Source organism: Marivita sp., from assembly GCF_022763305.1.
Taxonomy (GTDB): domain Bacteria; phylum Pseudomonadota; class Alphaproteobacteria; order Rhodobacterales; family Rhodobacteraceae; genus Marivita.
The window spans coordinates 54,585-112,255 of sequence record NZ_JALEGT010000035.1 but is presented as its reverse complement, the minus strand read 5'-3'; the positions used below and the strand labels follow the sequence as shown (position 1 = coordinate 112,255).

The 57,671-nt window shown below is 61.8% G+C and carries 43 protein-coding genes and 1 pseudogene (2 of these 44 cut by a window edge); 26 read left to right on the top strand and 18 right to left on the bottom strand.

Going from position 1 to position 57,671, the window contains the following annotated elements; translation table 11 throughout:
• The 15 genes from MRY75_RS06495 to MRY75_RS06425 all read left to right on the top strand — a co-directional run.
• Positions 1 to 671: the 3' portion of a flagellar motor protein MotB gene (locus tag MRY75_RS06495; RefSeq protein ID WP_292306329.1), read on the top strand. Its footprint begins 142 nt before the window's first position; 671 of the gene's 813 nt are visible here — the last part of the coding sequence; its start codon lies off the left edge, out of view; it ends in the stop codon at positions 669 to 671.
• A 104-nt stretch (positions 672 to 775) separates the two neighbouring features.
• Entirely contained in the window at positions 776 to 2,077 is a 1,302-nt protein-coding gene (locus tag MRY75_RS06490; protein WP_292306328.1) for a flagellar hook protein FlgE, read from the top strand.
• A 26-nt stretch (positions 2,078 to 2,103) separates the two neighbouring features.
• A complete protein-coding gene (locus MRY75_RS06485) occupies positions 2,104 to 3,552 on the top strand; it encodes a flagellar basal body rod C-terminal domain-containing protein (protein WP_292306327.1) in 1,449 nt (482 codons plus the stop codon).
• An 11-nt stretch (positions 3,553 to 3,563) separates the two neighbouring features.
• Positions 3,564 to 4,568, top strand: coding sequence for a flagellin (locus tag MRY75_RS06480; RefSeq protein ID WP_292306326.1), 1,005 nt, complete (start codon positions 3,564 to 3,566; stop codon positions 4,566 to 4,568).
• Positions 4,565 to 5,665 (top strand): flagellar basal body P-ring protein FlgI, encoded by a 1,101-nt coding sequence (locus tag MRY75_RS06475; protein ID WP_292306325.1) that lies wholly within the window; start codon positions 4,565 to 4,567, stop codon positions 5,663 to 5,665. The genes MRY75_RS06480 and MRY75_RS06475 overlap by 4 nt, the downstream gene beginning before the upstream one ends.
• Positions 5,666 to 5,698: 33 nt before the next feature.
• The gene (gene motA, locus MRY75_RS06470) at positions 5,699 to 6,565 is read left to right on the top strand and encodes a flagellar motor stator protein MotA (protein WP_292306324.1); all 867 of its coding nucleotides are present in this window, start codon (positions 5,699 to 5,701) and stop codon (positions 6,563 to 6,565) included.
• Positions 6,558 to 8,270: a hypothetical protein gene (locus tag MRY75_RS06465; RefSeq protein WP_292306323.1), complete on the top strand. Its 1,713-nt coding sequence runs from the start codon at positions 6,558 to 6,560 to the stop codon at positions 8,268 to 8,270. The genes motA and MRY75_RS06465 overlap by 8 nt, the downstream gene beginning before the upstream one ends.
• Positions 8,271 to 8,368: 98 nt before the next feature.
• Positions 8,369 to 10,018, top strand: a complete 1,650-nt coding sequence (locus MRY75_RS06460; protein WP_292306322.1) for a hypothetical protein — start codon at positions 8,369 to 8,371, stop codon at positions 10,016 to 10,018.
• Between the two features lie 130 nt (positions 10,019 to 10,148).
• Complete coding sequence (locus MRY75_RS06455) at positions 10,149 to 10,985, top strand: glycosyltransferase family 2 protein (RefSeq protein ID WP_292306321.1); 837 nt, start codon at positions 10,149 to 10,151, stop codon at positions 10,983 to 10,985.
• 11 nt (positions 10,986 to 10,996) lie between these two features.
• Positions 10,997 to 12,343, top strand: coding sequence for an oligosaccharide flippase family protein (locus tag MRY75_RS06450; protein ID WP_292306320.1), 1,347 nt, complete (start codon positions 10,997 to 10,999; stop codon positions 12,341 to 12,343).
• Between the two features lie 106 nt (positions 12,344 to 12,449).
• Positions 12,450 to 18,926 (top strand): type I polyketide synthase, encoded by a 6,477-nt coding sequence (locus tag MRY75_RS06445; RefSeq protein WP_292306319.1) that lies wholly within the window; start codon positions 12,450 to 12,452, stop codon positions 18,924 to 18,926.
• 5 nt (positions 18,927 to 18,931) lie between these two features.
• Positions 18,932 to 19,951, top strand: coding sequence for a glycosyltransferase family 2 protein (locus MRY75_RS06440; RefSeq protein WP_292306318.1), 1,020 nt, complete (start codon positions 18,932 to 18,934; stop codon positions 19,949 to 19,951).
• 3 nt (positions 19,952 to 19,954) lie between these two features.
• Positions 19,955 to 24,529 (top strand): MupA/Atu3671 family FMN-dependent luciferase-like monooxygenase, encoded by a 4,575-nt coding sequence (locus MRY75_RS06435; protein WP_292306317.1) that lies wholly within the window; start codon positions 19,955 to 19,957, stop codon positions 24,527 to 24,529.
• Between the two features lie 3 nt (positions 24,530 to 24,532).
• A complete protein-coding gene (locus MRY75_RS06430; protein ID WP_292306316.1) occupies positions 24,533 to 25,483 on the top strand; it encodes a hypothetical protein in 951 nt (316 codons plus the stop codon).
• A gap of 187 nt (positions 25,484 to 25,670) precedes the next feature.
• Positions 25,671 to 27,005 carry a Wzz/FepE/Etk N-terminal domain-containing protein gene (locus MRY75_RS06425; RefSeq protein ID WP_292306315.1) on the top strand — a complete coding sequence of 445 codons (1,335 nt, stop codon included), beginning with the start codon at positions 25,671 to 25,673 and terminating at the stop codon, positions 27,003 to 27,005.
• Between the two features lie 3 nt (positions 27,006 to 27,008).
• On the opposite strand, the gene MRY75_RS06420 is transcribed toward MRY75_RS06425, so the two are convergent.
• The 6 genes from MRY75_RS06420 to MRY75_RS06395 all read right to left on the bottom strand — a co-directional run bounded on the left by MRY75_RS06420 (position 27,009) and on the right by MRY75_RS06395 (position 34,777).
• A complete protein-coding gene (locus MRY75_RS06420; RefSeq protein WP_292306314.1) occupies positions 27,009 to 28,253 on the bottom strand; it encodes a CpsD/CapB family tyrosine-protein kinase in 1,245 nt (414 codons plus the stop codon).
• 136 nt (positions 28,254 to 28,389) lie between these two features.
• Positions 28,390 to 30,498, bottom strand: a complete 2,109-nt coding sequence (locus MRY75_RS06415; protein ID WP_292306313.1) for an NAD-dependent epimerase/dehydratase family protein — start codon at positions 30,496 to 30,498, stop codon at positions 28,390 to 28,392.
• Positions 30,499 to 30,511: 13 nt separating this feature from the next.
• Positions 30,512 to 31,480 (bottom strand): glycosyltransferase family 2 protein, encoded by a 969-nt coding sequence (locus tag MRY75_RS06410; RefSeq protein WP_292306312.1) that lies wholly within the window; start codon positions 31,478 to 31,480, stop codon positions 30,512 to 30,514.
• Entirely contained in the window at positions 31,477 to 32,733 is a 1,257-nt protein-coding gene (locus MRY75_RS06405) for a glycosyltransferase (RefSeq protein WP_292306311.1), read from the bottom strand. Before MRY75_RS06405 ends, MRY75_RS06410 begins: the two co-directional genes overlap by 4 nt.
• On the bottom strand, positions 32,730 to 33,662 hold the full coding sequence (locus tag MRY75_RS06400) for an NAD(P)-dependent oxidoreductase (RefSeq protein WP_292306310.1): 933 nt from the start codon (positions 33,660 to 33,662) through the stop codon (positions 32,730 to 32,732). The genes MRY75_RS06405 and MRY75_RS06400 overlap by 4 nt, the downstream gene beginning before the upstream one ends.
• Complete coding sequence (locus MRY75_RS06395) at positions 33,650 to 34,777, bottom strand: Gfo/Idh/MocA family oxidoreductase (RefSeq protein ID WP_292306309.1); 1,128 nt, start codon at positions 34,775 to 34,777, stop codon at positions 33,650 to 33,652. The genes MRY75_RS06400 and MRY75_RS06395 overlap by 13 nt, the downstream gene beginning before the upstream one ends.
• 245 nt (positions 34,778 to 35,022) lie before the next feature.
• On the opposite strand from MRY75_RS06395, the gene MRY75_RS06390 reads away from it, so the two are divergent.
• On the top strand, positions 35,023 to 35,829 hold the full coding sequence (locus MRY75_RS06390; RefSeq protein ID WP_292306308.1) for a WecB/TagA/CpsF family glycosyltransferase: 807 nt from the start codon (positions 35,023 to 35,025) through the stop codon (positions 35,827 to 35,829).
• Between the two features lie 12 nt (positions 35,830 to 35,841).
• Here the strand turns inward: MRY75_RS06390 and MRY75_RS06385 are convergent, their stop codons facing one another.
• From MRY75_RS06385 to MRY75_RS06375, 3 genes are all read right to left on the bottom strand, one after another.
• Entirely contained in the window at positions 35,842 to 36,480 is a 639-nt protein-coding gene (locus MRY75_RS06385; protein WP_292306307.1) for an ATP-binding cassette domain-containing protein, read from the bottom strand.
• Positions 36,473 to 38,116, bottom strand: a complete 1,644-nt coding sequence (locus MRY75_RS06380; protein ID WP_292306342.1) for an ABC transporter permease — start codon at positions 38,114 to 38,116, stop codon at positions 36,473 to 36,475. The genes MRY75_RS06385 and MRY75_RS06380 overlap by 8 nt, the downstream gene beginning before the upstream one ends.
• An 82-nt stretch (positions 38,117 to 38,198) precedes the next feature.
• Positions 38,199 to 39,404, bottom strand: coding sequence for an ABC transporter substrate-binding protein (locus MRY75_RS06375; protein WP_292306306.1), 1,206 nt, complete (start codon positions 39,402 to 39,404; stop codon positions 38,199 to 38,201).
• A 124-nt stretch (positions 39,405 to 39,528) separates the two neighbouring features.
• Here MRY75_RS06375 and MRY75_RS06370 point away from each other — a divergent pair, with 124 nt between their 5' ends.
• The 6 genes from MRY75_RS06370 (at position 39,529) to MRY75_RS06345 (ending at position 45,282) form a co-directional block, all read left to right on the top strand.
• Positions 39,529 to 40,170 (top strand): CDP-alcohol phosphatidyltransferase family protein, encoded by a 642-nt coding sequence (locus MRY75_RS06370; protein WP_366934910.1) that lies wholly within the window; start codon positions 39,529 to 39,531, stop codon positions 40,168 to 40,170.
• A 113-nt stretch (positions 40,171 to 40,283) separates the two neighbouring features.
• The gene (gene gpmI / locus MRY75_RS06365) at positions 40,284 to 41,801 is read left to right on the top strand and encodes a 2,3-bisphosphoglycerate-independent phosphoglycerate mutase (RefSeq protein ID WP_292306305.1); all 1,518 of its coding nucleotides are present in this window, start codon (positions 40,284 to 40,286) and stop codon (positions 41,799 to 41,801) included.
• Entirely contained in the window at positions 41,798 to 42,928 is a 1,131-nt protein-coding gene (locus MRY75_RS06360; RefSeq protein WP_292306304.1) for a peptidase M23, read from the top strand. The genes gpmI and MRY75_RS06360 overlap by 4 nt, the downstream gene beginning before the upstream one ends.
• Positions 42,925 to 44,265 carry a S41 family peptidase gene (locus tag MRY75_RS06355; RefSeq protein ID WP_292306303.1) on the top strand — a complete coding sequence of 447 codons (1,341 nt, stop codon included), beginning with the start codon at positions 42,925 to 42,927 and terminating at the stop codon, positions 44,263 to 44,265. The genes MRY75_RS06360 and MRY75_RS06355 overlap by 4 nt, the downstream gene beginning before the upstream one ends.
• 55 nt (positions 44,266 to 44,320) lie before the next feature.
• Positions 44,321 to 44,803 carry an RNA pyrophosphohydrolase gene (locus MRY75_RS06350; RefSeq protein WP_292306302.1) on the top strand — a complete coding sequence of 161 codons (483 nt, stop codon included), beginning with the start codon at positions 44,321 to 44,323 and terminating at the stop codon, positions 44,801 to 44,803.
• The gene (locus MRY75_RS06345; protein WP_292306301.1) at positions 44,803 to 45,282 is read left to right on the top strand and encodes a hypothetical protein; all 480 of its coding nucleotides are present in this window, start codon (positions 44,803 to 44,805) and stop codon (positions 45,280 to 45,282) included. The genes MRY75_RS06350 and MRY75_RS06345 overlap by 1 nt, the downstream gene beginning before the upstream one ends.
• 3 nt (positions 45,283 to 45,285) lie before the next feature.
• Here the strand turns inward: MRY75_RS06345 and MRY75_RS06340 are convergent, their stop codons facing one another.
• The 4 genes and pseudogenes from MRY75_RS06340 to MRY75_RS06325 all read right to left on the bottom strand — a co-directional run bounded on the left by MRY75_RS06340 (position 45,286) and on the right by MRY75_RS06325 (position 49,099).
• Positions 45,286 to 46,062, bottom strand: coding sequence for a transglutaminase family protein (locus MRY75_RS06340; protein WP_292306300.1), 777 nt, complete (start codon positions 46,060 to 46,062; stop codon positions 45,286 to 45,288).
• Between the two features lie 75 nt (positions 46,063 to 46,137).
• Complete coding sequence (locus tag MRY75_RS06335; protein ID WP_292306299.1) at positions 46,138 to 46,914, bottom strand: NAD(P)H-dependent oxidoreductase; 777 nt, start codon at positions 46,912 to 46,914, stop codon at positions 46,138 to 46,140.
• A 56-nt stretch (positions 46,915 to 46,970) separates the two neighbouring features.
• Positions 46,971 to 48,314, bottom strand: coding sequence for a lytic murein transglycosylase (locus tag MRY75_RS06330; protein WP_292306298.1), 1,344 nt, complete (start codon positions 48,312 to 48,314; stop codon positions 46,971 to 46,973).
• Positions 48,315 to 48,392: 78 nt separating this feature from the next.
• Positions 48,393 to 49,099 (bottom strand): annotated as a pseudogene (locus MRY75_RS06325) (YafY family protein).
• Between the two features lie 83 nt (positions 49,100 to 49,182).
• On the opposite strand from MRY75_RS06325, the gene MRY75_RS06320 reads away from it, so the two are divergent.
• The gene (locus MRY75_RS06320) at positions 49,183 to 49,905 is read left to right on the top strand and encodes a glutathione S-transferase family protein (RefSeq protein WP_292306297.1); all 723 of its coding nucleotides are present in this window, start codon (positions 49,183 to 49,185) and stop codon (positions 49,903 to 49,905) included.
• Here MRY75_RS06320 and rnr read toward each other — a convergent pair.
• From rnr to dapE, 3 genes are read right to left on the bottom strand one after another with little or no spacing between them, the layout of a single operon-like run.
• Positions 49,880 to 52,168, bottom strand: a complete 2,289-nt coding sequence (gene rnr, locus MRY75_RS06315; RefSeq protein ID WP_292306296.1) for a ribonuclease R — start codon at positions 52,166 to 52,168, stop codon at positions 49,880 to 49,882. The two genes, MRY75_RS06320 and rnr, sit on opposite strands and share 26 nt — an antisense overlap.
• A 48-nt stretch (positions 52,169 to 52,216) precedes the next feature.
• On the bottom strand, positions 52,217 to 52,645 hold the full coding sequence (locus MRY75_RS06310; protein ID WP_292306295.1) for a GNAT family N-acetyltransferase: 429 nt from the start codon (positions 52,643 to 52,645) through the stop codon (positions 52,217 to 52,219).
• On the bottom strand, positions 52,642 to 53,790 hold the full coding sequence (dapE, locus tag MRY75_RS06305) for a succinyl-diaminopimelate desuccinylase (protein WP_292306294.1): 1,149 nt from the start codon (positions 53,788 to 53,790) through the stop codon (positions 52,642 to 52,644). Before dapE ends, MRY75_RS06310 begins: the two co-directional genes overlap by 4 nt.
• A 271-nt stretch (positions 53,791 to 54,061) precedes the next feature.
• On the opposite strand from dapE, the gene MRY75_RS06300 reads away from it, so the two are divergent.
• Entirely contained in the window at positions 54,062 to 55,633 is a 1,572-nt protein-coding gene (locus MRY75_RS06300; protein WP_292306293.1) for a Hint domain-containing protein, read from the top strand.
• Complete coding sequence (locus MRY75_RS06295) at positions 55,630 to 56,709, top strand: Hint domain-containing protein (protein ID WP_292306292.1); 1,080 nt, start codon at positions 55,630 to 55,632, stop codon at positions 56,707 to 56,709. Before MRY75_RS06300 ends, MRY75_RS06295 begins: the two co-directional genes overlap by 4 nt.
• Here MRY75_RS06295 and MRY75_RS06290 read toward each other — a convergent pair.
• Complete coding sequence (locus MRY75_RS06290; protein ID WP_292306291.1) at positions 56,706 to 57,056, bottom strand: hypothetical protein; 351 nt, start codon at positions 57,054 to 57,056, stop codon at positions 56,706 to 56,708. The genes MRY75_RS06295 and MRY75_RS06290 overlap by 4 nt on opposite strands.
• A gap of 111 nt (positions 57,057 to 57,167) precedes the next feature.
• Here MRY75_RS06290 and MRY75_RS06285 point away from each other — a divergent pair, with 111 nt between their 5' ends.
• Positions 57,168 to 57,563 carry a rhodanese-like domain-containing protein gene (locus tag MRY75_RS06285; RefSeq protein ID WP_292306290.1) on the top strand — a complete coding sequence of 132 codons (396 nt, stop codon included), beginning with the start codon at positions 57,168 to 57,170 and terminating at the stop codon, positions 57,561 to 57,563.
• Positions 57,564 to 57,590: 27 nt separating this feature from the next.
• Here the strand turns inward: MRY75_RS06285 and dapD are convergent, their stop codons facing one another.
• Positions 57,591 to 57,671 carry the final stretch of a 2,3,4,5-tetrahydropyridine-2,6-dicarboxylate N-succinyltransferase gene (gene dapD / locus MRY75_RS06280; RefSeq protein ID WP_292306289.1) on the bottom strand. 747 nt of this gene lie beyond the right edge of the window, so only the last 81 of its 828 coding nucleotides appear in the window; the start codon falls outside the window, past its right edge — the gene reads right to left on this strand; its stop codon occupies positions 57,591 to 57,593.

The following is a 57,671-nucleotide window of genomic DNA, read 5'->3' as shown; positions in this document are numbered from 1 at the left end:
TGCTGAACGCGACGACCGAGAAACAGCGCAAGGGTATAGCGGATTACTTCAGCCCGACCGCGCCGATCAGCCGATTGTCCAGCGGATCGGATGGGATGTTCATGGGCGACAGCATTTTCGCTGCCGATGTCCTGCCGCGCATGGGGGTCGGCGCCAGTTCCCTGCAGGAGACCACAAGCGATGCATCTCAGGACGCAGACAAGACCGCCCAGGACACAGCGTTCAAGGAGGTCGAAGAGAGCCTGCTTGGGTTGACCGGCGAAAGCATGCTCGAAGATGAGTGGCTGCGCCATGTCGTGACCCGTGTCACGGATGAAGGCCTTGTTCTGGAGTTCTTCGATACCGAGGGCGACCCGCTCTTCGTGGATGGCGCGCAACCGACAAAACTGCTGCACGAGATTGCCTATGCGGTGCGTGAAGCCAGCCGCATGCTGACCAACGACCTTGCCATTGAAGGTCATGTCGCCAAGGTTCCGGTGGTGCGCATTGATGATCCGACATGGGATTTGTCTGCAGAGCGCGCCTTTGCCTTCTCCCGCGTGTTGTCCGAATACGGTTTCGAGCAAGATCGACTGCGCAGACTGACGGCTTACGGCGACCGGGAACCGGTGGTCGAAAACCTCATGTCGGCGCGCAACAGCCGGATCGAGCTGATCTTTCTCAGATTTTGAGCCGGATGGGCAAAACTAGGTCAAGTTTTAGCCGTTAGGGGACCGTTAAACCGAACGCCCTACTGATGTGTCGAGCCCATCTCAGCACACCAGAAAGGCGTTCCATGTCGATCTCTTCCTCTCTCAGCGCAGGCGTCGTCGGCCTTGCGTCACACGCAACCCGTCTGGCCACGATCTCTGACAATATCGCAAATTCGCAAACACCCGGATACAAGCGCGTGGAAGCGAATTTTCATTCCATGGTCGTGACATCCGGAGGCGGCACCTACACCGCCGGTGGCGTGCGCACGACGACGCAGCGTTATATCGATCAGGACAGTGCGATCGCCACCACGTCGAATGCAACCGATCTTGCCGTCAGCGGCCGGGGCTTTCTGCCCGTGGCGCAGGCGACCGAAGTTCTTGCCGGTTCGGCCACGCCGCAGATGTTCCTGACCACGACCGGTTCCTTCCGCACCGACGCCAACGGCTATCTGCGCACGGCATCAGGACAAATCCTGCTCGGCTGGCCTGCCAATCTTGACGGCAGCATTCCAAACTATCCGCGCGCCACAAGCGAGGCACTGGAACCTGTCCGGATCAACGTGAACCAGTTCAGCGGTGAACCCACGACGCGAATCGAACTGGGTATCAACCTGCCGGCAACGGAAACCGAAGAGGGGGGCTTGGGCAATCCGCTGTCCCAGTCTGTTGAATACTACGACAACCTTGGTCGGGCCGAGACGCTTGAATTCACGTTTACCCCCGTCGTGCCTGCCACCGGCACCTCCAATCAATGGACCCTTGAAATCGTCGACAGCGCGGATCCCGCCACCATTCTCGGGCAATACGATCTTCAGTTCGACGATGCCCGGACATTGGGTGGCACCTTGCTGAGCGTGACCGATGTCACCGGTGACCCATATGATCCCGCGACAGGCATCCTGACGATTACCGCGCCCAGCGGCCCGATCAACATCAATATCGGTCGTCCCGGATTGAACGAAGGTCTCTCGCAACTGTCCGACATCTTTGCTCCATTCAACATCAGCCGGGATGGGGCCCCTGTCGGCAAGGTCACGTCGGTCGAAGTTGATGAAACCGGCCTTGTCAACGCGTTCTATGATACGGGAACAACCCGGACGCTCTATCAGGTTCCCCTCGTGGATATCCCCAACCCCAACGGCATGGCTGCCGTGGGCAGCCAGCTTTACATGCCCACGCCTGACAGTGGCAGCTTCTTTCTCTGGGATGCCGGGAATGGCTCGACCGGCGACATCCTGTCCTTCGCGCTCGAGGAATCCGCCAGCGACATTGCCAATGAACTCACGGAATTGATCCGCACCCAAAGGGCCTATTCGTCGAATGCCAAGGTCATCCAGACCGTCGACGAAATGCTGCAGGAAGCCACCAACATCAAACGCTGATCATCCCCTGATCGAAGGAGCTTGCCATGAGCCTGTCTGGTGCCCTGTCCAACGCAATGAGCGGTCTGGTCGCGAATGCACGCGGAACAAGCGTCATCTCTTCCAATATCGCCAACGCGCTCAACGAACATTACGGCAGGCGCGAGGTCAGCCTGTCAACCAATGCGACCCAGACCTCGGGTGGGGTGATCGTGGCCCAGATCACGCGCCAAAGCGATCCCGTTCTGGCCCATCAGAAACGAGTGGCCCTTGCCGAACAGGCGGCAGCATTCGCGCATGCCACGTTCCAAGGCAGTCTCGAAAACCTGGTCGGCAGCATCGACACGATCGGCTCGCTTGCCCAAAAGCTCACCGGGTTCGAAGCCGCACTCCTGTCCGCTGCATCAGACCCCTCTTCGGAAACGCGATTGCGCAATGTCTCCTACGCCGCGGAGGATTTCGCATCGGGCCTGCGCAAGGCCAGCACAGGGCTTGATCGGTTGCGGGAACGCGCCGATGCGGGGATTGCGATAGCCGTCGACCAGATGAACGCCGGATTGTCGGAACTCGACAGACTCAACAACCAGATCATGACGGCAAAGCATCTCGGGCAGGACGTGCTTGGCCTGCTGGATCGTCGGGATGCAGCGCTGGACGCGCTCGCAGTTCACGTTCCGTTGCACGTCGTGGAGCGGGACAGCGGTGCCATCTCGGTCTTCACGGCGCAGGGCAGAACCCTTCTTGACGAGCACGCGGTTCGCATCGGGTTCACGCCAAGCGTGACCATCCTTCCTCACATGACCGCAGCAAACGGGCTGCTGTCCGGCCTGACGATCGATGGCAAATTCCTCGATCTGCCCGGGCCCGCCCTGATGCAAGGGGGCGCGCTGGAGGCACAGTTCCACTTGCGCGATACCGAGGCCCCCGATGCACAACGCCGCCTCGACGGCATTGCGCGCGACGTCATCGACCGGTTTGGTCCCGCCGGGCCGGATGCGACACTCGGGGCAACGGACGCCGGGCTCTTTACGGACGCAGGTATGCCCCTGTCGCCGGGATCCGAAATCGGACTGGCAGGCCGGATCAGTCTTTCGTTGGCATTGACCGCCTCGACGGTCGAACCGTGGCGCTGGCGCGCCGGGATCAACGCCCCGTCTCCGGGTGACGTCGGCCAAAGCGCACTACTCCTGGCCCTGCGCGACCAGGTGTCGGCAACTCTCTCGCCGGGGTCCTCGGCATTGGGGCTGGCACCACGTTCGCTTGTAGACCATGTGCACCGTTTCGCCAGCGATATCGGCGCGGATCGGATCAGAACCGGCAACTCTGCCGAAGCCATGACGACCCGTCTGGAAGACCTGCGTCAAGCGTCGGCAGAAAAAGGCGTCAACACGGATCGCGAGCTTCAGGATCTGATTCAGCTCGAGAAATCCTACGCAGCCAATGCTCGCGTGGTTCAGGTCGTCGACGACATGCTGTCCGAACTCTTGAGAATTTGAAGGAACATACCATGCGCGCCATCGGTGATCTTGCCACGTACATCATCTCACGCCACATGCATGACCGGCTTCAATCCGAGGCGGACAGAGCTGCATTCGAGACAACAACCGGGATGGCCAAGGACCGGACGCGCCATCTCGGTGGGTCGTCGCTCGCGGTTTCGCTTTTGGAGCGAAAGAGCCAGTTGCTGGAACAGCATCGCCGCGGAGTTTCCGAAGCCGCTCTTTTCGGCACAACGTCGCAAACCATTCTTGGCCGGATTCAGGATCAGGCTGCTGTGCTTGCAAACAGTCTGTCGCTGGTCTCGCAGGTGCAGCTGACCAGTGAAGTGGAAACGCTTTCCGCAACCGCTGCCGCGACTTTTCACGATACGGTCCGTGCCTTGAATTCCGAAGTGGGCGGGCGCCATCTTTTCGCCGGCTCGGCCACTGGGCAAAGACCGCTTCTGGACGGTCAGAGCCTGACTGGCATGCTGCGGGCGCATGTGTCCGGAACGACTGATCCCGATGCCATCCGGTCTGCTGTCGAGGCATGGTTCGACACCCCGGGTGGACCGTTTGAGACCATGGCCTATACCGGCTCTGCCACCGGCTTTGCCATGCAGCCGATCGGTCCGGACGAGACTGTGGTTTTTGGCCTTCGTGCCGATTCAGAGACGATACGCGATCTTCTCAAGGCGCTTTCTGTCGCAACTCTGGCGAGCGATCCGGCCCTTGCGCTTTCGCTTGCGGATCAGAAGCGGCTTCTCGACCACGTGCGGGGTCAATTGTCCGATGTAGACCGCACCCTTACAGAAGAGCGTGCCACTTTGGGCCTGATCGAAGCCCGCATCGAAACCGCTCGCGGTGCCGTCGATGCCGATCTCGATCGGGTATCTTTGGACCGACTTGCCTTGATCGGGGTCGATCAGTTCCAAGCGGCCTCGGAATTCGAGGCGGTGCAGCAGCAACTCGACGTGTTCTATCGCGTTTCAGCACGGCGCGAGCGTGTTTCTCTCGCAGAGTATCTGCGATGAGATCGCTGCTCATCCTGTTTGCCTTCCTGGTGACGCCTGGCCTGCTCTTGGCGCAGGGTGTCCGACTCAAGGACCTTGCGAATTTCGAAGGTGTGCGCGGCAACGATCTTGTCGGGTACGGCCTTGTCGTGGGCCTCGACGGAACCGGCGACGGTCTCCGCAATGCGCCGTTTACCGAAGACATCATGTCCAACATTCTCGAAAGGCTTGGTGTCAATGTCACAGGAGAGCAATTCCGTGCCAAAAACGTCGCCGCAGTGATTGTGACAGGGCAATTGCACCCATTTGCGCGCGCCGGAGGTCGGATCGACGTGACGGTTTCGGCGATTGGCGACGCCACCAGCCTTCGAGGAGGAACGCTGGTCATGACGCCGCTCAATGCGGCCGACGGTCAGATCTATGCGGTCGCGCAGGGATCGATCATTGCCGGCGGTGTCGCTGCCGAGGGGGACGCTGCGCGCACCGTTCAGGGTGTACCGACGGCGGGCAGCATCCCATCTGGTGCCATCGTTGAGCGCGAAGTCGAATTCGACTTTGCGCAAATGCCAAATCTTCGCGTTGCGCTGAAGACGCCTGATTTCTCGACGGCCTACCGGATCGAGCGGGCCATCAACCTTGCTGCTGGCGCTGGAACCGCGACAATGACCGATTCCGGAACCATCGCCATCGATATTGGCCGGTCGGGTCAGCGCTCTGCCTCGCATTTCCTGGCTCAGATCGAAAATCTTCTGATTGAACCGGATACAATTGCGCGTGTCGTCGTGGATCAGCGATCCGGAACCATCGTGATCAGTGAAAATGTCCGCGTGTCACGTGTGGCTGTGGCCAAAGGAAATCTGACATTGACCGTCGAGGAGCAACCTGTCGTCGTTCAGCCCAATCCGTTCGCCGAAGGCGAGACAGTCGTCGTGCCGCGATCATCTGCGCAAATCCAGAACGCGCCACCAGTTTCCTTGGCTGAGGTGCCCGGAAGCACAACGCTTTCCGATGTGATTACAGGACTGAACGCGCTTGGGATTTCACCCAACGACCTGATCGACATCCTGAAGACAATAAAGGCGGCCGGGGCGCTGCACGCCGAATTCGTCGTGATGTGAGCTGACTCTCATCCACAAAGAGGACCTTTCCCTATGATCGCACTGGCGGGCATCGCCTTCACCTTCGTCATGGTATTCGGTGGCTATCTGCTCGCGGGTGGTAAACTGGGGATCATTCTGAAATCGCTTCCCTTTGAGATGATGATGATCGGCGGAGCGGCTGTTGGAGCATTTGCCGTCGGAAACACGATGTCGTCCCTCAAACAGACGGCACGGGACACGATGAAGGTCTTCAAGGGAAGCCAATGGAAAGCAGAGGACTATACGCTCTTGTTGCAGGTGCTGTACCAGCTGATCAATCTTGCACGGAAAAACCCGGTCGGGTTGGAAGCACATATCGACAATCCGCAGGACTCGGACATCTTTGCTCAGTTTCCGAAACTTCTTCGGGATCACGCGGCGCTCGACATCATCTGTGACACGTTGCGATCTGCGGCGATGAACTACGATGACCCGATGCAGGTCGAAGAGTTGCTGGACAAGAAGATCGAGGAGACGAAACACCACCTTGAACACTCGGTGCATGGACTTCAATCCATTGCGGATGGGTTGCCGGCGCTGGGAATCGTGGCCGCGGTATTGGGCGTGATCAAGACGATGGGATCGATCGACCAGCCACCGGAAGTGCTGGGGAAACTGATCGGTGGTGCCTTGGTTGGGACATTCCTTGGCGTTTTCCTGGCTTATTGCCTCGTCGCACCGTTTGCGCTTAAGGTGAAAGCCGCTGCTGACGATGACATCTATTTCTATCGTACGATCAAGGAAGTCTTTGTCTCACATCTGCATCAGCATCCGCCGAAGATGTGCCTGGAAGTGGCAAGACAGGGAATCCCCCATCACCACCGTCCCGGTTTTTCGGCGCTGGACGACGCCATTCGCACGATCAAGATCAATGCCTGATATCTGTCGCGCAATTCTTTTCTGTTTCGGTCTTCTATGGCCACAGGCTGTATTGGCCAATTCCGGCATCGTGCGTGGGGGTGAACATGCAGCGTTTACGCGTGTGACCATTTCCTCAAGCGCCCCTCTTCGCGAGATTGCTCTAAAGGACTTGGGGCGTGACAGGATTGGTCTGAATGTCGTGCCGGTGTTTTCCGAGCTTGACCAAAGCCGGTTGTTCGACCGGATCACAACGGATCGCGTCAAAGCGGTTAGTCGCACCGAGACCGGAATCGAGGTTCAGTTGAATTGCGATTGCGAGGCCAGCGCAGTCCTCGAGTCCAGCGGATTGATTGTGATCGATATTCATGACGGATCAGTCAAGAAATCGTCTCCCTTGCCACGTTTCCCGGTCACCAGTGGCGCCTTCCCCTCTGCCGATATTGCTTCGCGGCCGTACAACGCGCTGTTCGCACTGGATTTTTCAGTGGTGGAGCGGATCAACAAGACCATTGCATCACAGATCGGCCAGACCGCCCATATCAGCGGGTTCAGCGCACTCGCTGACACCAGACCATTTCCCACCCCGCGAACCCGCACCGACACAGTGCCGGGCGACACAGCGCCATCCTTCGACCAAGATGTGGACAGGTGTCACTGGTCGGAAAAAGTCTGGGATCTCATCACCGGCAATAATGCCGGCCAGATGGATGTCGTCGATGCATCCGCAGATCAATCAGACTTACCCGATCCCGGTCAACCGGTTGCAGGTGCTGAGGATTGGACAGTGCGATTTCTTTCTGAAGGCCGGCTTGAAGAGGCTCGACTTGCCTTTTCCTTAACCTCACCCGATCCGCGTCAGCAGGCCCGATACCAGGCGTTCGAAGCCTTGCTGACCGGGACTGCGCGCGGCGGATCATTCAGGTTCGGGGACTGCAATAAGTTGGATGACGTTCTCATCGCGACGCTGAGCCAAGGCGCCGATATTCCGAATTCGACAAAAATCGAATTGATGAACACGTTCGCTGCCTTGCCCGTTGGGTTGCAGATTCTTCTTTTTCAAAATCTTATTGAACCGTTTTCTCATCCGACCGACGCGCTTTTTCCGGATCTGGCCAAGCATCACGGCGCAGAATTGGCTTTGTCGAAGCGCATTTTTGACGATGCTTACAATATAGCACCTGCTTCTGATCCGGATATGCAGGCGGCGATGACGATCGAAATGCGAGGGACGGACCTTGAAGAGCAAAGCTGGCAGGCCGGCTTTGACGCCTATCTGGAGCACAAACGATATTTCGACGCGCTTGAGGCGCTGACCTCCGATCCGCCGCTGTCGGAACGAAAACATGCACTTGCCGCAACCGAACTGGCCCAGCATGTCGCTTTGCATGCGGACAGCGTCACATTTCTCGAGTTTGCGCTGGGCGTCTTGCCATTGCTTGATCCGACACCATCGGATGCCGCACTGGCGCAAGTGGCAAACCGGCTTGAAGAGGAAGGCTTTGCGGCGACAGCCACGCAGATCGGTCGTTCGACAACGGGCCTTGAGGCTACAGTGGACGGTCCATCGACGGCGGCAACAGCGACAGAACCCGAAAATACGTCCAATAATCAGCCGGGGCCGAGCGCCGATGCTGAAACACCGGTTTCCGTTTCATTGGCGCGACAACAGGTGGAGAATGCCAAGGCCCTGCGCCAGTCGCTGACAGACGCATTGTCGAGATAAAGTGTTCAAACGGTAAGGCGATTTGCCGTATTCATGGGTATCCGGACCAGCAGCTTGGACGAGGCGCCGAAGCCATGAAGTTTCTATGGGTGTTTTTGTTGACCATCATGTTTGGCGGCCTGTCGACTTTGGCACAGGCGCAGCAAACGGCAGATGAACGTCACACGGCATTTGGTCTGAACGGCATTGCCGATTGGTCGACGCAACATCCCTTCATCGATGTGATGAAATCCGCACGACCCTGGTTTGGGCATCTTCATGGTCAATGGGGTGGCATGGAGTTCGAGGAAGTCCGTGACAGTGGTGTGATGGATGCGAACGGTTGGCCGACAAGAATACCGGCCGCGGCGAGCAAGCTTGAGACGGTCATCCTGACAGACCAGCCGGAGGACGCCCTGCATCTTTCTGGGCGCTACGTTCTGATGTATGAAGGTCAAGGCAGTTTGAGCCTGACGGGCCGCGCCCGCGTGATCAAAAGCGAACCGGGCTTGCGGGTCTTCAGTTACAGGCCTGGTCCGGATCTGGTGGGCATCGTGATCTCGGAAACGGATTCCGATGATCCGATACGAAATATCCGCGTGATCCCTGAAAAGCACCTTGAGGCCTACAAGGCCGGTCAGGTGTTCAACCCCGATTGGCTGGCGCGGTTGGGAAAGGTGGATCTGATCCGTTTCATGGACTGGGCCTTTACCAATGGGTCCACGATCAAGACGTGGTCCGACATGCCATCGGTTGAGGATTTCAGTTATGCATGGCGCGGCGTGCCGCTTCCTCTTCTGATCGATTTGGCCAACAGCGTCGGCGCTGACCCGTGGTTCAACATCCCTCACCTGGCCGAGGATGACCAGGTCAAGCGCTATGCGCAGATGGTCAGGGATGGTCTTGATCCCGAACGGACCGCGTATGTGGAATACTCCAACGAGGTGTGGAATTTTCTTTTCGAACAGGCGCAGTGGTCTGGACAGCAGGCCGAGCGCGTCTGGGGCGAAACCAACGATGGCTGGATGCAGTTTTACGGGGTGCGGGCCGCCTCGGTGATGAAGATATGGACCGATGTGTTCGGTGCAGATGGGCAGGACCGGTTGATGCGGGTCGTCGGGGTCCATACGGGCTGGCCCGAACTTGAACAGTCCATCCTCTTTGGGGATCGCGCGACGGATATGTTGGGCTATCCTCCCGTCGAAATGTTCGATGCCTATGCCGTGACGGGGTATTTCGGCGCTGATCTGGGTGAACCGGCGGCACTGGCCGATGCTTTTGATGCTGCGGAGGACGGGGCCCGCAAAGAGGGCGAGGCGAAAGGTTTGTCGCGTGTCGCCCTGCGGGAATATGTCAGGCAGAACCGGTTCGAGGGACTGAATGACATGGCCGCAGATATGGTGCGGCGTGGATCGTTGAACGAACTGACCGAATTCCTTTGGCCCTATCATGCCGGTGTCGCCGAACAGCACGGGCTTAAACTGGTCATGTACGAAGGCGGAACCCATGCCGTCGCTGCCTGGGAGGTCAACGATGACGAACGGCTGGTCGAGTTTTTGACTGCGTTCAGCTATTCTGAACAGATGGCCGATCTTTATCGCGAGGCGATCGGGGCTTGGAGCCGTCTGACAGACAGCCCGTTCAACGCCTTCGTCGATGTTGCCGGGCCAAGTAAATGGGGAAGCTGGGGGGCGTTGCGCCACCTCGATGACGACAATCCGCGTTGGCGGGTCTTGCGGGGCATCCCGCCGGATTCTGCCGCCGAGTAGCCCCGCGCTGTCCGGCTTTCCTTAAATTTGACAATATCTTATGGCAACGGATCCCGTGATCCGCAGGTCTCTGGACGAATAGGAAGTGCCTTTTATGCCGCCGAATGCCCGCGGTCTCACAAATGACGCCATGCCTGTCCTGAGCGTTCTGATCCCGGCATCCAACGAGGAGGCCCTGATCGGAGACTGCCTGCGTGCCGTGCTGCACAGCACCTGGGAACATGCAGCGCCTTTCGAAACGATCGTCATATCCAACGGAAGCACGGATCGGACGACCGCGAAGGCACTTGAAATGAAGCCCCTGTTCCAAGCGACAGGGCGCATTCTGCATGTGCTCGATCGCAAGGAAGGTGGCAAGCTGGGGGCGCTGAATGCAGGGGATCACATCGCCCGCGCCCCCATCCGGGTCTATCTCGATGCGGATGTCGAGGTATCGAAACCCCTGATTGCCAAGCTTTTCGACGCGTTGGACCAACCGGAACCGCGCTATGCCAGTGGCCGCCTCGAGCTTGCGCCGGCGCGGACCTGGACTACGCGGGCCTATGCCCGCATCTACGCGCAGGTGCCCTTCATGAAACACGGTGTACCCGGTGCGGGACTCTTCGCCGTGAATGCCGCCGGGCGCATGCGATGGGGGGCGTTTCCCAACATCATTTCCGACGACACCTTCGTCCGGCTGAGCTTTCGCCCGGAAGAACGGGTCGCCGTCGACGCCCCCTGTACCTGGCCTCTGGTTGAAGGGTGGAGAAACCTTGTTCGGGTCCGCAGGCGCCAGAATGCCGGTGTCGATGAAATCCAGGAATATTATCCGGAATTGCTCGACAATGACGACAAGCCGCCCTTTCCGGCTCGCGACAAGATGAAGCTGACCCTAAAGGATCCGCTCGGTTTTGCCGTATATTCAGGAGTTGCACTTGCCGTTCGCCTGACTGGCAGCAAGGCAACGGGTTGGAGTAGAGGGCGGTGATGCAAGCCATTATGTCGAGATTTCGGGGCACGTCGCTCAACGCGCGGTTCATGCGCAGCTCCATGTTCACGCTTGGCGGGTATGCGTCGGGCCAGTTTCTGCGCCTTGCCTCCAACCTGATCCTGACGCGCCTTCTTTTCCCGGAAGTCTTCGGGATGATGGCGCTGGTCAGTGTCCTGATGCAGGGGCTTGCGATGTTCTCGGATGTCGGCGTCGGTGCGTCGATCATGCAGTCCAAGCGCGGCGACGATCAGAAGTTTCTCGACACTGCGTGGACGATCCAGGTCATCCGCGGCACGCTTCTTTGGGCGGTTGCCTGCCTCATGGCGATCCCCGTGGCGAACCTGTACGGGGAACCTCTGCTGGCGTGGATCCTGCCGTGTGCTGGCGTGACCCTGTTCATTGCGGGGTTCAATCCGACGCGGCTCGAAACGGCCAATCGGCACCTCATGGTTGGGCGCATGACGGGTATCGAGCTGGGTGTGCAGGCGATCACGATTGTCATCACGGTCCTTCTTGCCTGGCAGCTTCACTCGGTCTGGGCGCTTGTGATCAGCGGGATCATCTCGTCTTTTCTTGTGCTCATCGCCTACAACATCTTTCTTCCCGGAGAGCGAAACCGCTTCAACTGGGAGCGCGAGGCCGCGAGCGAACTGATCGGGTTTGGCAAGTGGATTTTCCTGAGCACAATCTGCGGCTTTCTCTACATGCAGGGCGACAAGCTGCTGATCGGCAAGTTCCTGACGCTGGAACAGTTCGGCATTTATAACATCGGCTTTTTCATCGCGAGTTTTCCGCTGTTGATGGGCACCATGATGACGCGCAAGGTGCTGATCCCGCTCTATCGGGAACGGCCGCCCTCGCAGAGTGCCGAGAACTTTCGCAGCATCCGCAAGATGCGGGTCGTCCTGACGTCCGGAATGATGGCGCTGACGGGTGGTGTGTCGATTGCCGGGGTTCTGCTGATCGATCTGCTCTACGATCCAAGATACCTGATGGCCGGCCCCGTGGTCGTGCTGATCGCCGCGATGCAGATGCCGCAGCTCCTAGTCCTGACGTATGAACATGCCGCACTCGCCACGGGCGACTCGCGCAGGTTCTTTGTCTTGTCCATTGCGCGGGCAGTTCTGACCCTTGGGTGCCTTTATATCGGCCTGCAACTCGGCGGATTGTTCGGGGCTCTTGTCGGCCAGGGCCTTGCTGGTTTGGCGGCCTATCCCTTTGTCGTGTGGTTGGCCCAAAACGCGAAAGCCTGGGATGCCAAGCATGACATGGCCTTTGCCTGCATCGGTGCCGGACTGATCGCCGTCGCCATTTCCTTTAATCTGGATGACGTTCTTGCGCTTGCCTCAATGTGACCTGCGCGGGCCATCCATCAAAAGAGACTTGTCAACATCCCAGTGCGCGCCCAATTTTGTTCATATTTATGCGATACTGGTCCGTCCTTGGGAATAGGGTATGACCATGACACATGAAACAACCGCGCCATCTCTCGGTGCGGATGGGGATATCGCCATCGTCGGCATGTCGGCGCATCTTCCGGGTGCCGCAACGCTTGCGCAATACTGGCGCAACCTCCGTGATGGTGTCTCGTCGATTCATCGCCTGACCGAAGACGAACTGGCCGAGGCCGGCGTCCCTCCTGGTCTGATGCGCCACCGGGATTATGTGCCCTACGCGGCGCGGCTGGACCGGTTCGATCACTTCGATGCCGACTTTTTCGGCCTGTCTCCCAAAGATGCTGCAATCATGGACCCGCAGCATCGCCAGTTCCTCGAATGTGCGTGGGAAGCGCTGGAAAATGCAGGGCACATGCCCGAAGGCCAGGCCGGGCGGATCGGCGTCTTCGGTGGCTGCGGCATGGGCAGCTATTTCTATTTCAATCTCTGTTCGAACCCGGACCTTGTCGACAACACCGGCATGTTCCTGTTGCGGCATACCGGCAATGACAAGGATTTCCTGACGACACGCGTCAGCCATGTGTTCGATCTGGACGGTCCTTCGGTCAATGTGCAGACAGCCTGTTCCACCTCGCTCGTCGCTACACACTTCGCCTGCCAATCCTTGCTGAACGGCGAATGCGATCTCGCCCTGGCAGGTGGGGTCACGATCGAACTGCCACAGGGGCAGGGCTACCTCTACAAGGAAAACGAGATCCTGTCGCCAGATGGCCAATGCCATGCCTTCGATCACCGCGCCAAGGGCACCGTCTTTGGGTCGGGAGCCGGTGTCGTTGTCCTGCGTCGGCTGGCCGATGCCATCGCGGATGGGGATCATATCTGGACAGTCATCAAGGGCAGCGCGGTCAACAACGATGGTGCGGCAAAGGCGGGATATCTTGCTCCCTCGGTCGAGGGGCAGGCCGACGCGATTGCCGAGGCTCAGGCCATCGCCGGCGTGACCGCCGACACGATCGACTATGTCGAATGTCACGGAACGGGCACCTATCTGGGTGACCCGATCGAAGTCGCTGCGCTGACACAGGCCTTTCAGGCGACCAGTGACGCTGTGGGACATTGCCGGATCGGATCGGTCAAGACCAATATCGGCCATCTCGACACTGCGGCAGGTGTGGCCAGTCTGATCAAGGCATCCATGGCTTTGCACCATCGTCAGATGCCGCCCAGCCTTGGCTTCGAAAAGCCGAACCCGACCATTGATTTCGAACATTCGCCCTTCCGTGTGAATGACCGGCTGACCGATTGGCCGCGCCGTGACCATCCACGCCGCGCCGGGGTCAACTCGCTCGGGGTGGGTGGCACCAATGCGCATGTGGTCCTGGAAGAAGCACCCGAACGGCAAGCCTCGGAAGCAAGCGACTGGCCATTCCAGATCATCACGGTCTCGGGGCGGACCAAGCAGGCGCTTGATGCCAACGCAGCGCAACTGGCGGCGCATTTGCGGGCCAATCCGGATCAACCACTGGCCGATGTGGCCTGGACCCTCAAGACCGGACGCCGGGCGTTCGAAAAGCGCCGCATCGTGGTTGCCCGCACGCACGAAGACGCGGCAAAGCTCCTTGACGGATCGGATGCGCGTCGGGTGCATTCGCATGATGCGCTGTCCCGTCCCGAGACGGTGTTTCTGTTCCCGGGCGGTGGCGCGCAATATGTCGGCATGGGGCGCGATCTCTACGAGACCGAGCCGGTCTTTGCCGAATGGATGGATCGCGGCCTTGCGCATCTGCAAACACTCGAAACGCGCGACATCCGTGCGCTGTGGCTTCCTGAACCGGGCAAAGACACCGACGCGGCAGAGGCCCTGCGTCAGCCATCGCTGCAGCTTCCGCTGATCATGATCGTGGAATACGCGCTGGCTCAGCTCTGGATGAGCTGGGGTCTGCTTCCCAGCGCGCTTGCGGGACACTCGATGGGTGAAAACACGGCGGCCTGCGTCGCCGGTGTCATGTCGTTCGAAGATTGCATTGGGCTCGTGCATCTGCGTGGCACCCTGTTCGATACAGTCGAAAAGGGCGGCATGATCTCGGTTGCCTTGCCCGCGGAGGAGCTGAAGCCGCTGCTGGGCGAAAAGCTTGATCTGGGTGCGATCAACAGTCCGGGCCTCAGTGTTGCATCGGGGCCAAGTGGGGCACTCATGACCCTTGAGGCTGAACTCAAGCGCCGGGATGTCGACTTTACCCGCATCCCCATTGATATTGGAGCCCATTCGCGCATGCTCGATCCGATCCTTGACCGTTTCCAAGCGTATCTGGAACAGATCGAGCTCACCCCGCCGCAGATCCCCATCACATCCAACCGCACTGGCGAAATGATGACGGCGGAACAGGCGACCAACCCGGACTATTGGGTGTCGCATCTCCGGGGCACAGTCAATTTTGCCAAATGCCTCGACACCCTGTCAGATCGTCAGAACCGCATCTTCCTCGAAGTTGGACCGGGCAAGGCGCTGTCGGTGCTGGCCCGTCAATGTGAAGGCATCCAGGCCAACCAGGTCCTGTCGAGCCTGCGGCATCCCGACGAAGAGATCGAGGATGATCGCCACATGCTCGAGGTGTTGGGCCGTGTCTGGGCGCTGGGCGGTCACGTCGATTGGGATCAGATTTGGGGGGAGGCCCGTCGCAACCGCGTGCCCTTGCCCACCTATGCTTTCCAGCGCTCCCGCTATTATATCGAGCCGGGCCAGCCGCAGAACCAGACGGTGTCCAGCTTCCTGACCCGAATCGAGGGGATCGAAAACTGGGGGTGGACTCCGGTCTGGCGTCCGAAATACGCCGCAACTCCGGTCGATGTCCGCACCGATCTCGACAAGGCTGATTTGCAAAGCTGGCTGGTCTTCATGGACGATGCCGGTGTCGCGTCGGCTGCCGCCAAACGTCTGCGCGCGGCGGGTCATTCGATTGTCGAGGTCTGGCCCGGCGACAGCTTTGCCCGGCTTGACGATACGACCTATGTTCTGGCGCCGGAGCGGGGGCGCGAAGGCTATGACCTTCTGTTCCGCGATATGCTGTCTCGACGATTGGTGCCCAGCCGTATCGCGCATTTCTGGGGCGTGACCAAGGACAACAGCCATCGCCCAGGATCAAGCTTTTTCCACCGCATGCAGGAACACGGGTTCTATTCGCTGATGTTCATCGCCCAGGCGATTGCGGATGAAACTCTGCCTCGGCCAACGCAGATCTCGGTCTTTACCAACGGTGCCGCCGCCTTTGGCGATGAACGGCTTGTTTCGCCGGAAAAGGCCATCATGTCCGGTCCCGTCCGCGTGATCCCTCGGGAAATCCCCGGGCTGACCGTATCTTCGCTGGACCTTGTTCTGCCCGCCGCTCCGACGCGTCGGCTGTTCGCCCGTCGCACGGATGCCAGAGCTGACCAACGCGACTGGCAGGATCTCGTCGATCAGGTCATCGAAGACATGATTGCCGATCCGTCAGCGACGATTGCTCTTCTGCGGTCGGGGCGACGGTATGAGCAGGCGCTGCAGAAGACCCCATTGAAACCAGTGACCGAGTCGCCGGTTCGGCCCGGTGGCACCTATCTGATCACGGGTGGCTTCGGTGGGATTGGCCTGACCGTTGCCAGGTCACTGGCTGAACTGGGGTGCACTCTGGTGCTGACAGCCAGAGGTAACTTGCCAAAACGCGAGGTGTGGGCTCACTACCTGCAACGTCATGCGCCGCAAGACAAACTGGCGCGACGCATCCGCGCCGTGCAGGAACTTGAAGCCCTCGGTGCCAAGGTCGAGCCGCACGCGGCGGACATCTGCAATCTTCCAGAGATGCAGGGCGTCGTCGAGGCAACCGTGGCCCGCCACGGGCGGATCGACGGTGTGATCCACGCCGCGGGCTTGATGGAGGATGCACCGCTTCTTGCCAAGTCGACCGGCTCCATCGAAAAGGTGTTTTCCTCCAAGATTCACGGCACCAAGGTTCTGGATCAGCTGTTCCCCGATGGATCGACCGATTTCATCGTGCTTTTTGCGTCGTCCTCGACTCAGACCGCGCCTGCCGGTCAGATCGACTATGTTGCGGCGAACGAGTACCTCAATGCCTATGCGCATGCGCGCCGTGGCGACGCGACTCGCGTCATGGCGATCAACTGGGGTATCTGGGCCGATGTTGGCATGGCTGCGACTGCCCTGGCGGACCGGATCGGCGAAACCGACCCGGTTGCCTTTGATCCTGTCGATCTGCCACTGCTCGACAAGACGGGGTTCGACCCGGCCGGAAATCGGATTTTCGAAGCGCGGTACACCACCGAGGACTGGTTCATCGATCAACACAGAACCAAACAGGGGGATGCGCTGTTCCCCGGTGCCGGCTATCTGACGCTGGCGTCCAAAGCGCTTCGCGGTCAGGGTGAGACCAGCAGCTTTGCGATCCGCAACATGACGTTCCTGCGGCCCTTGCATGTGCCCGATGGCGGAGAGCGCGACATTCGCCTGCGTCTGTCCCGGCGGGATGACGGCTATCATATGGATGTACTGGGAAGCTGCCATCTGGATGGACAGGCAGGCTTTGTTCCCATTGTGACGGCCGATCTGTCGCTCATTCCCGAGGCCCAGCCCAAACCCATCGACATCGATGCAATCCGCAAGCGCTGCGGGGTTGCGCGGACGGCCAGCAATGGCACAAAACTCGCAGCTGCCCAGGAAACACAGCTCGCCTTCGGGACGCATTGGAAGGTTCTGGACAGCTGCGCCTATGGCGACCGGGAAGGGATTGCTGATCTGTCGTTGAACGCGGTCGCACAAGAAGACAGGCGTTGGCATTTCCATCCCGGATTGCTCGACATCGCCACCGGATGGGCCATGGAATTGATCGATGGCTACCGCGCCGACAGGCTTTGGGTGCCCGTGTCCTACGACCGGGTTCATGTCTATCACCCGCTTCCCGAACGGATCGTCAGCTGGGTGCGGTCTTCGGGCAGCAACCGGAATGACGACGAAACCGCGTCGTTCGATATCTCCATCGCCATGCCCGACGGCACTGTCTGCATGGAGATCGAGGACTTCTCGATCAAACGACTGAGCGACATGTCATCGCTGTCCACACCCGTCAAAGCGGCAAAGACCGAATTCGAACCGGCCGATTTCCGGAAATCGACGCAGCCCTTGTCCCCTGCCGAAGAGCGGTTTCAGCACAACCTGTCCCAAGGGATCACCTCCGACACCGGAGCCGAGGCATTCCTGCGCGCTCTGGGTCGCGGTGCACCACAGGTCTATGTGTCCTCGCTCGACATGCAGGCGCTCATTGAACAGGCGATGATCGCCAACGATCCGAAATCTGAAGGTCAGAAATTCGATCGTCCGCAACTCGCCGGAGACTATGTCGCGCCGGAGACGGAAATCGAACGCACGCTCGTCGGAATCTGGGAAGAGCTTTTGGGTGTCCAGAATGTCGGCGTCGAGGACAGTTTCTTCGATCTCGGGGGGCACTCGCTGATCGCGGTGCGCCTCTTTGCCAAGGTGCGCAAGACGTACAACGTCGATTTCCCGATCTCGATCCTGTTCGAAGCGCCGACCATCCGGGCCTGTGCGTCGCTCATCAAGGAGCGGACGGGCTTGTCCGACACCGCCGAGGTGAAAGACAAGAAGCCCAAACCTCAAACCCGTCGCTTCAAGCACATCGTTGCGATGCATGATGGTGAAGGTGGGCCGAAGTCGCCGTTCTTCCTGGTCGCAGGGATGTTCGGAAACGTGCTGAACCTGCGCCATCTGGCCCAGCTGCTCGGGTCGGATCGGCCATTCTACGGTCTTCAGGCCCGTGGCCTCTACGGCGACGAAACACCCCACAGCTCCATCAGGGATGCCGCGCGCGACTACATCGCCGAGATGAAACAGGTGCAGCCCACAGGGCCATATTATGTGGGTGGTTTCTCGGGGGGTGGCATCACCGCCTACGAGATCGCCCACCAGCTTGAAAAGATGGGCGACGAGGTCGCGCTGATCGTTTTGCTGGATACACCGCTGCCTCAGCGCCGCCCGCTGGCCCGGAAGGACCGCTTGTTGATCCAATTGCAGGAAACCCGCCGCAAAGGTCTTGCCTATCCGGTGATCTGGTTGCGCAACCGGATCGACTGGGAACTGTCCAAGCGACGTGCCTCCGAGGAAACTAAGGCCACACACAGCTTCCATAATGCCGAAATCGAACAGGCCTTCCTGCAGGCGGTTTCGACCTATGAGGTCAAGCGCTGGTCTGGTCGCATCGCTCTGTTCCGGCCGCCTCTGCATGCCACCTGGACGGTGTCCGGTGGCCGACTGGTCAACCACGAACGGGCCTATCTGTTCGACGACAACGACTGGGGTCAGTACGTGCCTCAGATCGAGGTGTTCGAGGTGCCGGGCGATCATGACAGCATGGTGCTGGAGCCCAATGTGCGGGTGCTGGCCAGCTATCTGCGCAATGTCATCACCACGACAGAAGCCTCTGTCGGCGGCAAGGGGCGTGTCTTGTCCTTCAAGGCAACAGAGGCGGCGGAGTGACCTGCATGACCGAAATCGTTGTTGTCATTCTGAACTACAAGACTGCCGATCTGGCTGTCCAGGCGGCCAAGTCGGCCGCGGCAGCCATGGCATCCGTCTGCGGCGCAATCGTTCTTGTCGACAACGACTCTCCCGATGAGTCCTTTAAGTCCATGAGCGCCCTTGTCCGTGACGCGGAATGGCCGGCCCATCTTGACGTGCAGGTTCTTCAATCCGGTCGCAACGGTGGGTTTGGAGCGGGCAACAATTTCGGCATTCGCGCAGGACTCGACATCTGCCCGGCAGCTGACTTGGTCTACATCCTGAACCCGGATGCCCGTGTCGAACTCGATGCGATCGACGCGCTGGTGGCATATCTGGACACGCATCCGGAGGTGGCCATCGCCGGCAGCAATGTCTACGGCGAGTCGGGCGAGGATCATTGCAGCGCATTTCGTTTTCCCAGCCTGGCTTCCGAGTTCGAGGGAGCGGTGCGCTTCGGGCCTGTGACCCGCCTCCTCAAGAAATATGTGCTGCCGATGCACACGCCGGAGCAGTCTGGGTCGGTTGGTTGGATCCTTGGTGCCTCCATGCTTGTCCGCACCAGCGTGCTCGCAGAGATCGGCCTGTTTGACGAAACCTTTTTCCTCTACTTCGAGGAAACGGATTTTTGCCTTCGCGCGCAACGTGCGGGGCATCAGGTGCATTTTGTCCGCGAAAGCCGCGTCTGCCACATAGGATCGGTGTCGACCGGAATGGGGCGTTGGACGCGCACTCCGTCTTATTGGTATCAAAGCCGCTGGTACTATTTCAGCAAGAACCACAACCGGGCTTACGCCATCGCGGCGACAGCGTTGAATGTTCTGGGCACATCGCTCTGGCGGGTGCGCAGGCGGATCGAGGGCAAGCCGATCACCGGCGCGAAATGCTTTCTTCGGGATATGGTCTCACATGACCTGAAGGCGCTTCTGCGGCCGACGCCGGAGTCCGCAATCCGTGTCGTTGGTCTGCCGTCCGACACGGCCCTGCAAACCAGCGCGGAGTGAGTCATGACCCAGTTCGACTGCATCATCATCGGTGACGAAAGCCTGACCCGCCATTGCGCGGAAACGCTGCTGTCGCAGGGACATGGGCTCGCGGCGCTTGTCACCGACAGTCCCGACCTTGCGGCTTGGGCGCGGGATCGCGGCATCCGCTCCGAGGGGCATGGGCCTGATCTGTCCGCACGTTTGTCGGGGCTTGCGGTTGACTGGGTGCTGAGCATCGCCAATCTCAAAATATTGCCACGCGACGTGCTGGAGCTTGGCAAAAAGGGAGCGGTCAACTTCCACGACGGTCCGCTGCCGAAACGGGCTGGCTTGAATGCGCCGGTCTGGGCGCTGATCGACGGAGATACCACACACGGCATCACATGGCATCTGATCGATGACGGCGTCGATACCGGCGACATCCTTGTCCAGGCGGCGATCGACATCTCGCCTCGGGACACTGCGCTGACGCTGAACACGAAATGCTACGAAGCTGGTTTGACCAGCTTCCCTGATCTCTTGCACGAACTCACGCACGGCCTGCCCAATCGCCGCGCACAGGACATCAGTCAACGAAGCTATCACGCTCTGACCGACCGGCCCGAAGGTTTTGGTCTCCTGCGGTTCGACGTACCGGCGGACACCGTGCTTCGGCTTGTCCGGGGTTTGGATCATGGCACCTACCGCAATCCGATCTGCACGCCAAAGCTGCGCCTTGGCGACACTCTCGTCCATGTCGCCAGTGCCGAACGCGTAGAGAGCAGCGCTGCTCAAGGGGCGGTGATCGCGATCGATGACGAGTCGATCACGATTGCCTTTGCCGATGCAGCCCTGCGTCTGGGTAAATTGATGCTGAGCGATGGCAAGCCAGCCCGCCCATCGGATCACGTGACGCTGGGTACTGTGCTGCCCTCATTGGCCAAGGAAGACGTGGCCGAAATCGACCAGACCATGCGTACTGTTGCAAAGGCCGAAGCGCGCTGGCGTCGCACCTTGGTTGGCGCGGTTCCCATCACGTTGTCCTTCACGCAATCTGGCGCGCCGTCGATCCGCACCAGCCACACCGACCTGCCAGCGGACCTGATCGGCGCCGCGCTTGCCTGTCTGGCAAAACGGTTGGCATCAGAACCCGGGTCTTTTGTCGCTCTGTCAGACCCAAGCCTCATGCGCGACGCGCGCTTCGGGTTGGTGCAGCCATGGGTTCCAGTGTCTGTCGAAGTGCTTGAGAACCAGCTGCCCACGCCTCATGCAGGAATTGCGACCGATCTTGCCCTGCGAGAGCCAGCCCTGTCCTGGACTGGGACACCCGATCTGGCAATCTCGCTAGGTGCCGGGCCGATTCCCGGCGCTGCGATCACCTTTGACCTCACTGATGACGTGGTCCTCGTTCACGTGGATGAAGGTCGGATTGCACCGGATGCCGCGCAAATACTGATCCGCCGTCTGAATTGGATCACGGAACAGCTTCGTAATGGCACCGCTGCGACCGATCTTTCGATCCTTCCGCCAGAGGAACGCGATGCGGTACTGACCGAGTTCAACAAGACGGCTCTGCGGCTTGACGGTCCAGCCACCATGCATGCCGCGTTCGAAGCTCAGGTGGCGCGTACGCCGGATGCCGTGGCGCTGGTGTTCGAGAACATGTCGATCACCTATGCCACGCTGAATGAACATGCCAATCGCGTGGCGCATACGCTGCGCAGCATTGGGGTGCAGCCGGACACGATGGTCGGCCTGCATTGCGCGCGCGGCCCGGACCTGATCGCCGGGGCGCTCGGCATCCTCAAAGCCGGTGCGGCCTATCTGCCGCTGGACCCGGAATATCCCAAGGACCGGCTGGCGCATTACCTCACTGACAGTGCTGCGGGCGTTGTCATCACGGAACACGCTCTGCAGGACGACTTGCCCGAAACCTCGGCCGAACGGCTGGTGATCGATCGTGATCCCCGCCTCGCATCGGCACGTACGAGCAATCCCGAACCCGTCGCTGCTGCCGACAATCTGGCCTATGTCATCTACACCTCCGGATCGACAGGCCTGCCCAAGGGCGTGATGGTCGAACATCGCAATGTGATGAACTTCTACGCGGGCATGGACGCCGTCGTGACGGACAGGGACGATGCGGCTTGGCTTGCCGTGACCAGCCTCAGCTTCGACATTTCCGTGCTTGAGCTCTTCTATACGATGGCACGTGGTATCCGTGTGGTTCTGCCCAGCAGCAGCAAACGGGGTGTCATTTCGGGGGGAGCGGCGCGCCGCAACAGTGATGGGATGGCATTCTCCATCTACTACTGGGGCAATGACGATGGCGTTGGCCGCGACAAATATCGCCTGCTTCTGGAAGGGGCGAAATTCGCTGACGAAAATGGCTTCTGCGCGGTCTGGACGCCAGAACGGCATTTCCACGCCTTTGGGGGGCCCTATCCTAACCCGTCGGTCACGGGTGCTGCCGTGGCTGGCGTGACAAAGAATATCGGCGTCCGTGCCGGCAGTTGCGTGGCTCCGCTGCATCACCCGGCCCGCATCGCCGAGGAATGGGCGGTGATCGACAATCTGACGAACGGACGTGCCGGGCTTGCCATCGCCAGCGGGTGGCAACCGGATGACTTCATCCTTCGTCCCGAAAACACGCCGCCCGACAACAAGCCCGCGATGTTCGATGCAATCGACAAGGTGCGCAAGCTCTGGCGTGGTGAACCCGTGGCCTTTCCGCGCAAGGACGGGAAGATGCATGAGGTTGTCACGCAACCGCGTCCCGTGTCCAAAGACCTGCCCATCTGGGTGACCACCGCGGGCAATCCCGACACCTGGCGCGAAGCCGGAGCCAATGGGGCCAACGTCCTGACGCATCTGTTGGGCCAGTCGATCGAGGAAGTGGCCGACAAAATCACGATCTACCGGCACGCGCTTCGCGAGGCGGGGCACAACCCGGATGACTTTACCGTCACACTGATGCTGCACACCTGTCTTGCGGAAACGCGCGATCAGGCGCGCGAAATCGCCCGTGAGCCGATGAAGGATTACCTGCGTTCCGCTGCAGGACTCATCAAGCAATATGCCTGGGCGTTCCCCGCATTCAAGAAACCCGAGGGCGTGAAAAACGCGTTCGAGCTTAATCTCGGCGATCTGAGCGAAGACGATCTCGAAGGCATTCTTGATTTCGCGTTCGAGCGTTATTTCAACGAGTCCGGTCTGTTCGGCACCATCAATGATGCGTTGGCCCGGGTGGAGCAGCTTCAGGCCATCGGTGTATCCGAAATCGCGTGCCTCATCGACTACGGGATTGAAACGGATCAGGTTCTCTCTGGTCTCAGACCACTGGCCGAGGTGGTTCGACGCTGTGCACCCTCGCTCGATCACGCGGATGACGATTTCTCCATCGCGGCAATGCTGGCGCGCCACGATGTGACCCATATGCAGTGTACACCGTCCATGGCCCGCATGATCGCGATGGATGACGACGCAAGGGCAAGCTTGCGCGGCCTCAAGCATCTCTTCCTCGGAGGAGAGGCTTTGCCCGGCGCGTTGGTGGCAGACCTGAACAGCGCGACTGGCGCCCGCATCACCAACATGTACGGGCCGACCGAAACGACAATATGGTCCTCTTCGGAAATCGCTACGGCCGACGTCGCCACGGTCAACATCGGACGCCCCATCGCAAATACACAGCTGTATGTTCTTGATGAGCAATACGCGCCTGTCGGGATCGGCGAAGCCGGAGAGCTGTGGATCGGTGGCGATGGCGTGACCCGGGGCTATTGGCAGCGCGACGAGATGACGGCGGATCGGTTCCGTGACAATCCTTTTGCCGAAGGGCGCATGTACCGCACCGGCGATCTTGTCCAGCGCCGGATCGACGGAAAACTCGATTTCCTTGGGCGGGCCGACACTCAGGTCAAACTGCGTGGATTCCGCATCGAACTGGGTGAAATCGAAAGCGCGATTCAGACTTTCGAGGGGATCACGAACGCTGTTGTTCTGGCCCGCGAAGACACGCCCGGCGATGTCCGGCTCGTCGCCTATATCACTGCGGCAACCGAGATCGACATCAAGGACCTGAGGGCGTTCCTGTCCGAACGACTGCCCGATTACATGGTGCCCGCGCATGTGATGACACTGGACAGATTCCCTGTTACGCCCAACCAGAAGATCGACCGCAAGGCACTGCCGGCTCCGTCTTCCATTGCGGTTAGACCAAAACCGCGGCCTGCCGCTCAGGTGCAGAACGCAGGTCAGGCGGACGAGGCGCTGCGCACCCGCATCGCCGCGATCTGGACCGAGGTGCTGGGCGTCCAGTCCATCTTGCCCGACGACAATTTCTTCGATCTGGGCGGCCATTCGCTTCTGGCGGTGCAAACCCATCGCGCCGTACGTGACCGGCTGGATGTTTCCAAGCTGTCCATCACGGATATTTTCCAGTTCCCGACGCTCTCGGCACTTGCGGATCGGGTGGCGCAACTGGGCGGGCAGTCCACCGAAGGACGAAACAGCGCGCGGGTCATGCCGATCACGCGCAGCGAACAGACGGATCGCGCACAGATGCGGGCCGATGCGATGGCACGTCGTCGGGCCATGCGCGCTAGGCGGCAGGCATAAGCCATGCCCGAGACACGCTTCGTTCTTGCCGGATTGGCGGCCTTGGCCTGCGGGGTGGCAGCTTGGGCTTATTTTGCCTTTCCCAAGACCCTCTCACCTGAGGAATTGGCTGCAGTCTACCAAACACCTTTGCCGCCACCCGATGGCCCGCTGTCGGTGTTTCACCTCGGGCATTCTCTGGTCGGGCGCGACATGCCTGCCATGCTGGCGCAGATGGCGGGTCACAGGCACGCGTCCCAATTGGGATGGGGCACGCCGCTCAAGACCCATTGGGAACCTGATGAACCGATCCAGGGCTTTGATGTCGAAAACGCCCATGATCACTACAGAGATGCAAAAGAGGCGTTGGACAGCGGAGAGTTCGATGTTTTCGTTCTGACCGAAATGGTCGAGATCGAAGCCGCGATCGAGTATTTCGATGCGCCGGTCTATCTTGAAAAATGGGTCTCGCAGGCCCGCAAGGGCAATCCCGAGATCCGCGTGTTCCTTTATGAAAGCTGGCACGATCTGGACGATCCGCAAGGTTGGCTGACACGTCTTGACACCGATCCCGCGCGCTATTGGGAAGGCGTGCTGCTCGCCCGTGCTATGGCGGTTGGTCGCGAACCGCAACCGATCCACGTGATTCCGGCGGGGCGGGTCATGGCGGAACTGGTCCGCAGGATCGAAGCGGGTCCCGGCGTTGATGATGTCACCTCTCGCGAAGATCTGTTCGCGCGGATGGAAGATGGGTCGATTGATCCCATCCACATCAACGATCTCGGGGCCTACCTCGTGGCGCTGACCCATTATGCCGTGCTCTACCAGAGATCGCCCTTGGGCCTGCCCGCACAGCTTGACCGCGCGGATGGCACACCGGCCGACGCGCCGGGGGCGGAGCTTGCCAAACTGATGCAGCAGACAGTCTGGGACGTGGTCTCGGGCCTGCCAATCACCGGAATTCCGCAGGAGTGATCCCGGTTCAGCACGCTTGTTTTGCCCGGGCCAAGGCACAGCCGGGAAACGCGTTGTTTCCATATCTTTCGTTTTTTAAGGTCGCAATTCTGCCTTGTTTTGCCTAGGTTGTGTCTTGTCCAAGGCGAGCGGTCACGGTCCGACCTGAATTGGGCAAGGCGGGGGCCTTGGTACTGGAGCTGAACGCGTGCTGTATTTTCAGTCGTTCGAAGAGGTATTCTCCGCAATCAAGCGGCGTCTTGGTCTCATCATTCTGATCACCTTTGTCGGGTGCATCATTTCTTTGGCTGTCGCCCTGTCGCGGATCCCCGTCTACAACGCCATTGCGGTTGTGCAGATCGAGGACGCCCAGGTCGCTGGCACAAACACTAGCGTGGGCGCGATGGTCGACAACCGCGCCAGCCTCGATGCCCGCCGTACGGTGCAGCTGATCGAACAGCGCGTGATGTCCCGTGGCTCGCTGGTCGAGGTGATGGACAAGTACGATCTGTTCAACGACATCCCCAACATGACGGCTGCGATGCGCCTGGACGCGATGCGCAATTCTGTCACCGTCGAGGCCATCGGCGGCGGCGAGCCGTGGCAGCCGGTGCAATCGGTGTCCGGCATGGTCATCACCGTCAACTTGAGCGACCCGCAAAAAGCAGCAGACGTGGCGAACGAGATGCTTGACCGGGTCATGCAAGAGGCTCGCAGCCGCAGCGTTGACCGTGCCCAGATGGAAGTCGAGTTCTTCAACATCGAAGAAGCGCGCATTCGCGAAGAGATCGCCGCCGCAGAAAGCGTGATCGCGCAGTTCAAGTCGGCCAATGCCGAGGTGCTGCCCGCCAACATCACCGTTCTCCAAGGCGAACTGACAACGTTGAACGCGTCGCTTCTGACGCTGCGCCAACAGGTTCTGAGCCTTGAGTCCAACAGTGCCCGCACACGTCCCGAAGCGCTCGAACGCGAAGTTGGTTTGCTGCAGGATCAGATCACGCTGATCGAGACACGTGTGGGGCAGATCAACGCATTGCTGGCCCGCGCGCCAGCCGTCGAACGTGAACTCGCGTCGCTGCAGCGTGAACTGACCCAGCTGAACGAACAATTCACCGTCATCTCGCGTCGCAAGGCCGACGCCCAGATGAGCCAGAGCCTTGAGGAGCAGCGGCAACTGGCGCGCTTCGAAGTGCTGGAGCGGGCGATTGTGCCGGTCTTCCCGGTGTCGCGCAGCAAACGCTCCGTCGCGATGATGGGCGGTGTGGCCAGCGGTATGTTGGCACTCGGTGTGGCCTTTGTGCTGGAATTGCTCAATCCGCCGATCCGCAATGCGGGCCAGATGGAACGCGTGCTGGGCATCCGGCCGGTGATCTCGGTCCCCGTCCTCGACACGGGCAAAGGCGCCCCGTCCCGCAAGAAGGGTAAAGGCATCAAGGTTGTCTTCGGCGTTCTCATCGCCCTGATCGTGGGTGTGATCGGGCTCTTGGCCAAGCCACTGGCATCACTGACGGGGATGTCCGTTTCACCGCGCAACGCGCAATAGCGCTCAGTACGGGTAATCGCTCGCTTCGACCTGTTCGGCTTTGTTCAGAACCACACCCAGAAGCGGGACCTTGTCGCCAAGCCGACGTTCCGTTTCCTTGATGTCGTTCGCCTTTGTCAGCCCACCGGCCGCCACGATCAGCAGTGCGTCGATATGCGGGCGCATCGCGATCACATCGTCGTTGAGTAAGGCCGGCGGCAGGTCGAACAGCATGACCGTCGGATTGAACTGCGCTTCGATCTCGTCCAGGACATCGGCACTTGACGGGTCCTGCAACAGCTCAGAGGCGTAGGGCTCGACAATTCCGTTGAACCCGATGGCGACATGCGAGCCTGCGGAAATCGAGTTCGGGGCAAAACCCTGCAGATGGGTTTCGGGCGCGATGTCACCGCGCAGCATGTCGCCAATGGCCCCGGTATCGGACACACCGAAAATCTTGTGCAGGCTCGGACTGCGCATATCGAGGTCCAGAAGGACAGTGCGGCAGTTCTCCTGACGCGACAGGCTGATTGCAAGGTTCGCGGCGGTAAAGGTCTTGCCGCAATCCTTGGTGGGCGACGTGATAGCCACGCGTTTCCACCCATGTTCCGACAGGGCCTGAAGCATGCGCGTGCGCAGGATGTCGAACCGTGTGTGCGACGGATCCTGACGCAACGCGGTGATCACGTTGCGTTCGGCAAGCCGTTGTGGATCAAGATGGAACCGGTCGATGGCTTTCCAGGGCGCCTCCGGGTCCAGAACAGGTGCGGAGCGCTGCGGGGCTTCAGACGTCTTGCCAAGGACCAACGGAGCCTTGGGTTGTGCACCCTGCACGTCCGCAGCCTGCTGCAGCTCTGCTTCTTGACGTTTGCGCTTTGCGACTTGCTCGGCTTCAAGGGCGCGGCGTTCCTCGGCGGCCCGTTCAGCCTCTTCGGCCAGCCGAGCAGCTTCGGCTTGGCGAGCTTTCTCAGCAGCGGCCTTTGCGGCACGGGCCCGTTCTGCCTCTGCTTCGCGGCGCGCGGCTTCGGCCCGACGCGCTTCGTCCGCAGCTTCTTTTGCCGCGCGGGCCCGTTCCGCCTCGCGCTCTGCTTCGCGCCGCTCCGCCGCTTCAAGCTCTGCCCTGCGCTGCAACAGCGCTTCTTTCTGGGCAATCAATGCCTCAAGCTCTTCGAGCGTGGGATCGAACGGTGGCGTTTGGCTGCGCCGAGGCTCTGCAACGGCCTCGGTCCCGCGCCGCTTGCGGCGCTGGAACTTGGGCTGCTCGGTCATGTATCAGCCTCGTGTCGCGGCATCGTTGAGTTCCGGTCCTGATTCAGTGCGACCATGGCCGCGTGTTCCACCTGTGACAGGGCAATCTGTCAAGAATACGTCCGATTTGAGGGGATTGTTTATCAAAAACCGGCGATCAGAATCCAAAAAGATTGGCCTGACCGATTGCCTTTTGCACAAACCGCGCCTTGTCCTGTTCCGGTGTCCAGCCCAGCTCTTGCTTTGGTTTGGTGTTCACAAACGGTGACAGGTGCGCCCGACTTTTCCAGTCGGCAAGTGATGGGCGGGTCAATCCACGCCGCCGCAGCGCATAGACCTTGAGGACATGCTTGATCGCGTCCGCCGCCCAGAACAGTGTCAGGTTCCCGGTGGAAACCCGGATTTTCGCGCCCAACGCCGAATGGATCGCGTCGAAATAGCCCTTGCCCGACAGCATGGGTTCCCCGATCAGATTGTAGCTCTTGCCCACTGCGTCCGGATGGTCCGCCATCAGGATCAGCCCTTCCGCCACATCGTCGATCAGAACGAAGGGCAGGATGTTCAACCCATTACCCCAGATGCGCACAGCCCCCGCGCCATGCCAGCGCCCGATTCCCCAGTGCTGGAGCGGTCCGCCGTGGCCCACCACGATCCCCGGTCGCGCAATAACAAGCGGCAGCCCGTCGCGGCGATGCATCTCCATCAGCCGCTTTTCGCATTCCGCCTTGGATCGGGCATACATGTTGCGGTCGCTCATATCGTCGGGAAACGCCACGTCCTCGGTGATTTTCTGTGTGGGCGACGACATGTCATAGCTCGCGATCGTCCCGGTATAGACCAACCGTTTGACCCCGGCCTCCTGACAAGCCTCTGCGATCCGGACGGCCACGCCGACATCATGCTCCAGCGCCTCGTCCCATGTGCCCTCCAAAGACCGGGCCAAGTTGTAGACCACGTCGATGCCTTTCATCGCCTCGACCAGCGCCGCCTTGTCATAGAGCGACACGCCCACCGTCTCGACCTCGTCCGGCAAGTCGGGGAAGGGGCCAAAGCGCCCCCGGCTCAGCACGCGCACGTCCTGCCCTTTCGCCACCAGCGCACGGGTCAGCGCACGACCGATGAACCCGGTCCCGCCAATGACCATCGCCGTCGGCTTCGGATCGCGGGTCTTCGCCTTGGTGGCGGCGGCTTTCAATTGATCCGCCGGAACCAGGGCCAATGCCTGATCCAGCGCCGTCATGACCTTGACCGCGCTTGCGCCCGAGAACCGCGCATCCGGAGCCTTCCCGGTCCGCAGCGCATCATAAATCGCCGCATCCATTCCCTGAAAGCTTAGCGCATAGGGGGATTTGCGGTTCAGGGACGTCACCTGTGTAAACGTATTGCCAAGCCCTTCGCGCAGGTGCTGCCACGACAGGTCCAACTGCCGCCGCAGCGGGTTCAGCACGAGATCCGACGCGTTTTCGCGTTCCACCACCAAAGTGTCAGCCGCGAAGTCCAGCCGCGCCCGACCGGACGAACCCCGTAGGGTCAAAGACCGGTCGTCAATCGTTTCGACCATCGAAATGGTCAGCGTCACATCCACATCCCCGGCCTGCGCCATGATGCGCCACGCCTGATGGCGGGTATCGTCCCCCGGCAGATCAACGGGTTTGGACAGTTGAACGGACTGGATGTCCGGCACCCCGAACAGGTCCACGATGAACCCCATCAGGTGCGGCCCCAGTTCGAGCAGCAGGTTCTTCGGTTCGCGCAGCAGCCAGATGCCGAACGGTCCCGACCGCAACGGCGCAAGCGGCAGGCACCAATGCACCTCGGCCACGGACACGCGCCCCAGTTCGCCCTTGGCCAGCATCCCTTTCAGCCGGTCGTAGGACGGCAGCCCCATGAAGTTGTGCCCCGCATGAAAGCGCACACCGTGTTCCTGCGCCACCGCTTCGATCTCGGCGGTTTCTTCCGCTGAGGTTGCCACCGGCTTTTCCACCAGCACGTGCAGCCCGGCCTTCAGGCACTGGATCGCCAGCAGGTGATGGAGATGCGGCGGCGTCAGGATATGAACTGCATCGCAGACCTTGGCCTCGATCAGGTCGGCCAAATCGCCGAAGGCCCGCACGCCCAACCCTTCGGCCAATCCTTTGGCCGCAGCTTCGGACGGATCGCACACGGCGGTGATCTCGACCCCATCGGTCGCGCGGAGCGCATCCGCGTGCCAGCTTGCGATATATCCGGCCCCGATCAGACCCACGCGGATTTTGGAAGACGCCATTCGCCTCAACCCCTTACTTGTATTCGATGATGCGCATCTGCGCGTTGTTCAGGCGCCGCCAGTGAAAGCGGATCATGCCGATGACATTCGGAAACTTCGACAATGTGAGGTACACCGCATGGGCGCGGGCCTCCTGCGCCGGCAGGCCTTCCGTGATCAGCCCTTTGGCCGTTTTCCAATAGGACAGCGCATAAAGACCTAGAACCAGAACCGGGACGGCGGGTGAAGATAGTGTCCCGACAACTGCCAGGAACGGCAGCAGCAATCCATAAAACCAGCCGCGCTGGCGTTCGCGCACGAAATAGTCCGGGTGCAGATGGCCGACCTGCGCGAACCCATGACCGGTCCGCTCGGCCCGTTTCCACCATTGTGAAAACTTCATCATGTTGGCGTCATGCCCGGCCATCGGCTCGGCAATGCGCAGCAACCGCCACCCCGCCTTGCGCAGCCGCGTGCAGAACTCGTCATCCTCGGCAGCAATCACGGTGGGATTGAACCCCCCCACCTCTTCGAAGGCTACAACGCGCACCATCATGTTACCGGGACAGGTCATGATCTCCCCAGCAGGGCGCGACCATTCCACGTCGAACATCTGGTTGAACACACTCGCATCGCGCCGCATCTCGCGCTGCTGACCGGTGACCAGCGCAAGATCGGTTTCGGACCGCAACCTTGCCTCGGCCTTGTCAAGCCAGCCATCGGCCATGATGCAATCACCATCGAGGAACTGCACCACATCGGGTGGATCATCCTGCGCCATCAGGGCCGCAAACCCTTCGTTGCGCGCGCGGGCTGCGGTAAAGGGCACCGACATATCCAGCCGTACCACGATGGCCCCCGCCTGTTCCGCATTGGCGACACTCTGGTCGGTCGAGCCGCTGTCCACGTAGACCATTCGCCGGGCCTGAGGCGCGACCGAGGCGAGCGAACGGACCAGTTTCTGCCCCTCATTGCGACCGATCAGAACAATATCCACGCTCATGCCTCGGCCTCCCCGGACGGGCGCAGGTTGGGCACCGCGCGACCTGTCCCATAGTACACGATCAGTTCGGACAGCCACTGCGCTTCCCGTGCTGCGTCGTATTCCGCGACCACCTTGGCCCGTCCAGCCGCGCCATAAACCTGACGCAGGGCGGCATCCGACAGCAAAGCTTCCAGCGCCTTGGCAAAGGCGTCAACATCGCCCGGCGGCACGAGGCGACCGCTCGTGCCATCTTCGACCAATTCAGGAACCCCGGCGATGCGCGTGGTCAGAACGGGCACCTGCGACGCCATCGCTTCCATCAAAACGACGGGCACGCCTTCGGCAAAGCTGGGCAGGACGAAGACATCCGTTTGCGCCAGTTCCTCGGCCACCTCAGCCTGCGATTTGTATCCGAGAAAGACGATGCGATCCTGCAAGCCGCGCTGGGCGACCTCGGTTTCCAGCGCCTTGCGGTCCGGTCCATCGCCGACAAGGCGCAGGGTGAGATCGGGGTACGTGTCGGCCAAACGCGCGACAGCGTCGATCAGGATCGGCACGCCTTTGACGCCAGCCAGTCGCCCGACAAAGAGCGCCCGCAAGCCGGTTCGAACCGGCTTGGGCGCGTACCGCGACGGGTCCACGCCGCAATGCACGATGTGCAGCTTGTGCCAGTGTTGCGCATCGGCAAAACACATGAGTTGGGACCGACAGAAATGGCTGATGCACGACACGAAGGCTGCTCGAGCAGCCTTTTCGTCGATCCGCCAATGGTTTGGCTCGAAAAAGATGTCGGGCCCGTGGATGGTAAAGCTCCACCGCAGACCAGAGAGTTCCCCTGCCAGCATCGCCACCGTGCACGATGCCTTGGCAATGTGATTGTGCAGATGGGTCACACCTTCGTCTGCCAGCTTGGCCGCAAGCACTCCGGCCTCGACGAAATAGATCAGGTTATAAAGCCGCCCCTTGATCCCCTTCGGCGCGGTGCTCCACGCCAAACCAAGCGCCGAAAGATAGCGTCCCGGCGTTTTCATCCAGCGCCAGTGCGCCTTCAGCGTGGTTGCCGGGTTGCGCACCGCGTCCAGCACCTTGAACGTGCGGGCATGTTCTTCGCTCTGTTCGGGGCCGACCAGATGTTCCGCGCCGGTCGTGCGGATCGAACAGGTCAGGACCTCGTGCCCCAAGGCGCGCAGATTGGCGACCTCGCGCTGGATGAATGTGTCGCTGGCGCGGGGATATTCGCCGGTCAGGTAAGCGATCTTGGGCAGGGTCATATTGCGGCCTCCCAAACCGGTGCCGGGTCGGGTAGATCAAGGGCTTCTGGCAGGTGGAAGCGGTAGGTCATCGGCATCAGCCGTTGCCGCAGGACCGGTGCGCGGAGCAGGCCGGGCAGACGCGGCGCGATTGGGCCAAGCATCCGCGCCAGAGGCCAGAGAAGTCCGAGAGGAAGGGGCAGAACCTGTTTCGGCCAGCCTCTTTCTTGAAGCTTTGCAACCACTTGTCCTCGCGTCGGCAAAGCAGGGTCAACCAGAGTGATCGTGTCCCGAAGCCGGTCTACAGTCGCTTGCACAAGCGCTGCGGCACATCTTTGGACATGGCACATCGGCAACGGATCATCCGCCGCAGCGCGGAACAAAACCGGTCCTGTCCCAACACCCAAATGCGCGTTCCAGAGATGGTCCGCGTCGTACACGATGCCGGGCCGTACCACGGTCACCGACCCGAAACCGGCCTTTGAAACGAGGCTCTCCTGCCGGGCTTTCGCATCCGAATACGCATCGCGCGGAGTGTTTGTGGTCACGAGCGGCGTCGTGTCGGCCAGAGTGCCGCCGATTGGCACTTTGGACGTGTCATATACCGCCAGCGAACTCGCAAGGGTGAGGTGACCGATACCGGCGTTTTTCATCGCAGCGATCACGCGCTCGGTGCCTGCAATCGTCAATCGTGCGTGATCCTCTGCCTTGCCGGACATGGCAGCGGCAAGGTGGATGACGGCGTCGCATTCGGCCATAGCTGTGGAAAGGTCCGCGATGCTGTCCCGTACGGTCAGGTCAACCGAAACGTACGTTACATCCGTACGGTCCGTCCCAGCGTGCCTCTGGACGGCCACGACCTGCAATCCCGCATCCAACGCAGCGGTGACGGTGGCGCGTCCGATGAAGCCAGTCGCACCGGTGATGAGGACCCGTTTCACTGCGCCCATGGCATCGGCTCCATCGGATCGCAGCGGGTTGTCATCGCCTGCGCGCCGGAATGTTCACCGGCGTTCTGCATGGCCAGCGTGACTTCGGTCATGTGCAGGGCAAAGTCGTTGGACAGGCGCGAGGGGCGACCCGTGCGGATCGCATCCAGCATTTCGGCAGGGCCGAGCATGAAGTTCATCGCAGCCGCGCCCCAGCGTTTGACTTTGGGATGGGTCGGCTGACCGAGCTTGATGGTTTTCGGAAAAGGCGATTCCATCAGGCGGCGGCGGATCGTCATGCGCTTGGCGAAGGTGACCTTGGCAGAATTGTCCCATGCCGCCTTGCAGGCCAGAACGCCGCCATCGCCGATGATGCGGATTTGGTGGTCATGCGGGGCCACGATGGAGCAGGTGAGGCGCGTCATCGGTCCGTTGTCGAAGAACAGCGTCGCGACCGAGAGGTCTGGCGCAAACGGTCCGGTGCCTTCCTTGTCGGGGATGGTCTCGGCCGAGGCCGCGACGACGGTGCGCACCGATCCGAACCACGAGATCAGCCAGCCAAGGTAGTAGCCCGCATGCTCGAGCGTGCAGCCGACGCGGAATTCATCCTCGAAGGGCCACGGCGCGCCGGATTCGGAGATCCATTTCCTGTAGGCCGCCTGCGGCACGAACCCGTCGTCCAGTTCGGCATAGATCGCGCGCGGCGTTCCGGCGACCCCGGTGCGCAACGCGTGACCCAGGGTTTGCGCGGCTTCGCCTAACACGCTGCATGGGGCCGATGCCAGCATCAACCCGGCGGCCTGCGCTTGGGCGTGCAGCGCCTTGGCGTCCTCGACGCTCATCGCGAGCGGTTTTTCCGAGTAGGTGTGACAGCCCGCGGCAAGGCAGGCTGAATTGATCTCGTAATGTGAGGCCGGGTTGGTGAGGTTGAGCACGACACCATCGCGCGGATGACGGTCGAGCAGGTCATCAAGTGACGTGACCGCGGGCACCTTCCAGAAAGCGCAAAACTGCGACAGGCGTTCGGGGTTGCGATCGAACACGCCCGCCACGGTGATCCCATCCATCGCAGCAAGCGAGCGCATGTAGAGATCCGCCACGAACCCGCAGCCGATGATCGAGACAGCCCCGCTCACAGCGCAGCCTGACTGCGGCAGCGCCCATGGGCCTGGCGCGGGGCAGGACGGAATCGGATGCGTTTCACTGGCTGCTCTCGTCGTTTTGTGCGGCTTTTCCGCAGGGGATACACCACTCAATCATGGTGATAATTCGACAAACGCCGGATTTCTCGTGTGTCTTAGGATATTTTTTGCGGGATTGTCTTGATTTTGCGGCGCTGTGGCCGCGATTTGGCCTTATGGCGCAGGTAGACATGCCCAAAATGGCGAAACAGGAGGCGCTGATGCGCTTTTGGGGCGACACATTCGATGTGACGGTCAACGTACCTGATTGGGTCGTTCTCGAACGGCAGATCTCGTCCCGCCTGCGCGCGGGCGACGGGTTTTCGCTGGCCACGATCAATTTGGACCATTTGGTAAAATTACGTCAGGACCGGCGATTCCGTGACGCTTACGCCGCACAGGACCTTGTGGTTGCGGACGGAAATCCGATTGTCTGGATGTCGAAACTGGCAGGCCGTCCCGTGTCCCTGATCCCCGGATCGGACGCGATTCTGCCTTTGGTGCGGATCGCGGCAGCGCATGGCAAGACGCTGGCGCTGGTGGGCAGCACGGACGACACATTGGCCGCTGCCAAAACCTATCTCGAACGCGAAGTACCCGGCACGCGGATCGTGGCGACGATTGCCCCCCCGATGGGGTTTGATCCGGTCGGTGCGTCAGCGGATGCGGTGCTTGAGGCGCTGAAAGCCGCAGGTGCGGACATGGCCTTTCTTGCATTGGGGGCACCGAAGCAGGAACTGTTTGCGGCTTACGGACGGGACAAGCTGTCCCATGTCGGGTTTGTGTCCATCGGCGCGGGTCTGGATTTCTTCTCTGGCGCGCAGGTGCGTGCGCCCGCCTGGGTGCGGGCCATCGCAATGGAATGGCTCTGGCGCGCGCTGTCACAGCCCGCGCGTCTGATCCCGCGCTATGCCAAGTGTTTCGGAATCCTGCCGGTCGAAATGATCCACGCGCTGAAACTGCGCTTTGGCACAATGGAGGGCGCGCCCGCCCGGGAAGGCAAATAGCCTCGGCGCGGGTTAATCGAGCCTGTGTACCCGGCCACCCGCCGCGTCGGCATCGGCGTGGTCATGGGTGACCAGCAGAACAGGTAACCCCTTGGCGCGGGCCTGATCGAAGACCAGCGCGCGGATCTGGTCGCGGCGTTCGGTGTCGAGCCGGGAGAACGGTTCATCCAGCAGCAAGGCCTTCGGACCGGAGAGCAGCATCCGCATCAGCGCCACCCGCGCCTTTTGGCCGCCTGACAGGGTTTCCGGATCGCGGTCGGCAAAGCCCGCCAGACCGATGTCCTCAAGTGCTGCGTCGATCTGCGCGCGGCGCGCGGCGCGGGTCTTGACCGAAGCGCGGAGTCCGAAGGCGAGGTTTTCGCCGACCGACAGATGCGGAAACAGCAGTTCGTCCTGAAACAGAATCCCGACGTGCCGCTGTTCGGGCGCAAGATCGGTGATGTCGGTGCCGTTCAGGATCACGCGCCCTGCCGCATGGAACCCGGTGTCCAGCGTTCCGATGATGTAGGACAGCAGCGTCGATTTTCCGGAGCCGCTTGGCCCCATGACGGTCAGCACCTCGCCCGGCGCGACATGGTCGGAGATGTCGACAAGGGTGCGCCCGTCGCGTTGGATGATCACGCGATCAAGGGTCAGTCCGGGATCAGGCATGGCGCAGCCCCTTGCGATTGCGCCAGATGATGGCGGGAACGAACAGTGCAAAAGCAAAGGGCAAGAGCGCCAGTGCCGTCTGGCTGAGCGCATAGACCGAAATCACCCGCCGGTCACCCCCGGAGGCCAAAGCGACGGCCTCGGTCGTCAGGGTCTGCACCCGGCCCGCCCCGGCCAGCAGGGTGGGCAGGTATTGCCCGATGGAGACGGCGAACCCGACGGCTGCGGCTGTCAGGATCGGGCGCAGCAGCATCGGCAGGCGCACCCGCCAGAGCACCCCGTCGCAGCCCGCCCCCAAGGCGCGGGCCACATGGCCATAGCGCGCGTCCAATGCGCGGAAGGGATCGGCCAGTGACAGGAACACATAAGGCAGGACGAAGATGATGTGTACCGCGATCACGGCGGTTCTGTTGCCGTCGATGCCGGTGAAGATGGCGAGCGTCTGAAGCCCGGTCAGAAAGGCGATCTGCGGCACGATCAGCGGCACGTAGAGCAACCAGAGCGCCCGGCTGCCGGGCCGGAGACCGTGACGCTCTTCGGCTTCGAGACAGGCGAGGGTGAGAAGCAGTGCGACCAGCGTGGAGGCCGAGGCGATGATCAGGGTTTCGGCCACGATGGGCCAGAGGTTCATCGCGTGGCGCATCCATGTCTTGAGCGTGAAGGCCCCCGGCAGCAGGTCGGGGAAGCTCCAGAACCCGGCGAAGGACCAGACAAGCAGGCCAAGGATGCCGAAGACGATGGCGCTGGCGCTGAGCAGGGCAGCGGTCAACGACAGGGCGCGGATGGTGCGCGTTGCCCCGCCGCGTGCGCCGGAGGCCACCCAGCGACGGCCCAGTGCCGCGATGACGATTTCACCAACACGCCACAGCAGGAGCGTGCCGACCACCAGCGCAAGCTGCCAGACGGCGGCGGCCGAGGCGAGAAAGCGCATGCTCAGATCGGGATCGTTCATCCATTTGAGGATTTGCACGGACAAGGTCGTGGGCGTTGTCGGGCCAAGGATCAGGGACACATCCACCACGGTCATCGAGAAGGCGAGAACGGCAAAGACCGGCAGTCTGATCTGCGCATAGACGCGGGGGAAGACGGTCTTGAACCAAGCGGTCACGGGGGAATAACCCAGCGCCAGCGCGGTGTCGCGCGCCTGTTGCGTGCGGATTTGGCTGAGGGCCGCCAGCGTCATCAGCAAGAGGAATGGCACCTCCTTGACCACCAGCCCGGCGATCAGGGACAGGCCGTAAGGGTCTTGAAGGATCAGCAGGTCCGGCGGCCTGTCCCATCCGGTGAGCCATGGCGAGGTGGCCCGCGCGACCCAGCCAGATGGGGCGATCAGGAAGGCCAGCCCGAAGGCGGCGGCGGCGTGCGGGACCGACAGGAGCGGCGACAGCATCCGTTCGATGATGCGGAACGCGCGGGACCCGCTCCAAGCGGCGCAGATCAGGGCGACAAGGAGCAGGGACAGGGCGGTCGACGCGATCCCGGTGGTGATGCTGAGGGTGCTGGCGCGGGTGATGCCGGGCCAGTCAAAGAGCATCGCAAAGGCGCTGAGGGTGATCGCGTCACCCCCGAGGGCCGGCATGTAGCCGAAGGCGGGGGCGAGCGTGCCCAGAACCCCGGCCACAACCGGGCCGACCATGATGGCGAGGGTCAGAAGCGGGGCCCAGGGCAGAAACCGGGCCCGCGCCGATGTCGTGTCGCAGCGCAGGGACACCCGGTGCCTATTGCGCGACGCCGTACCGTTCGGTCCAGTCTTCCTCGAGCTTGACCATCCAGCTCGGATGCGGCTCGGGCAGGGTTGCGCCGAGTTCCGACGGCGGCAGCGTGGCGATACCCAGTTCCAGCGCGTCAAAGCGGGCACGGTCTTCACCCGACAGCTTGGCCAGATCGAGCACGGTGCCAAGGCCCCAGACCTCGGGGTCCTGCATCATCGCCTGTGCCTCGGGGGACATCATGAAATTCGCCACCACCATGGCACCCGCCTTGGCATTGGCGTTGTAGGGGATTGCGACAAAGCTGGCATTGCCGATGCTGCCCGCGTCCATCACGAAGGTGCGGACGGTGTTCTGCAACTGGCCATTTGCGATCGCGTTGCTGGCCTCGTTGGGGTTGAAGCTGATCGCAAGGTCAATCTCGCCATCGGCCATCAACTGGATCTGGCGGGATTCGTTCTGCGGATAGGCGCGGCCCTGACGCCAGAGGGTCGGGGTGAGACCGTCCATAAAGGTCCAGAAGGCGGCGGTGGCGGCGTCGTAATCGGCCTCATCGACCGGGGCCTGCAGAACCGAGGCGTCGGGCACGAATTCGATCAGCGCCTGTTTGAGGAAGGTCGAGCCCAGGAAGTTGGGCGGCTGCGGATAGGTGAAGCGCCCCGGATTGGCGGCGGCATAGGCGGCCAGCGCCTCCATTGTGGTGGGCGGGGTCGCGAGCCGTGCGGTGTCATAGTAGAACACCACCTGCGCCATGCCCCAGGGTGCCTCAAGACCGTCGGTGGGCACGGTGAAGTCCGAGATCACCGCCGGTTTGCCCGCCACATCGACATTGGCCCAGCTTGGCATCGCTTCGACCCACGGGCCGAAAAGCAGGTCCTGGTCCTTCATCGCGGCGAAGTTTTCGCCGTTGATCCAGATCATGTCGATCGCGCCGCCTTCGTCCTTGCCGGCGGTCTTTTCCGCGAGAACGCGGCTGACCGCATCGGCGGTGTCCGACAGCTTCACATGTTCAAGTGTGACGCCGTAGTCCTCGTTCACCCGGTCGCCGATCCACGCGATGAAGCTGTTGATCGTGTCGGACCCGCCCCACGCGTTCCAGTAGACCGTCTGGCCGCGCGCCTCTTCGGTGACCGCTTCCCAATTCGTGGGGTCCGGTTCCGCATGGGCGGCAAAGGCGGTTGCGATGGCGGCGGTGACGGCGAGAAGCTTGCGCATGGGTATGGTCCTGATCTTGGAGGCAAACGCCCCGGTTTGCCCGTTAAGACCAGCACTACCCCGATCCGGTCAAATGACAAACAGGTGTGAAAGATTTCATTGGCCCGCATGATGTATGGCGGCTATGGCGAAGACACGCCATCCGTTCGAAGAGAATTCCATGATCGACGCCGCCCTTTTGCCGCATATCAAACGCGCCATCGACCGCCCGGCGCGGGCGATTGTGGCGCGCGGCATCAGCGCGGATCAGATCACGCTGGTGGGCTTCGGGATCGGGCTTCTGAGCGTGATCGCGGTCTGGATGGGCCTGTTCGGTCTGGCGCTGCTGTGCCTGCTGCTGAACCGTCTGGCTGACGGGCTGGATGGTGCCGTGGCGCGTCTGACCCATCCGACGGATCGCGGCGCGTTTCTCGACATCGCGCTGGACTTCATGTTCTACGGGCTGTTCCCGCTGGGGTTTGCGCTGCACGATCCAGCGACCAACGCGCTGCCCGCCGCGCTGCTGATCTGCAGTTTCATCGGCACCGGATCAAGCTTTCTGGCGTTTTCGATCATTGCCGAAAAGCGCGGGATCACTTCTGACGAGTACCCGAGCAAGGGCATTTACTACCTTGGCGGCCTGACCGAAGGCACCGAGACCATTGTGCTCTTTGTTACCATGTGCCTGTTCCCGCTGGCGTTCCCATGGCTTGCCTACGGCTTTGCCGCGCTCTGCGCGATCACCACCCTGACACGGTGGATGGCAGGGTGGCGGGTCTTCCAGTGAGGCGACTTTGAACCCGCCCTATACGAGAACACTCCGGTGAACCGCCCTCTCCACATCCCGCGCCACCTCTGCTACACCGCGCGCAAGACCGGGCCGAGCAGAGGACAGCACCCATGACCACCCCGAAACCTGTCGTTCTGACCATCCTCGACGGCTGGGGCCTGCGTGACGATCCGACGGCGAATGCACCCAAGCTGGCGAACACGCCGACGATGGATCACCTGATGGCAACCTGCCCCCACGCGACGCTGGTTACGCATGGCCCGGATGTGGGCTTGCCGAGCGGGCAGATGGGCAATTCCGAGGTGGGGCACACCAATATCGGCGCGGGCCGGGTGGTGGCGATGGATCTGGGCCAGATCGACCTTGCCATCGAAGACGGCAGCTTTTTCGAGAACGCGGCGATCCTTGAGTTTGCCAAGGCGGTCAAGGACGCGGGTGGCCGCGCGCATGTCATGGGTGTGGTCTCGGACGGTGGGGTGCATGGGCATATCAGCCATATCAAGGCGGCGGTGAAGGCGCTGACGGATCAGGGCGTCGAGGTGGTGCTGCACGCCATCACCGACGGGCGCGACGTTGCGCCGACCTCGGCCAAGGGGTTTGTCGATGATCTTGTGGGCAGCCTGCCGGAGGATGCCAGCATCGGCACCGTGATCGGGCGGTACTTCGCGATGGACCGCGACACGCGGTGGGACCGGGTCGAGCGGGCGTATAACGCGATGATCCTGGGGCAGGGGACCCGCGTTGGCACGGCGGCTCAAGCTGTGGACGAGGCTTATTCCAAGGGTCAGAACGATGAATTCATCGAACCCTGCGTGATCGGGGAATACAGCGGTCTGACTGCGGGAGACGGGTTCTTCTGCCTCAACTTCCGCGCCGACCGGGCGCGCGAGATCCTGGCCGCCATCGGAGACCCGGACTTCGACGGGTTCGAGCGGGAGAAGCCCGACTTGTCCGGTCTGCTGGGCATGGTGGATTATTCCAAGGCCCACAACGCCTACATGACTACCGCGTACCCGAAGCAGGAGATCCGGAACACGCTGGGCGAATGGGTCTCAAAACATGGTCGCAAACAGTTCCGGCTGGCGGAGACCGAAAAGTACCCGCATGTGACCTTCTTTCTGAACGGTGGGCAGGAAACGCCGGAAGAGGGCGAAGACCGCTACATGCCCAAAAGCCCGAACGTGGCGACCTATGATCTGCAGCCCGAGATGTCAGCGGATGAGGTGACCGAGAAATTCGTCGCGGCGGTCGAGGCGGGGTATGATCTGATCGTCACCAATTACGCGAACCCGGATATGGTGGGTCATACCGGCGATCTGGACGCCGCGATCAAGGCCTGCGAGGCGGTAGATGCCGGTCTGGGCAAGGTGCTGGCCGCTGTCGAAAAGGCGGGTGGCGCGATGATCGTCACGGCGGATCATGGCAATTGCGAAACGATGGTCGATCCCGAAACCGGTGGGCCGCATACGGCGCATACCACGAACCTTGTTCCCGTGGTGCTGTATGGCGGGCCGGAGGGCGCCACGCTGGCCGATGGGCGGCTGGCCGATCTCGCGCCGACGCTGCTGGCGCTGATGGGGCTGCCGCAGCCGGATGAAATGACCGGGACAAACCTGATCCGCTCATGAGGCATCTGGCGCTTCTTCTCTGCCTGATCGGCGTGCCACTCTCGGCCCAGACCCCGGCCGAGGCGGCGCGCAGCGCGATGGTGCAGCTGGAAGATGCCACAGCCAAGCTCGACGCGGCCGAGTCGGCACGAGACAGGGTGCGCGCGCTGACCGAGGCGGTTCAGGCGTTCGAGACCGGGCTTGCCGCAATGCGCGATGGCCTGCGCGCCGCATCCATCCGTGAAACCGAGCTGCGCCGCGATCTCGACGCCCGCGACGCAGAGGTGGCGCGTCTTCTGGCGGCCCTGGCGGCGGTTGGGCCCGGTGCGGGACCGCAGAACTTCGTGCATCCCGATGGCCCCATCGGTGCGGCACGCGCTGGGCTGTTGATGGCATCGGTCACGCCTGCCCTGTCCGCCGCCGCCGCTGGTTTGCGCGCCGATGTCGAAGAGGCGGCGGTGTTGCGCCAGTTGCAGCAGGACGCCGCCAACACCCTGCAAGCCGGTCTGTCCAGCATCCAGACCGCCCGAACCGAACTGAGCCAGGCGATGGCCGACCGCACGGACCTGCCACGCAAGTTTACCGAAGACCCGGTCAAGACAGCCCTGCTGATCGCCGCGTCGGAAACGCTGGATGGATTCGCGGCTGGGCTCAGCCAGATTTCCGAGAACGAGGCCGATCTCGATCTGCCCGCTGCGCGCAACCGCAAGGGGCGTCTGCCCTTGCCCGTGACCGGCGAAATCCTGCGTCGTGCGGGTGAAACCGATGCCGCTGGCGTGACGCGCCCCGGTGTGCTGATCGCCACCCGCCCGCGCGCGCTCGTGACGACGCCGACGGCTGCGACCATCCGCTATCGGGGTCCGCTGCTGGATTACGGGCTGGTCAGTATTCTCGAGCCCGAACCCGATATCCTGTTCGTGTTTGCGGGCCTCGACACCGTGTTCGGAGAAACCGGGCAGGTGATCCCCGAAGGCAGTCCCATTGGTCTGATGGGCGGTCCGGCGGGCGAAACCGACGATATTCAATCACCATCCGGTGAAAGGGCTGGCGAAGCGCTGTCCGAAACGCTCTATATAGAGGTGAGGTTGGGCGACACGCCAGAGGACCCCCTTGGGTGGTTCACAGAGGATAAGGGAAGGACCGAATGAAAAAAGTAGTCATGGCAGCCATGGGCGGCACACTTGCAGGCATCGTGGCGACGACGCAATTCGTGGGTCCGCTGGTCGCGCAGGAAAGCGCCCGCACCACAAACGTGTACGAACAGCTTGATCTGTTCGGCGACATTTTCGAACGCATCCGCGCGCAATATGTCGAAGAGGTCGATGCCGGTGATCTGATCGAAGCCGCCATTGACGGCATGCTCACCTCACTCGATCCGCATTCAAGCTACCTGTCGCCCGACGATGCTGCCGACATGCGCGTGCAGACACGCGGCGAATTCGGCGGTCTTGGCATCGAAGTCACGCAGGAAGAAGGCTTTGTGAAGGTCGTGTCGCCCATCGACGGCACGCCGGCCGACGAGGCCGGGATTGAGGCGGGCGATTTCATCACCCATGTGGACGGCGCGTCCGTTCTGGGCCTGACGCTGGACGAGGCGGTCGACATGATGCGCGGCCCGGTCGGGTCCGAGATCATCATCACCGTCGTGCGCGAAGGCGAGGCGGAACCGTTCGACGTGTCGATCATCCGCGACACGATCAAGCTGACCGCCGTTCGTACACGGCTTCAGGGTGATGCGGTTGTCCTGCGCGTGACCACGTTCAACGACCAGACCTACACCAACCTTGAAGAGGGGCTAGCGGAACAGGTTGAAGCAGCCGGTGGCATGGACAATGTCGAAGGCATCGTGCTCGACCTGCGCAACAACCCCGGTGGTCTGCTGAATCAGGCAATCCGGGTCAGCGATGCGTTCCTCGAAAAGGGCGAGATCGTCAGCACCCGTGGCCGCAACCCCGAAGACGGCGACCGCTACAACGCGACGCCGGGGGATCTGGCAGAGGGCAAGCCGATTGTGGTTCTGATCAACGGTGGTTCTGCGTCGGCGTCCGAGATCGTCGCCGGTGCGCTTCAGGATCACCGCCGTGCCATCGTCGTGGGGACCAAGTCCTTTGGCAAGGGGTCGGTCCAGACGGTGATGCCGCTGCGGGGCGATGGGGCGATGCGCCTCACCACGGCGCGGTATTACACGCCGTCGGGCCGGTCGATTCAGGCGCTGGGCGTGTCGCCTGACATCGTGGTGGCGCAACCGCGCCGTCCGGAAGCAAGCGCTGAGGACGAAGAGGAATCGAACGTCTTCAACCGGTCCGAGGCCGACCTGCGCGGCAGCCTCGACAATGACAGCCTGACCGAGGACGAGATCCAACAGATCGAAGCCGACCGGGCCAAGGCCGAAGCCGCTGCAGCGCTGCGGGAAGAGGATTATCAACTGGCCTATGCCATCGACATCCTCAAGGGTTTGACCGCGCTGCAGCCGTCGAACGACTAAGACCCACAGGCGGCGCGGGGAGTCCCTGCGCCGCAGCACTGCGAAGGCCCAGACGATGACCCCCGAAGAGATTGCACGCCTGCCCTACCGTCCCTGTGTCGGCGTGATGCTGGTGAACCGTGACGGGCATGTCTTTGTCGGGCAGCGGATCGACAATCCCGGCCCCGCCTGGCAGATGCCGCAGGGCGGTGTGGACGAAGGCGAATCCCCCCGAGATGCCGCGCTGCGCGAGCTTTGGGAAGAGACCGGCGTGCTGACCTCTCTGGTCAAGATCGAGGCCGAGACCAAGGATTGGATACCCTACGATCTGCCGCATGATCTTGTCGGCAAACTCTGGAAGGGGCGCTATCGTGGGCAGGAGCAGAAGTGGTTTCTCATGCGGTTTCTCGGCACCGATGATCAGGTCGATATCGCGACCGAGCATCAGGAATTCAGCCGCTGGAAATGGATGGACCCGGATCAATTGATCCACAACATCGTGCCCTTCAAGCGGCATGTCTATGATCGGGTGCTGGCTGCGTTCAGGGATCACCTCTGATGCGTCTGGGCTTTGCCCTTGCCGGTCTGCTGGCACTGGCGCAGCCAGCATTCGCTTTAAGTTGCATGGCACCCGATATCGCGCGCGACTACCAAAGGGCGGCGGAGTCCGACGACACCTACATCATCGTCAAAGGCGATCTGTTCTTCGACGAAACCGAGCTTCCCGACCGCGGCGACCAGCGCACCACCCGTGCGCGCGACAGCGTGGATGTGACGGGGTGGCTGGCCGGATTTTCATTGACCAAGGATGGCTTCACCAAACCGTTCGAACGCGATGTGATCCTGCGCGTGTCCTGCCTTGGTCCGTGGTGTGGTGGCACGTCAAAGGGTGACCATCTGGCGTTCCTGATGCTGGAGGATCGCAACTGGGTCCTGCAGATCAGCCCATGCCCCGGCATGACCTATGCCCAACCAACGGCCGAGCAGGAGCAGAAAGCACTGGCCTGCTTTCGGGGTGATGACTGCGTGGTCGACTGACCCTCAGACGGGGCTTACCGAAACACTCTGCGCCACGAACTCTGCCTGCCCGAAGATGTTGAGGAAGGCGACATTGGCCGCATCCGCGCCGACCCCGATGATCGCGATATTCTGCGATGTGGCCATGCCTGTCGGGTCGACCAGATGCCATGCGCCGTCCAGATAGACTTCGGCCACAGCATGAAAATCCGGCGGCGTCACGCCCGGTGCATACACGCTGGCGAAACGCGCGGGGATCGTCGCGGCACGGGCGAGCGTCACCAGAACATGCGCATAGTCGCGGCAGATGCCCTGGCGCTGCACGAAACTGTCCAGTGCGGTGGTCTGCGCGTTGCTGGCGCCGGGCACGTATTGAAACGACCGCTCGATCCAGTCGCGCATTGCGGCGATCTGGGCACCGCCGGACAGGTTGCCGAACTCGGCCGCGACGAAGGTCTGGAATTCGTCCGATGGGCAATAGCGCGAGGGCATGAGGTAGCGCACAGCCTCGCCCGGCAACTGGTGCGGGGGCGTTGCGGGCAGGGTGCTCAGGTCACGTTTGGGGCGGTCGATCTCGATCTCGGCGCTGTAATCAAATTGGAAGAGACCATCGGCGCGCAGCCAGATTCGCTCGCCCAAGCCATCATCGGCTGCAATGCGCGAGACATTCGCGACCTCGGAAAAACGCGTCCTGGTCTGCCTGACGTTTTGATCCGACAGATCGGCGGCCTCGATCTGCAACAGCAGGTCAGTGGGACGCGACAAACGATATTGCAAATGCACGTTGATGCTCAGGATCACGGCGGGCTTTCCGGGTTGATACTGTGGTGACGGTTTGGCCGCGTGTAGTCTGCGACCGCGACCAACGCAAACAGTCTAATCGCCGGGTGTGTCGGCATGCCGGATGAAGGGCGAATAACTGGGCCTGTCGGGGCGCAGTCGGCCCTGATCATCGAAGTCATCGTCCTGGTTGAAGGTCAGAAGCGGATGGGTGTCGAACCCGGCAATGACGCTGTGCTGTGCGGCAAGGGTCGCCTCAAGTCGCGCGGACAGCTCTGTCTTTCGGTCGCCCCGGTGATAGCCATGCACCCCGTGCACCACCACAGGTTCCAGCACATCGAACCCCAGATAGCGCAGCGTATAGGCGGTCGGCCACAGCAGCAGCCGGACATCGCCCTCTTTGCCGTTATGGGCGCTTTCCTCGGCCCTGGAGCCGGTGGTCACGCACATCAGGACGCGCTTTCCCCGGAACAGCCCGGTGTCAAAGCGCCTGTCCACGTCATGCAGCGCGCCATGCTGAAACGCGCGGTCGAACCAGCCTTTGAGTATGGCAGGCGGCGCGAACCACCACAGTGGAAAGTGCAGGACGATCCGGTCGGCCTGTCTGATCTTGGCGACTTCCGCAGCCACATCGGCAGGCGTCGTCGAGGTCTCTGCAGCACCTTCCTGCGCCTTCAGTGGGTCGAAGGGAGTGGCATCCGGCCAGTCGGCATAGTGCGCCGCCCGCTCCACAGGATCGAATCCCATCTGGCAGAGATCCGACCGCAGAACCGTATGCCCCTGCGCCCGCGCCGCCGCCTCTGTGGCATCGGACCACGCGCCATTGAACGAGCGCCGGTCAGGATGCGCGAGAACGATCAGGGTTGTTGGCATGGGTCAGGCCTTTCGCCGATGGGGCAGGGGATCACCCCACCGTTTCGGAGCACAGCCTAGCGCAGTTTCTTGAGGATGTTCAAAGAGGCATAGCCATCGGGAATCTCGCCAATCGACTTTTGGAACGCCCGCACCGCGTTGATGGTCAAAGGCCCGACCTTGCCGTCGATCTTTTTCGTGTCGAACCCTTTGGCGGTCAGCAGGCGCTGCATCTCGATCCGTTCGTCGAAGGTCAGCGCGCGATCCTCGCGCGGCCACTCGGACCGGATTGGCCCCGCGCCGGTGATCCGGTCGCTCAGGTGGCCCACGCCAATCACATAGGCATCGGCGGTGTTGTAGGTTTCGATCACGTCGAAATTCTTGAAGATCAGGAAGGCCGCCCCTTTGGCCCCGGCTGGCAAGAGGACCGAGGCAGACCCATGATCCGGGACTGCTTTCCCATCCAGAGCCACAATCCCGATCTGCGCCCATTCTGACGGCATGCGCAGGATGTCGCGATTGGCGAGCGTGTAGTCAAACCCTTGCGGGATGCGCACCTCGACGCCCCAAGGCATGCCTTTCACCCATCCGTTCTTGGCGAGGTAATTGGCGGTCGAGGCCAGCGCGTCGGCGGGATCTTCCGACCAGATGTCGCGCTTGCCATCGCCGTTGAAATCCACCGCCAGCGATTGGTACGAGGTCGGGATGAACTGGGTGTGCCCCATCGCCCCGGCCCAACTGCCTTTGAAGTTGGCAAGCTGCACGTCGCCGCTTTGCAGGATCTTCAACGCCTCGACCAGTTGCGCCTCGAAGAAGTCGCTGCGCCGCGCGTCATAAGCCAGGGTCGCCAGAGACCCGATCACCGAGTTCGATCCCCGAAAGGTGCCATAGGCGCTCTCAAGCCCCCAGATCGCAACGATCACATCCTTGTCGACGCCGTACTGCGCCTCGATCCGCTCCAGCAGCGCGCCGTTTTTGCGCAGCGCCGCCTTGCCGCTGTTGACCCGCGCATCGGAGGCGGCACTGTCGAGGTACTCCCAGATCGTCTTGGTGAATTCCGACTGGTTGCGGTCGCGGCGGATCACGTCGGCGTCGTATTGCACCCCGGCGAAGGCGCGGTCGAACACGTCTGCCGAAATCCCCTGCCGCAAGGCGCGGGGACGGAAGCCCCTGATCCAGTCCTCGAAGCCGGATTGTGTGGCAGCGGGCACAAGTCTTTCGGGTGTATCGGTGACGGCAGGCCGCAAGGCCGGGCGCAGGGACTGCACGGGGGCGCTGACGGACAGAAGCGACACGGCGCTGCGGCTGACTTCGCTGTCTGTGGTGGATCGGCTGACCGGGCGGGTGGTGTCGTCGCCTGTCTGAGCCGGGGCCATGGACCCCGTCACTGCCAATACCGAGGCGATCACCAGATACCGCATGTCTTCAACCCCTGCTGCTCGTGTCCGTTTTCCGGACTTTTCTCAATCTTAGCGCGACTCGGGCTTTTTGCGAAGGGATCAAAAGCGCACCAAGCGGTCTCCTGCCGCTTCATTGAGATTGTCGAGGTAGGTCTTGAGCAACGGCACCCGTCCTGGGCGGAAGGACCGGTCGGTCACGTGCAGGTCTGACATGCGATCCAACCGGAACGCCCGGTAATCATCGCGCTTGAGGCACCAGGCCAGAAGGCAGTGCGATTGATCGAAAAGCATGATGCTCAGCGGTTTGACCTCGCGCTGGGTCGAGGCCCCTTGTTTGTCGGTATAGCGAAACCGACAATCCGCTCTTCCCAGCACGCTTCACGGAGGGTGCCTGAGTCGATCTGGGGCAAAGCGGGCGGATGGAAGCGATGCGCCACAAGAACCGAGTGTCGAAGGCGGTGGGCCTGTCGTTCCGGCAGTCGGGCGCGCAGCTTGGTCAGGGCGCTCCGGGCAGCGTCGGCCAGTGCCGGGTCGCCGACTGCGGCAACCTCGCGCAGGCCAAGAACCAGCGCTTCAAGCTCGTCATCCTTGAATCCCAAGGGTGGCAAATGCGCGTCCTCGATCAGCGTGTAGCCAAACCCGGCCTCACCGTCGATCACCGCGCCAAGCTCGCGCAGGGTGTCGATGTCTCGGTAGAGCGTGCGTGGCGAGACCCCTGTCGCCTCGGCCAATTGCAGGGCAGTCACTGGCGCAGGCAAACTGCGCAGCGCTTGCATCAATTGGAACAGGCGATGGGTGCGGCTCATGATCAGAGCATTCTACGTCATGCTGACAAAAACTGACAGTATTTCGATCTACTCCGATCCCAGAAACATTCCGGAGAGACCCGATGCTAACACTGATCACCTACCCCGGCGGATTCGATGAACCCAGCCTGAGCCCGTTCTGCGTCAAGACGATGATCCAACTCGAGATGTCTGGCGAAGAGTGGCGTCCCGAATATGTCAGCATGCCCTCTGACGCACCGCTTGGACGCCTGCCCGCGCTGCGCACGCCGGATGGCATCATCCCGGAAAGCGGGTTCATCCAGACCTATCTGGAAAAGCGCGGCGCGGACTTCTATCCCGGCCTGTCATCCAGGGACCGGGTGCTGGGCCATGCCCTGATCCGCATGGTCGAGGAACATCTTCGCGTTGCGGTGGCACATGACCGGTGGCTTGATGATCGGTGCTGGTCGGAACTCGTGCCCCGAGCCTTCGGGAGCGTGCCATTGCCGATGCGCGGCGTCGTGGCGACGATGGTGCGGCGTCAGGTTCGGAACGGGCTGAAAGGGCAGGGCTTTGCCCGCATGACCGAAGACCAGCGCATGCAATGCCTGACTCCGGACCTTGACTGTCTGACCGACCTGCTGTGGGACAAGCCGTTCCTGCTCGCCGATCACCCCACCGCGCCGGATACGACCGCTGTTCCCGTGCTCAGCATGCTGGCAGGCCTGCCCGCCGATACCGCAATTCGGCGCGCGGTACGGGGTAACAAGACACTGATGGCGTATATCGAACGCGGGAGGGCGGCGATCTATCCGAAATTCACCCGTTCCGCCGCCGCCGCGTGATCTTGCGTTTGGTCTTGGCGTCTTTCTTCTTTGCCTTGGCCAGCTTGCGCTTCGGGCCGCCCTTGCCCTTGGGGCGGGTGCCGCGCCCCATGCGGCCCTTGCCTGATCCGCTGGGCAATTCGGCGTCCTGAAGCGTCAGCAGTTCAAGCCCGATTCCGCCAGTCACCGGAGCCGCCTCGACCAGTTTGACGGTCACGCGCTGGCCCAGCCCGATCATCACGCCGGTGTCGGACCCCATGAGCGTTCCGGCATCGGCGTCGAAATGGAAATACTCGTTGCCCAGCGACCGGATCGGGATCAGCCCGTCGGCCCCGGTTTCGTCCAGCTTCACAAAGACGCCAAAGCGGGCGATGCCGCTGATCCGGCCGGTAAATTCGGCCCCGATGCGGTCCGACAGGAAGGCGGCCAGATAGCGGTCGGTGGTGTCGCGTTCGGCCATCATCGACCGGCGTTCGGTGTCGCTGATGTGCTGCGCTGTCGCCTCGAGCCGCTCGATGTCTTCGGGCGTCAGGCCATCGTCGCCCCAGCCATGCGCCTTGATCAGGGCGCGGTGCACAATCAGGTCGGAATAGCGCCGGATGGGCGAGGTGAAATGCGCGTAGTTCTGTAGCGCGAGGCCGAAATGCCCGAAATTCGCGGGGCTGTAATAGGCCTGCGTCATGGACCGCAGCGTGGCGAGGTTGATCAGCTCCGCCTCGTCCGATCCGGCAGCGTCGTGCAGCAGTCGGTTGAGTTGCGCGGTCTTGAGCACCTGCCCCTTGGCCAGCGTCAGCCCCGCCGCTTCGGCGGTTTCGCGCAGGCTTTCCATCTTCTCGGGCGGCGGTTCTTCGTGCACGCGGAAGAGAAGCGGCGTGCGCTTGGCGATCAGGGTTTCGGCGGCGCAGACATTGGCGAGCACCATGAATTCCTCGATCAGCCGGTGCGCATCAAGTCGGTCGGCAAAATTGACGGACTGTACCGTGCCATCCTCGGCCAGGATGATCTTGCGTTCCGGCAGATCAAGATCGAGCGGCTGACGCCGGTTCCGCGCCTCGCGCAGCGCGGCATAGGCGGCGTAAAGCGGGCGGATCACGTCGTCCATCAACGGCGCTGTCTTGTCGTTCGGGGTGCCGTCCATCGCGTCTTGAACAGTGCGATAGTCGAGCGACGCGACCGAGCGCATCAACCCGCGCTGAAAGCTGTGGCTGATCTTGTTGCCATGCGCGTCGATCACCATGCGCACCGCCACACAGGCACGTGGCACCCCTTCGTGCAACGAACACAGATCGCCAGACAGACGGTCGGGCAGCATTGGTACCACGCGGTCGGGGAAATAGCTGGAATTGCCGCGCTTGCGAGCCTCCTGGTCGAGCGCCGATCCTGAGGTCACGTAATGGGCCACATCCGCGATGGCGATCCAGATCACGTGGCCGCCCTCGTTCTTCGGATCATCGTCGGGATAGGCAAGGCAGGCATCGTCGCGGTCGCGGGCATCGACCGGGTCGATGGTGATCAGCGGCATGTCCCGCATGTCGGTCCGGCCCTTGAGCCCCGCCGGTTTCATCGCGTCCGCTTCGGTGATCACGTCGTCGGGGAAATCGTCGGGGATGCCGTGCTGATGGATGGCGATCAGCGACACCGCGCGCGGTGCGCTTGGGTCACCCAGCCGTTCGACGATGCGCGCGCGGGGCAGGCCCATGCGGCCTGCTGGCCCGGCCTGTTCCGCCTCGACCAGTTCGCCGTCCCTGGCCCCACCGGTGGCGTCTGGTGCCACTACCCATTCCTTGTCCGACCCTTTGTCGATCGGCTTGATCCGCCCACCTTCCGAGGATTTGGCAAAGATGCCCACCACCTTGCGGGGGTTCGTGCCGATGCGGCGGATCAGGCGGGCTTCGTAATTGTGGTCTTCCTCATGCACGACCTGAAGCCGCGCAAGGATACGGTCGCCTTCGCCCAAGGCAGGGTCTGAGGCGCGGGGGATCACGAGGATGATCGGCTCTACCCCTTCGCCGTGCCATTCCAACGCACGGGCATAGAGATCGCCATCCGGCGTCGGTGCCTTCACTTGCAACACGCTCACAGGCGGTAAACGATCCGGGTCACGGTACGTCTTCTTGCGCTTCTCTAGATGACCCTCGGCCTCCAGCTCTTTCAGCAGGCGCTTGAGGTCGATCCGCGCGGCACCCTTGATGCCAAAGGCCTTGGCGATGTCGCGTTTCGCGGTGAGGGTCGGGTTGGCGGCGATCCAGTCGAGGATGTCCGCCTTGGTCGGCAATTTGCTCATGTGCATCAGGTAGCACGGGCAATGTGGCGCGTCATGGCGAAAGTCGCGTCAGGTGTCGAAGCGCAGCTCCATCATCCGATGATCGATCCCGGCATCGTCGAACACCTCGCCATAGGCGGTGAAGCCGAGTTTCTCGTAGAACCCCAAGGCGTCGATCTGTGCGCCCAAAGCGGCGCGGGTGATGCCGGGCGTGCCCCGCAGGATCACCAGAGCTTCGCGGATCAATGCCGCGCCAAGGCCGGTGCCCCGCGCCTGTTTCAGAACGCAGACGCGACCGATCTTGCCGGTGTCCCCCTTGATCACGATCCGCGCCGCACCGACGGGCTGGTCGCCTTCACGTGCGAGAAGGTGAATCGCCGTGTCGTCCAGATCGTCCCGTTCAAGATCAAGCGGCACGTTCTGTTCTCCGACAAAGACCTCGTATCGGATCGCATAGCACTCTGCCGGGTCCGACACCCGCGACACCGTCACGGTCATTGCGCGAAATAGTCCTGAAGGATGCGGGTGTAGATTGCCTTGAGCTGTCTGATCTGCTCGACGGACACCCGTTCATCGACCGCGTGCATCGTCTGGCCGACCAGCCCGAATTCCACCACCGGGCAATGGTTCTTGACGAAGCGCGCGTCGGATGTTCCACCGGATGTGGACAGCTCCGGCATGACACCCGTTTCCGCCTCCACCGCATTGGCCACCAGATCAGACAGCGGCCCCGGTGGGGTCAGGAATGCTTCGCCTGAGATCTTGATCTTTACCTCGGTCTTGGTGCCGAACTCGGCATCCACCTTGGCGGCCTGATCGCGCAGCCAATAGTACAGGCCTTCGCCTGTGTGAATGTCGTTGAAGCGGATGTTGATGCAGGCGCGCGTTTCCGCCGGGATCACGTTGGTTGCCGCATTGCCGGTGTCGATGGTCACAACCGCGAGCGTCGAAGCGTCGAAGTGATCGGTGCCCTGATCCAACTCGCACGAGGCCAGCCTGTCCATCAGCCGCGCTATTGCGGGCATCGGGTTCAGGGCGCGGTGCGGATACGCGGAATGCCCCTGTTTGCCTGTGACGGTGAACCACGCGTTCATCGACCCGCGACGGCCGATCTTCATCATCTCGCCCATGTGATTGGGGCATGTGGGTTCGCCGACCAGACAGACACTCATCCGTTCGCCTTGGGTCTTCATCCAGTCAAGCAGCGCCGTTGTGCCGTCAATCGCATCGCCCTCCTCGTCGCCTGTAATGGTCAGGATCACTGCACCGTCCGGGGGTGTGGTCCGAACGAAATCCACCGCAGCAGCCGCAAAGGCAGCGACCCCGGATTTCATGTCGGTCGTGCCGCGGCCATACATCATGCCGTCTTTGATCTCGGCTCCGAAGGGCGGCATCGTCCACGCGTCCGGATTGCCCAGCGGTACAACATCCGTGTGCCCGTTGAACCCGAACGTGCGGGTATGGCCTTTGTCGCCCCAGCGGGCGAACAGGTTGGACACACCAGCCCGATCCACGCGGGTGCAGGTGAAGCCAGCGCTGTCCAGCAACTCTTGCAACAAGACCAGCGCGCCGCCCTCTTTGGGCGTGACCGACGGACAGCGGACAAGGGCGGCGGTCAGGTCTACGGGGTCGGTTTGCGTCATGGTCTCGGTCCTTGGGTCAGTGTCCGGCCTTGGCTACCGCGTGCCGAAGGCAGAGGCAAATGTGGCGAAAAGGACTCAATTGATCCTTATCCTAACGATAGATTTGCTATCGAAAGTATGCCCGCGCCGCACTTTCGTGATAACCCTTTATCAACAATGATAAAACGGCTCGAGGCAGAGCAGAACCCAGGCAGCGAGGTCGGCACGGTGAAAACACCGGCCGGATATCATCCGCGTCTGGGCATGTGCCTTGGGCCTCATCGAGGCAGAGATGGCAACAGGCGCGGAGCTTACATACAACACCGGTGCCAGCGCGATTGCGATGGCCAACGCGATCTTCGGAAGCGGCGTCACCGTCGTTGGCGCGAGCTATACGGGCGACAGCCGGTCCTCTGCGATCTACAGCAACGGTGATGCCTTAGCCCCGGATGTGACCCCTTCGGATACGGGTGTGATCCTGTCTACGGGTCAGGTGCGGGCGTTCACCCAGAGCGGCGGCGATCCCAACCGCAGCGCCTCGACAACGACAAGCAGCGGCGGGCAGAACAACAACCCGAACTTCAACGCAGCCGCAGGCACGAACACCTATGACGCCAGCTATCTGGACGTCGACTTCGTTCCGGAAAACGACGTGATGACGATGCGGTTCGTGTTCTCGTCCGAGGAATACCCGGAGTTCACGAACTCGATCTATCAGGACTTCGTCGGCGTCTGGATCAACGGTCAGCAGGTCGAGATTGTGGCCGGGGACGGTGATGTCGATCCCGCAAACCTGAACACCACCGCCAATATCAACCTGTTCAAGGACAATACCGGAGACGATTACAACACCGAGATGGACGGGTTCACCGTCACGCTGACGATGACCATGCTGGTCAATCCCGGCGAGGTGAATTCCATCCGCATCGGGATCGCCGATGTGGCGGACAGCAGCTACGATTCGAACCTGCTGATCGCCGGCGACTCGGTGCAGACCGAACTCGTCGCCCGTTCCGATATCGTGAGCATGTTCACGGACCGGACCAAGGTTCTGGACGTTCTCGACAATGACATCAACCTGACCGGCGGGGTGATGTTCATCACCCATATCAACGGGATCGCGGTCAGCGTCGGGGACAGTGTCACGCTGGGCACCGGGCAGGTGGTGACGCTGAACGCCGACGGCACCCTGTCTGTGACGTCGGACGGCGATTTCGAAACCGTCAATTTCACCTATGACGTTGCTGCGGCCAACGGGGAGGTGGACACCGGTTTCGTTACCATCGCCACCGTGCCCTGTTTCGTGGCGGGCACCTTGATCGAAACCGAAACCGGGCCGCGCCGCGTCGAGGAGCTTGAACCCGGCGACATGGTCTGGACTCTGGATCGCGGGCTGCAGCCCCTGCGCTGGAGCGGGCAGCGCACGGTCGCCGCTGTCGGAAATTACGCGCCGGTGCGGGTGGCTGCCCGGACCTTTGGCGATCACGGCGCGCTGATGTTATCGCCACAGCACCGCATTCTTGTGCGCGACCCTCTGGCCGATCTGGTGTTCGACACACCAGAGGTTCTGGTCGCCGCCAAGCATCTTGTGAACGGCCGCAGCATCCAGACCATCGAGGGCGGCACGGTAACCTATGTCCACCTGCTGTTTGACCGGCACGAGATCATCCTGTCGAACGGTCTGGCCACAGAAAGCTTTCTGCCCGGACCCCAGACCCTCGACGCGTTCGAGGACGACATCATCGAGGAAATCGTCGGCCTGTTCCCGGAACTCGATCCCGAGACCGGTCGCGGTTATGGCGTGGCCGCCCGGCAGATCCTCAAGAAGCACGAGGCGCAGATGCTCTTCGGGGCCGCTGCATGAGCTGGTTCGCTCTCTACAATCCCGAAACCCGCGAAGCCTGGGTGCGCGACGAGGTCGAGGACATCCTTGACCGCCGTCCGCGTGCCTGCGTGCCGCGTGGGTCGGTCGTTCTGGAAACGCGGCTTTCTCCCGAAGGCCGCCCTCAGGCGCTTGTCAGCTTCAAACGGGAAGGCACGTCCACATCCAGTTTCTCGCTCATGTCGACGCCCCATGGCAGCGTGGTGCTGGTGATCGCGCAGGGCGACGAGGTGGTGCATGAAGTGCTCGAGCGGGGCCGCGAGGCGCGAACGGACACACTTCAGGTCACGATCAGCTGGGATGTGCACAAGCAGCTGGGACGCCTTGTGGTGGCGCGCCCCGAAACCGAACATGTCCTGATCCGGCATTTCGCCATGTCACGCGCACCGCTCTTGTCGGACCTCGTGGCGCTGGCCTGTCCCAAGGGCCTGACCCAGATCGACCCGGACGTGATCTTCGTGGCGCTCTCTACCGACATCGAACCGGTCGGGCCGATGCCGACGCTGTCGCCCTCGGTGCCGATCGAAACCGCGCAGGGCATCTGTCTTGCCATGAGCCTGCAACAGGGCGACGTCGTGCGCTCGGCGGATGGCACGCTGGTGCCGGTCCTGCACGCGGTCTCCCGGACGGTTCCCGCGCTGGGCTCGTTCCGTCCGGTGCGCCTGCGCGCGCCGTATTTCGGGTTGACCCAGGATGTCGTCGTGTCCCGGCACCAGCGTCTTCTGGTCAGCGGGCCCGAGGTCGAATATCTTTTTGGCCGCGAAGAGGTGCTGATCCCGGCCTCTGCGCTGGTCAACGGCTATGCCGGGCATTTCGAGCCGGCTCCGCGCTTTGTGACCTATCATCAGTTGCTGCTGCCACATCATGATGCGGTGCGAATTCCCGATGCTGCACTCGAATCGCTCTATATTGGCCGGATGCGGCGCGACAAGTGCCTGTTTTCCGCCTCCGTTCTCAGCGATTTGCCCCGCGCTCTCTTGCCGGAACATCACCGCGCCGGATACCAGGTGCTCCGCGCTTTCGAGGCGATCACTCTGGCCGAAGCCCGCGCGGCTTAATCCCGATCGTCGTCGCTGAAATACGGAGTCACCTGCGCCACGATCACGGCGTTTTCGTCCAACGCCTGCTGCATCAGCGCGATCTCGTCATCCTCGATCTCGTGACCCTGCTCCCGCCGGTCTTCAAGTGTGCCGTAACCCGTCACGTCAAGCGGCGCCATGTCCGCCTGCTTGAGGATCGCCACGGTTTCGCGCACCGCCTCGGCCTCGTCCACGCCCGACGCATAGCACATCAGTGCCGCGCCGGTCGCCCCCTTGGGCAAGCCATCCCCGGATTTGCGTCCGACCTCGACGACCAGCGTGTAAACCGAATGCGGTTTCTTGGGCTTCTTCTGCGTGTCGCTCATGCTGGGGCCTGCCTGTGTTCCGTGTCTCGCATCTGCCACGAAACCTGCCGCAGGTCGAGGGTTGTTGCCGTGCCAGACATCGGCATACTGCCGGGCAAAGGGAGGGACGATATGAAATCGGTCAAGGATATGGTCGCGGCGGCCAACGCGGAGGTTGAACACGCCCCGGCGTCCGAGATGATGGCGTTGCACGGGAAGGACGACGTCACCTTCGTTGATCTTCGCGATCCGCGCGAACTTGAGCGTGATGGCATGATCCCCGGCGCGTTCCACTGCCCGCGCGGCATGCTGGAATTCTGGATCGACCCGGAAAGCCCCTATGCCAAACCGCAGTTCCAGACGAGCAACCGGTTTGTCTTCTATTGCGCCTCGGGCTGGCGATCCGCTCTGTCGGCGAAAGTCGCCCAGGAGATGGGGCTGGAGAATGTCAGCCACATCACCGACGGGTTCGGAGGCTGGAAAAAGGCGGGCGGCCCGGTGGGTGAGAAGCCCGCCAAGAAAGCTTAGGGTGCGTGCTGGCACGCACCATCACGATCAATCGCGCAGCAATTCGTTGATGCCGGTCTTGGAGCGGGTCTTTTCATCCACCCGCTTCACGATCACCGCGCAATAGAG

Excerpts from the sequence above, each read along its gene's own strand:
- MRY75_RS06490 (WP_292306328.1), top strand. The coding sequence starts at position 776 with ATGTCGATCTCTTCCTCTCTCAGCGCAGGCGTCGTCGGCCTTGCGTCA.
- MRY75_RS06485 (WP_292306327.1), top strand. The coding sequence starts at position 2,104 with ATGAGCCTGTCTGGTGCCCTGTCCAACGCAATGAGCGGTCTGGTCGCG.
- MRY75_RS06480 (WP_292306326.1), top strand. The coding sequence starts at position 3,564 with ATGCGCGCCATCGGTGATCTTGCCACGTACATCATCTCACGCCACATG.
- MRY75_RS06475 (WP_292306325.1), top strand. The coding sequence starts at position 4,565 with ATGAGATCGCTGCTCATCCTGTTTGCCTTCCTGGTGACGCCTGGCCTG.
- motA (WP_292306324.1), top strand. The coding sequence starts at position 5,699 with ATGATCGCACTGGCGGGCATCGCCTTCACCTTCGTCATGGTATTCGGT.
- MRY75_RS06465 (WP_292306323.1), top strand. The coding sequence starts at position 6,558 with ATGCCTGATATCTGTCGCGCAATTCTTTTCTGTTTCGGTCTTCTATGG.
- MRY75_RS06455 (WP_292306321.1), top strand. The coding sequence starts at position 10,149 with ATGCCTGTCCTGAGCGTTCTGATCCCGGCATCCAACGAGGAGGCCCTG.
- MRY75_RS06450 (WP_292306320.1), top strand. The coding sequence starts at position 10,997 with ATGTCGAGATTTCGGGGCACGTCGCTCAACGCGCGGTTCATGCGCAGC.
- MRY75_RS06445 (WP_292306319.1), top strand. The coding sequence starts at position 12,450 with ATGACACATGAAACAACCGCGCCATCTCTCGGTGCGGATGGGGATATC.
- MRY75_RS06440 (WP_292306318.1), top strand. The coding sequence starts at position 18,932 with ATGACCGAAATCGTTGTTGTCATTCTGAACTACAAGACTGCCGATCTG.
- MRY75_RS06435 (WP_292306317.1), top strand. The coding sequence starts at position 19,955 with ATGACCCAGTTCGACTGCATCATCATCGGTGACGAAAGCCTGACCCGC.
- MRY75_RS06430 (WP_292306316.1), top strand. The coding sequence starts at position 24,533 with ATGCCCGAGACACGCTTCGTTCTTGCCGGATTGGCGGCCTTGGCCTGC.
- MRY75_RS06420 (WP_292306314.1), bottom strand. The coding sequence starts at position 28,253 with ATGACCGAGCAGCCCAAGTTCCAGCGCCGCAAGCGGCGCGGGACCGAG.
- MRY75_RS06415 (WP_292306313.1), bottom strand. The coding sequence starts at position 30,498 with ATGGCGTCTTCCAAAATCCGCGTGGGTCTGATCGGGGCCGGATATATC.
- MRY75_RS06410 (WP_292306312.1), bottom strand. The coding sequence starts at position 31,480 with ATGAGCGTGGATATTGTTCTGATCGGTCGCAATGAGGGGCAGAAACTG.
- MRY75_RS06405 (WP_292306311.1), bottom strand. The coding sequence starts at position 32,733 with ATGACCCTGCCCAAGATCGCTTACCTGACCGGCGAATATCCCCGCGCC.
- MRY75_RS06400 (WP_292306310.1), bottom strand. The coding sequence starts at position 33,662 with ATGGGCGCAGTGAAACGGGTCCTCATCACCGGTGCGACTGGCTTCATC.
- MRY75_RS06390 (WP_292306308.1), top strand. The coding sequence starts at position 35,023 with ATGGCGAAACAGGAGGCGCTGATGCGCTTTTGGGGCGACACATTCGAT.
- MRY75_RS06385 (WP_292306307.1), bottom strand. The coding sequence starts at position 36,480 with ATGCCTGATCCCGGACTGACCCTTGATCGCGTGATCATCCAACGCGAC.
- MRY75_RS06380 (WP_292306342.1), bottom strand. The coding sequence starts at position 38,116 with ATGGTCGGCCCGGTTGTGGCCGGGGTTCTGGGCACGCTCGCCCCCGCC.
- MRY75_RS06375 (WP_292306306.1), bottom strand. The coding sequence starts at position 39,404 with ATGCGCAAGCTTCTCGCCGTCACCGCCGCCATCGCAACCGCCTTTGCC.
- MRY75_RS06370 (WP_366934910.1), top strand. The coding sequence starts at position 39,529 with ATGGCGAAGACACGCCATCCGTTCGAAGAGAATTCCATGATCGACGCC.
- gpmI (WP_292306305.1), top strand. The coding sequence starts at position 40,284 with ATGACCACCCCGAAACCTGTCGTTCTGACCATCCTCGACGGCTGGGGC.
- MRY75_RS06360 (WP_292306304.1), top strand. The coding sequence starts at position 41,798 with ATGAGGCATCTGGCGCTTCTTCTCTGCCTGATCGGCGTGCCACTCTCG.
- MRY75_RS06355 (WP_292306303.1), top strand. The coding sequence starts at position 42,925 with ATGAAAAAAGTAGTCATGGCAGCCATGGGCGGCACACTTGCAGGCATC.
- MRY75_RS06350 (WP_292306302.1), top strand. The coding sequence starts at position 44,321 with ATGACCCCCGAAGAGATTGCACGCCTGCCCTACCGTCCCTGTGTCGGC.
- MRY75_RS06345 (WP_292306301.1), top strand. The coding sequence starts at position 44,803 with ATGCGTCTGGGCTTTGCCCTTGCCGGTCTGCTGGCACTGGCGCAGCCA.
- MRY75_RS06335 (WP_292306299.1), bottom strand. The coding sequence starts at position 46,914 with ATGCCAACAACCCTGATCGTTCTCGCGCATCCTGACCGGCGCTCGTTC.
- MRY75_RS06330 (WP_292306298.1), bottom strand. The coding sequence starts at position 48,314 with ATGCGGTATCTGGTGATCGCCTCGGTATTGGCAGTGACGGGGTCCATG.
- MRY75_RS06320 (WP_292306297.1), top strand. The coding sequence starts at position 49,183 with ATGCTAACACTGATCACCTACCCCGGCGGATTCGATGAACCCAGCCTG.
- rnr (WP_292306296.1), bottom strand. The coding sequence starts at position 52,168 with ATGAGCAAATTGCCGACCAAGGCGGACATCCTCGACTGGATCGCCGCC.
- MRY75_RS06310 (WP_292306295.1), bottom strand. The coding sequence starts at position 52,645 with ATGACCGTGACGGTGTCGCGGGTGTCGGACCCGGCAGAGTGCTATGCG.
- dapE (WP_292306294.1), bottom strand. The coding sequence starts at position 53,790 with ATGACGCAAACCGACCCCGTAGACCTGACCGCCGCCCTTGTCCGCTGT.
- MRY75_RS06300 (WP_292306293.1), top strand. The coding sequence starts at position 54,062 with ATGGCAACAGGCGCGGAGCTTACATACAACACCGGTGCCAGCGCGATT.
- MRY75_RS06295 (WP_292306292.1), top strand. The coding sequence starts at position 55,630 with ATGAGCTGGTTCGCTCTCTACAATCCCGAAACCCGCGAAGCCTGGGTG.
- MRY75_RS06290 (WP_292306291.1), bottom strand. The coding sequence starts at position 57,056 with ATGAGCGACACGCAGAAGAAGCCCAAGAAACCGCATTCGGTTTACACG.
- MRY75_RS06285 (WP_292306290.1), top strand. The coding sequence starts at position 57,168 with ATGAAATCGGTCAAGGATATGGTCGCGGCGGCCAACGCGGAGGTTGAA.